This is a genomic window from Cupriavidus sp. GW822-FHT02D05 (genome assembly GCF_058802485.1).
Genome location: NZ_JBXAOE010000005.1, coordinates 115,343 through 173,013, shown reverse-complemented (window position 1 = coordinate 173,013; position 57,671 = coordinate 115,343). Strand labels below are relative to the sequence as shown.

The window sequence follows — 57,671 nt, the reverse complement described above, 5'->3', positions numbered from 1 at the left end:
CGCGCTGCGCGCGGTGCAGACCACCGATTTCATGACGGCGCATTGGGCGCATTTGCCGTACGCGCTGCTGGGCCGCTGCTCGAACCGCATCATCAATGAGGTTCGGGGGTTGAATCGCGTGGTGTATGACGTGTCGGGCAAGCCGCCGGCAACGATCGAGTGGGAGTGAAATCGGGTCCTTCGGGGACTATCGACTGCTATCGAAAAATCGTCGTAACGTATTGATTTAAAAAGAAATGGGTTGCGACGGCTATCGGTCACCATCGCCGGCCAGCGGAACTGGTTGGCGGTAGAAGTGGCAGTAGAACCAGGAGGCCGGATTAAGGCCCTCCCGCTTACTATCCAGACCAAATCGGTCTTTGACGGTAAAAGTCTCTTCGGGAAAGCTGGCTTTATGCGGTTTTCCCGGCATCAGCAGGTCTCCTGGCCCCTGACGGTAAAAGCCGTCATGAACAGGAGGAAAAACCTCGATGCTTACCGACACCGCACTGCGCAATCTCAAGCCTAAATCCAAGACATACAAGGCTTCCGACCGCGATGGCATGTATGTGACGGTATCGCCCACCGGTACCGTCACCTTCCGCTAGGTTTACCGTCTCAATGGCCGGCGCGAGACGCTGACCATTGGCCGCCACGGGCCGTCCGGCATCTCGCTGGCGATGGTTCGAGAAGAGCTGCTCGACGCCAAGAAGGCCGTCGCCCAAGGCAAGTCCCCAGCCCACGAGAAGCAGCGCGAAAAGCGCCGACTGACCGCCGCCAAGACCTTTGGCGACGTGACCGACAAGTGGCTGGTGGATGCCCGGATTGCCGACAGCACCGAGGCGATGTGCAAGAGCATCGTCGATCGGGACATTCTGCCGGCCTTCCAGAACCGGATGCTCAATGAAATCACCGCTGATGACCTGCGCGCCCTGTGCGGTAAGGTGAAGGTGCGCGGTGCGCCCGCCACCGCGGTGCATGTCCGCGACATCGTGAAACAGGTCTATGCCGTCGCCAGCCTGCATGGTGAGAGGGCGATCAACCTGATCGAACACGATCTGCCACGGTTGACGGCCGAGCCAATCAGCGCGGAGGCCTTGCGGGAGAGCCGTGAGCGATTGCTGGCACGCGGGGCAGGGTGGCTGGACAAGCCTTCGTGCGCATTTCTTCGGTCAGTAGAAGACGAGAAGCCGGACTTCGGCATTCTCGGGCTTTCTCATGCGAGTCAGTTGCCGGGTGTTCGGCGGAAGTTGCATAACCTGGCCCAGCGTGCCGCGGCCAAGCGCGAGGCAGATCGCCGCGAGCTTGAGCAGGCACTGGAGCGAATCGCAGGCCGGGCCGGGTGAACCGCCGGTGCTATTGCTAACCTAACCGGGATTCTTGGCCCGGCCGTTCGGCATAGTTTTTTTTGCGTCCAGCAGGGCGCACTTCCTTTCTGTGTAGATGGAAGCCGCACGGAAAAAGCGGCGTTCGTCATGAAATATTCACAAAATTCGACGACATTGCTGGCGAAGCATCCACCCCGCTATTTCCAAAAACTCCGGCGACTCATGCGTTTGAAATGACAGGCAACTCGGCATCGGTCAGCGTGCTTGCGCTGACAGGATTCTTGAGTGGCTTGGGGCTCCTGATTGCGACTGGGATGGTGCGTGCGCAGTCGACGGGTACGTCGGGCGGGCCATCACGGTCGGACATGCCTCTGCATGGACAGGCCACCGCTGCCACATTGCCGTTGGCGGATGCGCCGGCCATCAGCCTCGCGGCGGGGAGAAATGAAAGGTTTTTCGATTTCGACATACCCGCGCTACCCTTGGATTCCGCACTTGACCGCTATGCGGCGCAGTCCAGACGGCCGGTGCTTTTTCGAAGCGAACTCGTGACCGGGCGCATGTCGTCAGCTGTGCAGGGGCGCTTCTTGCCCGAAGTCGCGCTGAACCAGCTACTCAAGGGCACCGGCCTCGTCGCAGAACGAGACGATGCAGGGGGAGGCGGCAGTGCCTTTGTCTTGATGCAAGCCGATGAGCACGCTGCACCGGCACCCTATGCCGGGATCGACAATCTGGTCAGTGATCGACGGTATCCTGGCCAGGTTCAATCCCGCATCTGGCAGGCGCTCTGTAGCACCCCACGGACCGCCCCCGGGACTTACCGCGCGCTGATGCGCTTTCAATTGAGCGCCGATGGCCGCATCCAAGGGGTGCGCTTGCTGGGTTCGACGGGGGAGCCCCAACGTGACGTGGCGCTGATGGAGACCTTGAGAACGATTCAGGTCCCTCCGCCGCCGCTGGATATGGTGCAACAACCGTTAATTATGTTGATAGTCCCCGGGGATCACAATGGCACGCTTCGCTGCGGCAGGGGGGCACCCTAGCTATGTCCGACGACGTGCAGCCGGCCTTGTTGGACCATTTGGCCAATCGCTACGCCAAACTTAAGCGCAGTCTCGTGCGGGTGCTGGGCAGCGATGATCTGGCCGGCGATGCTTTGCACGATACCTATCTGAGGTTGCAGCGCCAGGAGAGCCGCGGGCCGATCCTGAGCCCGAGTGCCTATCTGCTGCGCATGGCGGTCAATATCGCCGTCGATATCCAGCGCAGGCAGAGCCGCAACTTGTCGACAGACGACGTTGACGCTCTCATGGCGCTGTCCGATCCCGCACCTGGTCCGGCGCAGGTGGTTGAAGACCGTGCCGAGCTTGAGGCCTTGAGCAGAATCATGGCGCGCTTGCCAGAGCGCCGGCGGCAAATCTTGCTGCTGGTCCGCTGGGAAGGATTGCCGCAAAAGGAAGTGGCCGAGCGACTGGGGGTTTCGATACGCACGGTCGAGAACGAATTGAAGCGCGCGCACGATTTCTGTGCCCAAATGTCGAGCAGACAAAAATAGTTGAGGGATTTGAGCATTGTCATTCGTCTTTACTCGTGAAACGCAATCCGCGCCGAAGCTGCGCGCCGCTCGCCGACTCTATCCAGCGCGTGTCGTCATGGTGGCTTGATTCGATATCGTGAAGAAACCCATCGACCAACATGCCGTCTCCAACGACGTGCTCCAGGAGGAAGCGCGGGCCTGGGTGCGCTTGCTCACCTCGCGCGAAGTCAATGCATGGGATGCGCAAGGATTTCAACGCTGGCTGCAGAGCAGCCCGGCCAATAAGGAAGCGTTCAACGAAGCCAGGCGGGTCTGGACTGCAATGAAGCCGGCGGCAGGGGAATTGCTGCGTGCCAATCCGGAGATCGCTGCCGCACACAGCCATGCGTCACGCCCCATGCAGTCGGGGCGTCGTGCATTCATGGGCGCGGCGGTGAGTGCTGCGGCCGTAGCGGCCGTTGCCGCGGTGTACCCACCCCTCGGGGTCTGGCCAGCAATCACGGAGTGGGGGGCGGACTACCGTACCGCCGCCGGCGAGCGGCAGGAAATCGGGCGAGCCGGCAGTGTTCTGGTTACGCTCAACACGCGGACCAGCGTTCGACGACAGATGGACCATGGCGAAATGGTCGGCCTGGAACTCATCAATGGACAGGCCGCCGTCGACCTGTCCCGGGACGGCCAGCGCTTCGTCGTGACGGCGGGAGCGGGCCGAAGCGTAGCCGAATCGGGACGCCTCGACGTGAAGTCTCTCAACGGCAAGGTCTGTGTCACCTGTCTTGAGGGCGCCGCACGCGTGGAGCATCCCTCGGGAATTCGCGCACTCCTGGCTCGGCAGCAAGCAATCTACGACGATCGTATCGTCAGCCCCGTCGCCGGCGCTGATCCGCAGGAAGTGTCGGCTTGGCGCACCGGAGAAATGGTATTCCGCAATACGCCGCTTGCCGAGGTGGTCGAAGAAATCAACCGCTATCGCCCCGGCCGTGTCGTGCTGGTGAACGCCGCCGTTCGCGCCCATCTGGTGAGCGGTCGATTCCTGGTTACGTCTCTCGATGCGGTGTTATGGCAAATCGAGCATACCTACAAGCTTGAAGCCACGTCCTTGCCAGGAGGACTGCTGGTCCTGAGTTGAGCTGTCCGGCACGAGGGCTGGCCTTTGCACTGCGCAAAGTGCATCGGGTGTGGAATGCCCACCGCCTCACGAGGTTCGCCGCTGTAGCCCGGCGAGAAAGTGCAAAGTCAAAAAATAGTTGAGGGATCTGGCGGTAGCCATTCGTCTTGTCTCAGCGAGTTCCTGTTGCCGCTTACTGCGAAGCGGAACCAAACAAAACTCGAAGGACGTGGCAGCCCGGCACCGGGCGGGCTGCCGTAGCGGAATCGACTCAACTATTGGGCAGGACTTCAGATGAGCACACGCGGGCGCAAGTGCGCAATAGCGAAATCACGACACCTGGCACCGGCGGCATGGCCATTGCGCACGGCGCCGCTGACCCGGGCCGTTGCCATGCTGCTTGCCACTGGCGGGGTTTGGGGCACGGCGCAGGCGCAGCAGGCGTTCAGCAGTGCATGGTTTGCGTCCAAGGGCGCGGCGCAGAGCGCGGCGCAGCAGACCGGGCGCCTGCCCAACGGCATGCCGGTGTCGGCGCTGGCCAGCCCCTCGGCGCAGCAGCAACAGGCCAACGCCGAGCTGCAGCGCTCGCTGGCCAACCTGGGCACGGCCGCACAGGGCATCGCGGCGATGCAGGCGGCGCAGGCCAGCGCGCGCGCGGCCGCCGCGGCGGCGAACGCCACGGTGCCGGACGGGCTGGCCGAGGGCGGCCTGAAGATCGACACCAACAGCCTTACGCAGGGCTGGGTCAACGCCAACGCGCCGGCGCAGACGGTGGCCGACGGCAAGACGACGGTGGCCATCCAGCAGACTGCGGACCGCGCAGTGCTGAACTGGGAGACCTTCAACGTCGGGCGCAACACCACGGTGGATTTCAAGCAGCAGGCGGACTGGGCGGTGCTGAACCGCGTCAACGACCCGCAGGCACGGCCGAGCCAGATCCAGGGGCAGATCCGGGGTGATGGCACGGTGATGATCGTCAACCGCAATGGCGTCATCTTCAGCGGTACCAGCCAGGTCGACACGCGCAACCTGGTGGCGGCCGCCGCGCGCATCAGCGACAGCCAGTTCACGAGCAACGGCATCTACGGGCTCAATGGCACGACGCCAAGTTTCACCGATGCCCTGGGCAAGGTGGAGGTGCAGGCCGGCGCGCGGATTGCTACGCGCACGCCGGCCACGGTGACGCAGGGCGGGGGCTATGTGCTGCTGCTGGGCGCGGAGGCCGGCAACGCGGGCACGATCGCCACGCCGCGCGGGCAGGCGGCGCTGGCCGCGGGCGACAGCTTCGTGATCCGGCGCGGGGTGGGCACCGACGGCAACACCACGTCGACCACGCGCGGCAACGAGATCTCGCCGCGGTTCGTGGCCGGCGCTAGTAGTGCGGGCAGGGCGGGCAAGGTGGCCAACAGCGGGCTGATCCTGGCCACGGAGGGCGACGTGACGCTGGCCGGGCGCGACGTGCAGCAGCTCGGGGTGGCGGTGGCGACCACTACGGTCAACACGCGCGGCACGGTGCACCTGCTGAACTCGGCGGCGGACACGCAGGGGCGGGTGACGCTGGGGCCGGGCGCGGTGACGGCGGTGCTGATCGACGATGACGGCAAGACCACGGCGCTGGACAGCCAGCGTGACGCGCTGATCCAGGACTCGGCGGCGCAGGACCTGCTGCGCGGGGGGGCGGCATCGGGGCTGTTCGACAACCTGTCGAGGCTGTCGGACCGGCGCGACCAGTCGCGGGTGGAGATCGTCAGCGGGGGCGACGTGCTGTTCCAGGGCGATTCACTGACGCTGGCCACGGGCGGGCAGATCGCGGTGAGCGCGGCGGGGCGTAGCTTCGTGGCCAACCGGGCGCAGCTGGATGTGTCGGGGGCGGTGGGCGTGGCGCTGGCGATGGACACGAACAACGTGAGCGTCAATGTGCAGGGCAACGAGCAGCGCGATGCGCCGGGCAACCGCGACAGCGGGAACCTGCTCAATGCGAACGTGTGGATCGACCGGCGCCGGCTGGTGTACGTGCCGGCGGGCGTGGGCGGCTACGCGACCGAGCGCTGGTACACGGGGGGCGGGCTGCTGGAGGTGGGCGGCTACCTGGGCAACCAGGGACACCGGATCGGCGAGTGGGCGGCGCAGGGCGGCACGGTGACGCTGGGCGGCAAGGAGGTGGTGACGCAGGCGGGCTCGTCGATCAACCTGTCGGGCGGCAGCCTGGACGTGCAGACGGGATACCTGAGGCAGACGTGGTTCAAGGGGGCGGACGGGACGCTGAGCAACGCCAATAACGCGCAGGCGGGGGTGTTGTACACGGGGGTCTACACCGGCTTCGACGACGAGCACCCGCGCTGGGGCAAGACGGCGACGCAGTCGTATGCGAGCCCGCTGATCGCGCCGCAGCAGGTGCTGCAGAACGGCTACACGGTGGGCCGCGACGCGGGTCGCCTGCAGGTGAGCGCACCGACGGCGGTACTCGAAGGCGAGGTGGTAGCCCGGGTCTTCAACGGGGCGCAGCAGACGCAGGCGCGCGCGGCCGGTCTCGCCGACGGCTACAAGCAGGGGCAGTACGCCGTGGCACAGGCGGGCGGGCTGGCACTGGGGCAGTACACGGGGCCGGGGCGCACGGGGGTGTTCACCAGCGAGGTGAAGATCGGCACGGAGGTGGGCGTGACGCCGGGCATGGGGGCGGCGGACGCGCTCGACCCGCAGCGGCAGAACACGGTGTGGCTGGACGCAGGCATGTTGAACGGTTTCCAGCTCGGCGCGCTGGACCTGGCCAGCGGCGGGCGCATCGTGGTGAGCCAGCCGCTGGTGCTCGCCGATGGCGGCCAGCTGAGCCTGGTGGCGCCCAATGTCGACGTCAATGCCAATATCACGGCGCACGGCGGCACGGTGAACGTGTCGAACCTGTTCCTGCAGGCCGGAGCGAAGACCCCGATCACGCTGACGGCGGCCGACGGTTCCTCCGCACTTGCCTTGGCGCCGGGGGCGACGATCGATGCGCGCGGGGTGTGGGTCAACGCGCGCACCGATCCGGATACGCTCACGGGCCTCGCCTATCTTAACGGTGGCAACGTCACCTTCGATTCGTCGGGCGACCTCATGCTGGGCGATGGCAGCCTGATCGACGTGTCGTCCGGTGGCGCGATCCTCGCCAGCGGCAAGACCATGGGCGGCAAGGGCGGCAACGTCACCCTGATCGCCGGCGACTCGATCAACCAAAGCAGCGACGGGACGCTGGCGATCAAGGGCGAAATCCGCGCCTACGGTGTCAACGGCGGCGGCACGCTGACCGTCTCATCGCCGGACAGTGTCCTGATCGGCGAGAACGCGATGCTCAGCGGTGGCGTGCTGGCAAGCGGCACGCCGGCTTCGACGCCGCTGAGGCTGAGCCAGCCGCTGACGATCCGGGCGGGGCAACCGTTGCCTTTCACGCTGACGCAGACGTTTGCCAAGCTGACGCTGGATGTCCCTGCTCCCACCGTCATCTCCCTGGTGAACTGGCCCAGTGCGCCGACCGCCGCGGACTGGGTCGTCCCGGACGGTGTGGACCTGTCCTCCAAAGGGATCGATGGCCTGCTGGTCTACTACAGTCCCGGTGACGTGGTGCCGGCCGGGACGCGCATCGTTGGTGGCCCCGACCATATCCCGGCCGGCACCGTTATCCCCTCGAGCGTCTTCCTGAATGGCATTGCCATCAACCCTTACCATCTCGTCTATGCTGCGGGCTCGGTCCAGAGCCGGGACATGACCTACCAGGCCGGTACCGTGATCCCGGTCGGCGTGGCCTTGGGCCAGACCGTGTCGGTCGTGCCGCTGCCCTCGCTCGATGGCGCCTTCTTCCGCGCCGGCTTCTCCAACTACGATATCAACGGCGGCCGCGGCGTGCTGATGACGGATGGGGCGGCCATCGCGCCGGCCATGCCCGTGTACCGGTTCACGTCCGACAGCCTCAATGTACGCGCGGGCAGCAATCCCTCTTCGGCGATGTCCTCGTGGCTCCCGCCGCTATTCGCCGAACACCCGCAAAGCGCAACGCTGAGCCAGCGCGGGGGTGCCAGCCTGGCGCTGCGCTCGCTGGCCAAGTCCGCGAGCGGGGACCCCTCGGGCGGCGCCATCGTGATCGGCAGCAATGCCAGCATCGCCGTCGATGCGGGGCAGAGCATCCGGCTCGATGCCTTCGGCCAAGTGACGGTCGATGGCAGTCTGACCGCGCGCGGCGGCAGCATCAGCCTGACCAATGAAACGGACGGCAGCACGGATCTGGCGCGCAACTTCGATGCGGCCGGGGCGAACCGCGGCGTGTCGGTCTGGGTCGGTCCGCACGGCAGGCTCGATGTCTCGGGCCAGGCCTACACGGCGGTGGATGCCCTGGGCCGCAGCTATGGCGCGGTCACGGATGGCGGCACCATCAAGCTGGGCGGCGGCACGGCCTTTGTGGTGATCCGTCCTGGCGCCGAGCTGAACGCGGATGGCCGCGCCGTGACCGTCGATGCCTCGACCGTTCCGGGCCAATCCAGCGCCGGCACGATCACGCTGGCGGGCAATGGGGGCGGCATCGCGCTGTCCTCGATGAGCGGCCTGGACCTGGGCGGCAACTTGCATGCCGCAGCGGGCGGAAAGGGGGCCGCGGGCGGGGAGCTGTCCGTTGCGCTGATCACGCCCGCCTTCCCCGATCTGCTGGCGCAGATCCCGTTCAGCGTGCTGGTGCCCAGCGTGATGACGGTAACGCAAGCGCGTGTGGCTGCGGCAGCTTTGTCCGAGCCGGGCGCCCCGGTGGCCACGCTGCCGTTCGGGCAGGCGACGGTGAGCGCCGACATGGTCAAGCAGGGCGGCTTCAGCGCCCTGTCCCTGTCCTCCGGCGACTACATCGTCTTTTCCGGCGACGTCGCCCTATCCTTGGACAGGAGTCTCAAGCTCAATGCCGGAGCGTTCACCTCCGGACCGCGGGTTCCGGGCACCGACCCGGCGCTGACGCCAGGCAGTGGCGCCGTCCGCCTGGCGGCGCCGTATGTCATGCTCAGTGGCACGCCGGTCGTCGTCCGCGACGGCAGCCGGAGCGGCACCATCTACAACCCGGGGGCCGCTCCTTCGCCGACCACGGCGACCCTGGCGGTGGACGCGAACCAGATCGATGTCCAGGGCCTGGTCGTCTTCTCGGCCCGCAACAGCTACTACGATCCCGCGCAGAATACTTATCTCAACTCTCCGGCCCCCGGTTTCCGTTCGGCGAAGCTGGTCAGCCAGGGCGATATCCGTTTCCTGCCCACCACGGTCCAGCAGGGCACGACGCTGGCATCGGCATGGGACCTGGACCTGGAAGCGGCTCAGGTCTATCCGGCCACCAATGCGGTCGCCAGCGTCATCGCCGGCCAGAGCAATAACGGCTATGCCGCCACGCTGAGGATCGGCCGCACCACGGCCACGGTGCCGGACGCTCCGCTGTCGGTCTTCGGTCATCTCAGCCTGGTTGCCCCCATCATCGAACAAGGCGGGATCGTCCGTGCTCCGTTCGGGCGTATCGATATCGGAGGGAATCCGTACTCGATCCTCGCGCAGACGGTCGATCTGCTGCCCGGCAGTGTGACGTCGGTATCGATGGCCGGATTGACGATTCCCTACGGCGGGACGATCGACGGCGTCACATACAACTACAACGGCAACGCGGTCCTGGGCTCGAGTCTGACCGGGTATAACATGAACGGCATCCAGTCCGGCGTACAGCTTCAAAGCCAGAACGTGAATGTCCGGGACGGCGCGCTCATCGACCTGTCCGGCGGCGGCACGCTGACCGGCGCGGGCTTCGTCTCCGGGCGGGGCGGCTCGGTCAACATCCTCGGCACGCCGCTGATCAATGCCAACCCGGCCAACCGGTTCAGCAAGGCGGGCGACAAGGTCTACGCCATCCTGCCGGGCTATGCCTCCGGCTACGCGCCGGTGGCGCCCGAGAACGGCGCGGGCGACCCGGACATCGGCCAGCAGATCACGCTGGCGGCCGGCGTGCCCGGCCTGCCCGCGGGCACCTATACGCTGCTGCCCTCCAACTACGCGCTGCTGCCCGGCGCCTACCGCGTTGAACTCGGCGCGAGGGGCGCCAAGGTGGCGGGCGGCGCGACGGCCATCGGCGGCGGCAGCTATCTCACCTCCGGCGTCACGGGGATCGCCAACACCGGCATCCGCAGCCAGCTGCCCACCACCGTGCTGGTGACCCCGGGCACGGCCGTGCGCTCGTATTCCCACTACAGCGAACAGGGCTACAGCGACTTCCTGACGGCGCAAGCCGCGCTCTCCGGCAGCCTGCGCCCGCTGTTGCCCATCGATGGCAAGGTCCTGGACGTGCAGTTCAATGCGGCCAGCGACATGCCGATGCCGTCGCCCACGCCGGCGCCGTCCGCGCTGAACTTCGGCGGGACGGTGCTGTTTGCCCCCTCGCAAGGCGGCGTCAGCGGCCAGGTGGCCCTGCGCAATGTCGGCGAGGTGTTCAACGAGGCACCGACCGCCGGGTTCTCCGGCATTTCGGTGAGCGCCGGCAGCATCAACGCCATCGGCGCGCCGCGCCTGACCGTTAACGCCTTCCTGGCGCCGGCCAACGGCTCGCTGCAGTTCTTCGGCAACAATGGCGCAGATCTCTTCATCCGCGACGGCGTGACCCTCAAGGCGGGCGAGATGTTCCTGGTGGGCGGGAACATCGCGGTCGGCAGCGGGGTCACGCTGTCGACGGTCGGCCGGGGTGCAGTGCCGTTCGACTCCGATTCGACGGGACTGCGCTACCTGGCAGACCCGGTGACCGTGCTCGCCCTGTCGAACGGAAACGTGAACCTGGTCGGCTCCGCCAACAGCAACGGCTCGATCGCGGTCGGCGCCGGATCGTCGCTGTACGCCGAAGGCACCCTGGCCTTTGCCACCAACGGGCAGTCGAGCCTCGATCCGAGCGCCCATTTCGGCGCGCGCAACATCACGCTGGCTGTGGGCACGCTCAATGTGGGCGCCGGCAGCGCCGTCGCGGCGGCGGGCGCGGGCGCAGGCCTGCTGATCGACCAGGCGCTGTTCAACACGCTGCTGCACGGCGACCCGGACCATGGCGCGCCCGCGCTGCAGCGCTTCACCCTGAGCGCGGCCAACGCCATCAACACCTTCGGTACCACGGGGCTGGATGCCACAGGTTCCGGTGTCGACCTGCAGTTGGCGACGCCCGCTATCTACGGCTATGGCAACGCCGGCGACCGCGCGACCTTCGCCGCGGACAGGATCGCCTGGAGCGTGGTGCCAGGCACCTCGCCGGCGGCCTTGGGCGCGGGCGGCCCGGGCACCGGCACGGGCACGCTGGACCTGGTGGCCAGGGAGATCGACCTCGGCCAGTTCTTGTCGCTGGACAATAGCAAGGCCAGCCGCACGGTCTATGGCTTCGGCAACGTCAACCTGACGGCCAGCGAGAAGATCGTGTCGGCCGGAAACGGCTCGCTCTTTGTCTATCAGGCGCCCAGCGCGGATCCGGCGGCCGTGTTCGGCCGGAGCGGCACGGGTGGCAACCTGACACTGGCAACGCCGCTGCTGACCGGCATGCAGAAGTCGATCATGGCCTATACGGCGGGTGGGGCGCTGAACGTGGTGGCGCCGCAAGGCCAGGCGCCGAGCCAGGCTAGCTCGACCATCGCAGGCGCGCAGATCGACCTGGGCGGCGACAGCGTCGCCATCGGCAGCACCATCCTGCTGCCGAGTGGCAAGCTGGTGGTGAACGCCACCCACGACATCGCGCTGGACGCGGGCAGCCGCATTGACCTGAGCGGCCAGCCGTCGACCATCCAGCGGGCTACGGTTTATGGCTTCGGCGGCACGGCCAGCTTCCACAGCGCGCAGGGCGGCGTGGTGCAGGCTGGCGGCTCGCTGATCGACGTCTCGGCGATCCATGCGAACGCCGGCGAGATCACGATCGATGCCGGCAACGGGCAGGTCGCGCTGAACGGTACGCTGAACGGTGGCGCGACCGACGGCCAGGCCAGCGGCGACTTCAGTGCCCGGGCAGGAGCGTTCGCCGACTTTGCCGGGCTCAACGCTGCGCTGACCCGGGGCGGCTTCTTCGATGCCCGCAGCTTCACCGCCAGGCAGGGGGACCTGGTGGTCGGCGACGGTGTGAAGGCGCACCAGGTGTCGATCGCAACGGACGGCGGGCAGCTGACCGTGAGCGGCACCATCGACGCATCGGGCGCGGCGCCGGGCACGATCCGGCTGTCGGCCGCCCACGGGCTGACGCTGGCATCGAGCGCCGTGCTCGATGCGCATGGCGCGGTGCTGCAGGTCGACAGCTACGGCCAGCCGATCGAGGCGAAGAACCGCGGGCATGTCGAACTCACCGCCGCCGGAGGTACCCTGACGCTGCAGCCGGGCGCCACCATCGACCTGTCCACCCCGGATGGCGTGGCCCATGGCGATATCGTGCTGAATGCGCGGCGCGCCGGCGAGACCTCGGGCGACATTGCCATCAGCGCGGGCGGTCCGCTCGCCATCAAGGGCGCGAACAGCCTCGCGCTCAATGCCTTCTGGACCTACAACCTGCCGGGCGGCAGTACCATTTCGCAGGCAACGCTCGACGGCTACGACGCGGCCAGCACGGACTTCATCCACACCGCGCTCGGCAATGCCGCACTCGCTTCACGCATGGCGGGCCTGTCGGCCCTTGGCGGCGCCTTCCACCTGCGGCCGGGCATCGAGATCGCTTCCAGCGGCGATCTTTCGACCTCGGGGGATATCGACCTGGCCGGGTATCGCTACGGACAGGGCGCGGATCGCGGCCCGGCATCGCCGACCTACGGCGCCGGTGAACCGATGGCCCTCGTGGTCCGCGCGGGCGGCAACCTGACCATCGGCGGCAGCATCTCGGACGGATTCCAGGCCGGCGCATCCATCGCGCCCACTTTTGCCGCCATCCTGCCGTCTTCCCTGTCCACGGATAAGGTCCACTTCGCCGCGCAGGGCGCCCTGCTGTGGCGCCTGGTCGCCGGTAACACCGTGGCGGTGACCGCGGCAGGGGGCTGGACCGTGCCCACGCTCGCCACCGGCGCGGGCCTGCCGATGTCTTTCCGGCCGCAAGCGCTCGACGGTACCACCTATGCTTCGGGAACCGTCATCCCGTATGGCACGCAACTCAAGCGCCTCTATATCGCGGTCGGCCTGGAGAGCAAGGTCACGGGCTTGTCGCTGCAGACGGATCCGGGCAGCCCCGCGGCTGCCGCGACCTCGGCGCGGGCGAACATGCTGGCGGCCGGTTCGCTGTCGGCGTCGCTGCGCCTGGTCGCTGGCGCGGATACCACAGCGGCTGACCAGCGCGCACTGCAGGCGACGCAAGCGCTCGGCGGCGGCGGCAACCTCACGCTCAACGACCCGGCCTACAACGCCGACCTGACGGGAACCTTCTTCAGCGTGCTGCGCACAGGCACCGGCAGCCTCGACCTGCTGGCCGGCGGCAGCTTCAGCGAGGCCACGCCTTACGGCGTCTATACCGCCGGTACGCAGTCGGCGCCGCTCAGGACGGCCGACGGCCGCAACCCCTACGATCTTGCAGCGACCGTCACCGGCGGCGTGTCCCAGGCGTGGTACCCCGAGCACGGCGGCGACCTGCTGCTGACGGCGCAACAGGACGTGACCGGCAACATCCAGCTCGCCGACGGCACGTTGCGCTTCGTCGACAGCAACCTGACCAGCAACTGGCTGTGGCGCCAGGGCGGCGGAGGGGGCAGCCCCGATCCTGCCGCATGGTGGATCAACTTCGGATCCATGGCGAAGACCAATGCCAACAGTTCCGCCTTGGGGCTGATCGGCTTCCAGGGCATCGGGACACTGGGTGGCGGCAACCTGACGGTGGTCGCGGGACGCCATGCCGGCGTGACGACGGACGGCGCCAGCTTCAGCTCGACCGGTCTCGATCTCGCCGTCGCCTCCACCGGCCGGGTCCTGGCGGATGGCACCCTGGTGCAGACCGGCGGCGGTGACCTGACCGTCAAGGTGGGGGGCGTCCTCAATGGCCGCCAGGCCCAGGGTTCCAACGGCTATTCCACGGACTATTTCGGCTCGGTGACCGCGCTGAGGGGCGACATCGCCATCGATGCCGGGGCGGTGGGCGTGATCGCGCAGAATACGGGACCGTCGTACTGGACGTCGTACGATCCCCGCGTGCTGGATGTCTCGACGATCAAGCGCTCGATGCAGACGCCCGGTCCGACGGTCGTGCCGGGCGACGGCATCGTGACGGTGTCCACGCGCGGCGACCTGGTGCTGGGCGGCGCCGGCGATGCCGGGATGACGGCGCTCGCGGACAGCGCCGGGATGTACTACACGGTGCCTGGCGCGATCGTCAAGGGCGCCAATGCGCAGTTCACCTTGTGGCGGCCTTCGACGGCGATCCGCCTGCTTGCTGCGGGCGGCGATGTCGCGCCGTTGAACGGCGCCTTGTCGGGCAGCGGCAGTCAGAACGGCAATGGCTTCTTTCCCGGCAGCCTGTCCGTTGCCGCGGCCAACGGTGACATCCGGCTGCGCGACACGGACTCCGCGGGTGCCCTGCCAGGTGTCATCGAGCTGATTCCGTCGCCCACCGGCCAGCTGGAGCTGCTTGCGGCAGGGTCGATCTATGGCTCGGGCTCTACCGTGTCGATGTCGGGCGCCGACATGGCCAGCCTGGCGACCCCTGCGCGGCCGCTCTTTCAAACCACCTCGGGCCCGGGCGGCCCCAGCAATGCGGCCACCGATGGCGCGGTGCGCGTGAACGCATCCAACCCGATCGCCTTCGGCGAAGACAACCCCACGAGCAACCTGCATGCCCAGGATCCGCGCCCGGCCCTGGTCTATGCGGGCATCGATATCGATGACCTGCAGATCGGACAAGCGCTGTCACGGAACTGGTCGCCCTCGAGCCAGTTCATGCCGACGCACCGCACGTGGTATGTCGCGGCCAAGCCGTTCGAAGTGCTCGCGGGCCGCGACATCGTGGGGACGGGCCCGACGCCGAGCGTGTTCCTCAACGTGGGGGCGAACGACATCACCGTGATGCAGGCGGGCCGCGACATCTTCTATCAGTCGGTCAATGTCGCCGGCCCCGGCCTGCTGCAGGCCCAGGCCGGACGCAACCTCAATCAGGGCTACTACGGCGCGCTGACGAGCGCGGGCGACATCATCAACCCGTCGAACAAATCGGGCGGGGCCGGCATCACGGTGCTGGCCGGTGCCGGCGCGAACGGCCCCGACTACGCGGGCTTCGCCAGGCTCTACTTCGACGCGGCGAACCAGCTGAACGCAGGCACGCCGCTGGCGGGCAGCGGCAAGGTGGCGCATGCCTACGACGCAGAGCTGCTGGCCTGGCTGCGGCAGCGTTTCGGCTACAAGGGCGCGGCGGCCGATGCGCTGGCGTACTTCCTGGCGCTGCCCGGCGAGCAGCAGGGCGTCTTCGCGCGGCAGGCCTACTTCCAGGAGCTGCTGCTCGGCGGGCGCGAGTACAACGATACGGCGAGTTCGCGCTATGGCAGCTACCTGCGCGGGCGCGAGGCGATCGCGGCGCTGTTCCCGGCCACGGATGCGCGCGGCAAGGCGATCGCCTACCAGGGCGACATCACCATGTTCAGCAGTATCACGGGTTCCACCACCGTCAACGGGCAGACGGTGCCAGTCATTACCGACGCCGGCGTGCATACCAACTTCGGCGGCGACATCCAGATGCTCAACCCGGGCGGCAAGACGCTGGTCGGCGTGGAGGGCGTGCCGGCGGGAGCCGGCGCCGGCCTGCTGACGCAGGGTGCGGGGGACATCGCGCTCTACGCGAAGGGCAGCATCCTGCTGGGCCTGTCGCGCATCATGACGACCTTCGGCGGCAGCATCCAGGGCTGGTCGTCGGAAGGCGACATCAACGCCGGCCGGGGCTCCAAGACCACGGTGGTGTACACCCCGCCCAAGCGGGTCTACGACGCGCTGGGCAATGTCACGGTGTCGCCGAACGTGCCGTCCTCGGGCGCCGGCATCGCCACGCTGAGCCCGATTCCTGAGGTGCCGCCCGGCGACGTGGACCTGGTGGCGCCGCTGGGCACCATCGATGCCGGTGAGGCGGGCATCCGGGTCTCGGGCAATGTCAACTTCGCGGCGCTGCAGGTGGTAAACGCGGCCAACGTGCAGGTTCAGGGGAAATCGACAGGGCTGCCGGTGGTCGCCACCGTGAATGTGGGGGCGATGACCAATGCCAGTTCAACGGCGTCGCAAGCTGCCGCCGCTGCGCAGGATGCGATGTCGCGGGATCGCGCGGCGCAGCGGCAAAACCTGCCTTCGATCTTCACGGTGCGCATGCTCGACGCTGGCACGGAGTCGTCGTCGCCCGCTGACGGCGAGAGCAAGAAGGTGCCTGCTGGCGGCCTCCAATCCAGCGTGCCATACGATCCGGCGAGTCCAGTGCAGTTCGTCGGCCTGGGCGGGCGGTTCAATCCTGTCCAGCTGGAGCGACTGACCGACGACGAGCGCCGCAATCTGAAACAGATCCGGTAGCAGCCAATCGAGCGGCATGCGCGTCTATCGTGGCATCGCCTTCTCCAACTCCTCTCAGCGTTCGGCATTGCGTCGTCGAGGCGGGAGCGTTCGCGCTGGAATCACCTGTGCGGTTGAGGACTTCGTAGTGGAACACGGAGATAGACGTCTCATGGATACGAGCATTGCGCATTGCGTCAAGGCGCTCGGGACAACTGACGGCGCGGCCGGTGCGGCCTCCCATGCTGGTGAGTCCGGGGTCGTCCTGCGCGACTTCCTGGTATCGAACTATGACCAGCTCCGTCGACGTCTGACGCGCCATGTTGGTTGCCCCGATACGGCGCGCGACAGCCTGCAGGAGGCGTGGCTGCGCCTGGGGAGCGCGACACTTCCTGACGCGGTACGTAGCGCCGAGGCTTACGTGTATCGCGTCGCTTGCAACCTCGCGACGGATCAGTTGCGTGACCGTCGCATTTGGCCATCGCCGCTCGATGCAGACACCGTGTTCGAGCATCTTGCCGACCAAGGACCGGGGCCGGAAGCCGTCGTGGAAGCGCGCTCGGATCTGGCGGCGCTCGATCGCGCGCTGGAGAACGTTCCGGGCCGCCACCGGCGCGTGCTGGTGGGCTTGCGCCTGGAGGAACTGACCCGCGAGGAAGTGGCTGCACGCCATGGCATTTCGCTGCGCAGCGTGGATACGGTGCTGCGTCAGACCCTGGACTACTGTGCGACGCAGACCGGGCGGCGCGCCGTCGGGGGTGTCAACACGCCGCGGCGCGCGTTACTGCACGCGAGAAGGAGGGACTGCGGTGCCTATGCATCGGAAAAGGAGGCGCCAACCGGAGCGTACTCCGCGCTTGTGGATACCGCCCATTCCTTATGCCCGGTCGAATAAGTGTGAACGACATAGACGGACAAATGTTCCTTCGGCAATTGGCGTGCTATGTGCCGCACACGGCTTGATCGGAGCCGCTGCCGGGCACCTGCGCCGCTGCGCCCAGCCTGTTCGTCCCCAGGGCGCGGATCAGCACGTCACGATTGGTCAGGATGTGCTCGCGCATCAGTGCCTCGGCGCGGCCGACCTCGCGCAGCGCCAGCGCGTCCACGATGCGGTAGTGCTCCGCGAGCGCCTGCCGACTGTGGTCGCGCTGGTACAGCAGCATCAGGGCGTCATGGTCGTGGGGATGCGATTTGCTGTCGAAGATGATGGGCAACTGCCGCGCGCGGCGCACGGCGTCGGTCAGCCAGCTGTTGTCCGCCAACTCCAGCAGCGCGTAGTGAAAGTCGAGATTCATGTTCTGCCACTGCAGGGCCTGCTGGTCGTTCCACTCTTGCTCGTGCAGCACCCGCCGCTGAGCCGCCAGCAGGCCGCCCAGGCGCTCCTGTTCGGCATGCAGCAAGCCGCGCTCGCCGATCAGCCGGCAGCCCAAGCCCTCGAGCGTGGCCCGCACGGTGAAGGCGTCCTTGATGTCCTTGGGCTGGAAGCGGCGGACCAGGAAGCCGCGATTGGGCTGGTAGACCAGCAAGCCCTCGTCGGCGAGCCGGGCCAGCGCATCGCGCACCGGCGTGCGGGAGACGCCCAACTCCTGGGCCAGTGTGACCTCCATCAAGTGGGACCCGGGCGGAATCTCGCCGTCGAAGATGCGGTTGCGCAGGGTATCCGCGACTGATAGCGCGCGGGTCCGGGAAGTTTCGGGTGAAGACATCGTTCTGGATTTAGGATTCAGTCGGTGTGGATGTGTCGGCTGCGGATGAGATTACCCCACATTGTCCGCTCGCCGGCAAGGAACCGGCTGGTCTGCTCGGGTGTCGAGGGGAATTTCTCTGCTCCGCTGGCCTCGATCGCCTGGGCGAGCTGCCCGTCATCGAGCGCCTGCGCGAGAGCGCCATGCAGCTTGCCGACGATCTCCTTCGGCGTTTCGGCCCGCGTGAACAGGCAGGTCCAGCTATAGATCTCCACCGGGATGCCCGCCTCCGTCAGCGTGGGCACGTCCGGCAGCGACGCGATCCGCGCGCGCGACGTTACCGCGAGCGGCCGCAGCGTGCCGCTGCGGATATGGGGCAGCACGGTGGCCGGATTGGAAAACATCATCTGTACCTGGCCGCCGATGGTGTCCGCGATGGCCGGGGCATTGCCGCGATAGGGGATGTGCGTGAGCACGACGCCGGCCGCCTGCGCGAACAGTTCGCCAGACAGGTGGGAAGTGTTGCCATTGCCCGCGCTGCCGAAATTGATCTGCCCGGGCTGCGCCCGTGCCATGCGCAGCAGGTCCGCCAAGGTCTTCGCCTTCGATGCCGCATTGACGACGAGCACGTTCGGGCCGCGGCTGACGCAGCCGACCGGCGTGAAGTCGCGCGCCGGATCGTAGGGCGGGCGCGCCATCAGCAAGGGTGCGTTGATCTGCTCGGCGGGCGTCCCCAGCAGCAGGGAATAGCCGTCCGCCGGCGCGCGCAAGACCTGCGCGGCACCCAGCGTGCCGCTGGCGCCGCTCTTGTTCTCCACCACCACGGATTGGCCCAACTGCCGGGACAGGTTCTTCGACAGCAGGCGGGCGATCGTGTCGGTGGTCCCGCCGGCAGGGAATGGCACGACCAGCGAGAGCGGTCGCGCGGGCCATGCAACGCTCGTTTCGGCGTGCGCCCAGCAGGCGGGGCAGATGGTGCCGACGAGCGCGAGCAGCAGGACGGGGCGAGTCCGGCGTAGGGATTTCAGGCTTGGCATGTGCAGGTCTCCTTTCTTCTGTATGTATGCATGTTAGCATAATTAATGCTTCATGATTACTTTATTTCTTGAAAATATAAAAACATGCATACATACTGTGCGAACCACGACCACCAAGACTCATCATGCGAAAGACTGCATTACTCCAGAAACTGATCCACGCGCCGGAACTCCTTGTCATGCCCGGTGCCTTTGACCCCCTGTCCGCCCGCATCGCGCAGGAGGCGGGTTTTCCCGCGGTGCAGTGCTCCGGCTTCGGCATTTCCGTGAGCCGGCTGGGACTGCCGGACTACAGCTTCCTCTCGCTGTCCGATATGGTCGCGGCCACGCAGCAGATAGTCGACGCCATCGACCTGCCGGTCATGGCCGACGGCGATACCGGCTTCGGCAATGCCGTCAACGCTTGGTATGCGGTCAAGGCCTTTGAGCGCATTGGCTGCGCGGGCGTCAATATCGAGGACCAGGTCATGCCCAAGCGCTGCGGCCACCTGGAGGGCAAATCCATCGTGCCGCTGGACGAAGCAGTGCAGAAGATTCGCGCTTGCGCCGAGGCGCGCACGGATCCGGATTTCGTGATCAACGCGCGTACGGACGCGCTTGCCGTAGGCGGCATCGAGGAAGTGATCCGTCGCGGCAATGCCTACCTGGAGGCGGGGGCGACCATGATCTTCGTGGACGGCATGACGTCCAAGGAGCTGGCGCGGCAGGCCGTGCAGGGAATTCGCGGGCCAGTGGCGATCAATGTGGTCGAAGGCGGCAAGTCGCCCGAAGCCTTCACGTTCGAGGAGATGCAGGGCATCGGCATCGCGCGCGTGAGCCTGCCCGCCACGCTGATGCTGGCGGCCATCCAGGGCATGCGCGACGCGCTGGCGGCGCTGCGTGCCAACGGTTACGCCGGTGGCCCCGGCGCGCGGTTGGCGGACTTTCGCGAGCAGCTCGAGCTGGTCGGCTTCAAGGAGGTGTTCGCGCTGGAGCAGCGCTATTTGGCCGGGCTGCAGCATCCCGGCACCGCACGGTGAGGTGAGCATTATGTATGCATCACCGCGCAACATCATCGAGAAGATCTGGGACCAGCACGTTGTGGCCCAGCTGGAGGGCGAGCAGGCGCTGCTACATGTCGACCGGGTCTTCCTGCACGACCGCGCCGGGCCGCGCGTGCTGGCCGGCCTGGAGGAGGGGGGGCATCGCGTGGCGCATCCGAGCCTTGTGTTCGGCACCATGGACCACATTGTCGACACTCAGCCGGGCCGGGGCGACGACACGCTGGTTCGGGGCGGGCGCAGCTTCATTGAGGCCTTTCGCGCCGCCACGCGGCGCTCGGGCATCCGCCTGTTCGACCTGGGCACTCCACGCCAGGGCATCGCGCACGTGATCTCCCCGGAGCTGGGCATTGCCTTGCCGGGCAGCACCCTGGTCTGCTGCGACAGCCATACCTGCACTGTTGGGGGCATTGGCGCGCTGGCATGGGGCATCGGCACTACCGAAGGCGAGCACGCTGTCGCCACGCAGTGTCTGGTGCGAAGCAAGCCACGGACGATGCGGGTATCGTTCCAGGGCAGCCTCGGGCCGGCGGTGTCGGCCAAGGACATGGTGCTGGCCTTGATCGGCAGGTTCGGCGTCAGCGGTGGCGACGGGCATGCCATCGAATTTTCGGGCGAGGCAGTGCGGACGCTGGACGTTGAGGGGCGGCTGACCCTATGTAATATGGCCGTCGAGTTCGGCGCCTGGACTGGTCTGGTGGCGCCAGACGCGCGTACCGTCGAATGGCTGGCGGGGCGACCCTTTGCCCCTTCAGGTGCCGCCTGGGATGCAGCGGTTTCGGATTGGCTCGCGCTGCGCTCGGACGACGACGCGCACTGGGACAAGGAACTGGAGCTGGACTGCGCGGAGCTCGTTCCCCAGGTGAGCTGGGGAACCCATCCCGGCCAGGTCGTGGGCATCACCGGCACAGTGCCGCCTCCCGCCGACGCGGATGCCGAGCGCGCGCTGCGCTATATGGAGCTGCACCCCGGGCAGCCGATGCTGGGGACTCCCATCGATGCGGCTTTCATCGGCTCCTGCACCAATAGCCGCCTGCCCGACCTGCGCGCCGCCGCGCAGGTGGTGCGAGGACGACGCGTGCGCCCTGGCGTAAAGGCCATCGTGGTGCCCGGATCGACCAGTGTGAAGCATGCCGCAGAAAGCGAGGGCCTGGATCGCGTGTTCACGGAAGCTGGCTTCGAGTGGCGCGAAAGCGGCTGCTCGTTGTGCTTCTTCGCCGGCGGCGATAACTTCGACCAGCCTGGCAAGCCGGGGCGCCGCGTGATCACCAGCACCAACCGCAACTTCGAGGGCAGGCAGGGCCCGGGCGTGCGCTCTCACCTGGCCAGCCCGGCAACGGTGGCCGCCTCAGCCGTCGCCGGCTGCATCGCCGATCCACGCCCGCTGCTGCGCTAGGGAGCATCACATGGAACAGTTCATCCAACTGAAGGGAATCGCCGCTGCGCTGATGCGAGCCAACATCGATACCGACCTTCTCATTCCCTCGCGCGAGATCAACTCACCCGGGCGAGATGGCTATGGTGAGAAGCTGCTCGCGCCTTGGCGCTATGAAGCCAGCGGGAGCGGGAACGGACAGCGCGTCGAGCGCCCCGACTTTGTGCTCAATCGCGAACCCTACCGCCGGGCGACGATCCTGCTGACCGGCGAGAACTTCGGCAGCGGATCCTCGCGCGAGGCCGCCGTCTGGGCGGTGCGGCAGTTTGGCCTTCGCTGCGTCATCGCGCCGTCGTTCGGCGCGATCTTCCAGAGCAACTGCTACCGCAATGGCGTGCTGCCGGTGGTGCTGCCCGCGAATGAAATTGCCGTGCTGGCCGCCGAAGCCGAGCGGGAGGTGCTGGAGCTGACCGTCGATCTTGAGTCCTGCACGGTGCAGCACCCGCAGGGCCGCTGCTTGCCGTTCATCGTACCCCCGAGCGAACGCACCCTGCTGCTCGAAGGGCTCGATGCCATTGGCCTGACTTTGAAGCGCCGGGCCGAGATCGAGGCGTACCAGGCGGCGCTGCGTGAGGCGCGTCCCTGGGTTTTGGCCGTAGAAGAGCCGCTTTGACATCTCAGGTGGCCAGAGACCATGCTGGCCACCTCACCGCAACGGTTCGACACAGACCATGACAAACACTGCATTCATCGGACTCGGCTACATTGTCGATATCACGCACCCGGACGGCAAGATCGCGCATTGCATCTCGCGATGAGTGGCGTCGTTAAGACGTCTCGATGCCGCTCCCGACCTCGGCTTGGGGTGGCTGGATCTACACGGCGCTCGTCTTCACGAGGTTGCGCCCGCCGCCCTTCGCCGCATAACAAGCACTGTCTGCTGTCTTTATCCAGGCTTCCCACGCCCCGCCATTCCGGTCGCTCCAGGCCACACCGATGCTCGCGGTAACGCTAACGCTAACGCGCCCGCCGTCGATCACAATGGACATTGCTTCGATTCGCTTGCGAAGCCGTTCAGCGACCGCTCTGGCATCTTGCTCGTCGACGTTCGGAAGAAAGAGCGCGAACTCCTCGCCCCCGTATCGCGCAAGGACGTCTCCCTCCCGCAATCCATCTCGGACAGCTGTAGCCACCGACGCCAGTACGAGGTCCCCCACAGGATGTCCGAATCTGTCGTTGATCTGCTTGAAGTGGTCCACATCCAGGATTGCGAGAGCGCTGTTTGCGAGCGGCGCTGGGGGAAGGCGCCCCAGGAACCAGCGGCGGTTACCGACGCCGGTCAGTGCATCGGTGTCCGCTGCAAGCTGAAGACCCGCCTCGCGCCGCTCCCTGACGAGCGTCACAACCAGCAGCGCAATCCAGAAATTGAAGAATATCTGAAGAAAAAAGGCAGCCGAAAAGTCAAATTCCGATGGAATATCGAGAACGATGCAAACGAGGCGAACAGCATAGATCAGCGCACTCACCAGGAGGCACGCAGCCAACGGACGACGCGCAGGCAGTGGCTCGCTATGTCGGTCCAGCCATATCTCGACTGCCGAAGCCGCCAGGGACATTACCGCGGTCAGGTGAAAGACGCTCGCCCGCTGAGAATTCACAAGCGGGAATCCCGACACTATGCCAAATATGAACCACACCGCCGGCACGAGTATGACAATCCAGTAATGGCTCCGGCGGCGACCACTTAGGCGCCGTATGCCGTCCCAGAGCAGCGGATAGGCGATCGTCCCTAAAAGAAGACTCAAATGCGTCCACAGCCAAAGCGGTAAGGCGGCCCGCTCCCCAAACGCAGCCAGCACTGCACCGATTGCCAAGGCAATCAAAGCAACGGCGAGACGCCCTAGACCCGTGGGCCGGGACGAACGCTTGCGGCTATGCAATATCGCCGCGGCGCCTGCAATCAACGAGGTGTTGTGCAGAAGAATAATGGTGCCCACATCGAAAGTCAGGTGCATATAGCCCCTTCGGTTCCCATACGCGAATTATCGAAGAAGCACTTTTTCACAAAGATGACTGGCGCGATTGGGATTTGCCCCAGCCCAAATCGCGCATGCCCAGTGACTCGCCGCGGAGCCGGTTAGCGAGGCCTACCTTGGTATCGAAGTGGACGACGCGCTCGAAACGGCTGCGCAAACCGAAGTATAACGGCGGCCGGGCCGGCGAACCGTCGCGTGTCTGCTGCGGACCGGACATCCGAATGCATAGTCACGACCCTGGAGGGTTCGACAACATCTGGGTCGGCCGATGGTACCGGTACCGCCGCTTCGTTTAAAGCCTCTTTTGGTACTTCGATCGACGCCGGCGGCAACGTCTACGTGGCCGATGCTGGCAACTGTGCGATTAGCAAGATCACTCCGCTGCAATGAGAGCGCGGCTCTGCCAGTATCGTCTTGCAAGTGCGGTGAAGTTGGGGCGCGTGAGCTTGTAGGTGGAGCTCCAAGCGATCACTCGTCGTGATGGACATTCATGATGGACGGTAAGTCGCCGGGTCGGGAGTGGGCGGAAGGCAAGCTGCCTCCGACGTTGATTCGTGCGTTGATTGGTGGATCTCGGCTTGTTGCAAAGAGGTAGGAGGAGGCTCCCACGACCGTCGACCAGTTCGGAGAATGGACGTCGTAGTGCAAGTTCTACCGGACAGGCAGATGGGGCGTTTTGCTGAGGGCTTGGCCTCGTACGCGGCAGGCTAAACATACCCAAGGGTTGAGTGCAAACGCACGGGGATATGACGAGCCGTCAATTCGATCCCCACATTTACCACTCAAGGAGAGGCCATGGATGCGAGTCCGGACCCATACGGATCCAGCCTGTTCGTGATGGAAGCGCATCTGCGAGACTACTTGGCGACGAATCCACGGACTTTCCCGGGGCAGGCCGACTTGGCCTGTGGCCTCGGCACTCACCGCGACTTCGTCTTCAAAACTCGGGCCGCCTTCTCCGGAAATAGGTGATGCCACTCTTGGCGTGCCGTCGATACCACGATCGTGATCAGACCGTATCTGTGTCCCCCGATTGGCGTAGCCCAGCAGGTCGGCGGAGGGCGGGCAGGGCACGGCACCTTTTGTATCCTCTGGGTTGATTTATAATGGCGTGGCCAGCGTCGTCGCCCCGCAAATCGCTCCATCTCCCGCACCAGCAAAAGTTCAGCGCGGCCGACGGTAAAAGCGACGATAAAGTCCCATGCTAATCGCTGCCAATCCCCTAACCACGCGGGTCTGGGCGGCCTGTTGATGATGGAGTGGGGGTGGAATTCCCGTTCGGAAACATGATTCGCTAGTTGATTGACTATTAAAGCCCTGTTTTCACAGGGCTTTATATTTCGGATTGTCGCCTGGTAGTTCTCGCATTCTGGAGAGTGTTGGAGGAACTCGTGGCGATTCAGTTTGGTACAACGGCACTTGGCGCTGCCGTGGAGGTCGGCGTGGCACATGGAAGCTCGCCGATCCCAGCCATGTCCCGCGCCATGGCGTTCGCCTGAAAAATTATCCGTATGCGGCAGCGTTTGCGAAAGCTTCGATGCATTGCACGGCACCAGCGTGGCGGCGGATAGTAGTGGCTACGTCATTTTGTGCACCATTTTCAGAATTCCCCCATGGAAATTAAAGTCAACTTTCTCGATAAGCTACGTCTTGAAGCTAAGTTCGATGACTTCACCGTAGTGGCCGACCAGCCTATCCGTTATAAGGGCGACGGCTCGGCGCCTGGTCCTTTTGATTATTTTCTGGCCTCATCGGCCTTGTGTGCCGCTTACTTCGTGAAGTTGTACTGCGTAACCCGCAATATTCCTACCGAGAATATCCGCCTGTCGCAGAATAATATTGTTGATCCGGAAAATCGTTACCAACAGATTTTCAAGATTCAGGTTGAGTTACCGGCGGATATCTCGGAGGCGGACCGTCGAGGTATTTTGCGCTCTATCGAGCGTTGTACGGTGAAAAAAGTGGTGCAAGCCGGCCCCGAGTTTGTCATCGAAGAAGTAGAGAACCTGGATGCCGATGCTCAGTCGTTGCTGATGTTGACGCCGGCATCTGACGCCAGCACCTATATTGCGGGCAAGGATCTGCCGTTGGAGCAAACCATCGCCAATATGTCGGGCATTTTGGCGGATCTGGGCATGAAGATTGAAATCGCTTCATGGCGCAATATCGTTCCCAATGTGTGGTCGCTGCATATCCGCGATGCGCACTCGCCGATGTGTTTTACCAATGGCAAGGGTGCGACCAAGGAAAGCGCACTGGCATCGGCGTTGGGGGAGTTTATCGAGCGCCTGAATTGCAACCATTTCTATGGTGGTACGTTTTGGGGTGAAGACATCGCCAATGCGGCGTTTGTTCACTACCCGAACGAGCGCTGGTTCAAGCCTGGCCCTGAAGATGCGCTGCCGGCCGAAATTCTGGATGCGTACTGCCTGCAAATTTATAATCCCGATGGCGAGTTGTATGGCTCGCATCTGTACGACACTAACTCCGGCAATGTGCAGCGCGGTATCTGTTCGCTGCCGTATGTGCGGCAGTCGGACGGCGAAGTGGTGTATTTTCCGTCCAACCTGGTCGAAAACCTATTCGTCAGCAATGGCATGAGTGCCGGTAATACGCTGGCTGAAGCGCAGGTGCAATGCCTGTCCGAAATTTTCGAACGGGCGGTAAAGCGCGAAATTCTGGAAGGTGAAATCGCATTGCCTGATGTGCCGCACGAAGTGCTGGCGAAATACCCTGGCATTCTGGCCGGGATTCAGGGGTTGGAAGAGCAGGGCTTTCCGGTGCTGGTAAAGGACGCGTCGCTGGGTGGGACCTATCCGGTGATGTGCGTCACCTTGATGAACCCGCGGACAGGCGGTGTCTTTGCCTCGTTCGGCGCGCACCCAAGCTTCGAGGTGGCGCTGGAACGGAGTCTGACGGAATTGCTGCAGGGGCGCAGTTTTGAGGGCCTGAACGATTTACCTCAGCCCACCTTTGTCAGTAACGCCGTGACTGAATCAAATAACTTTGTTGAGCACTTTATTGATTCCAGCGGTGTGGTGTCGTGGCGCTTTTTCAGCGCCAAGGCGAATTTCGACTTTGTGGAGTGGGATTTTTCTGGCCAAGGTGAAAACTCCAATGCCGAGGAAGCCGCCACGTTGTTCGGCATTCTCGAGGACATGGGCAAGGAGGTATACATGGCGGTGTATGACCAGTTGGGCGCCGTGGCCTGCCGCATTTTAGTGCCCGGTTATTCGGAAGTTTACCCGGTGGAGGATTTGATCTGGGATAACACAAACAAGGCACTGTTGTTCCGCGCCGATATTCTGAATGTGCATCGCCTGGACGATGCCGGCCTGGCAGATCTGCTTGAGCGGCTGGAGAACAGTGAGCTGGATGAGTACTCCGATATTGCCACTTTGATCGGCATCGAATTTGACGAGAATACGGACTGGGGGAAGCTAACAGTTCTCGAGTTGAAGCTGCTGATTCATCTCGCCTTGCGGCAATTTGAGGAGGCGCAAGAACTGGTGGGCGCCTTCCTGCAATACAACGACAATACGGTCGAGCGTGGATTGTTCTACCAGGCCTTGAATGTGGTGCTGGAGGTGCTGCTCGACGACGACCTGGAACTAGACGACTACGCGGTCAATTTCCGTCGGATGTTTGGCGACGCTCGGATGGACGCCGTAATGGGGTCAGTGGACGGCAGCGTGCGCTTCTTCGGGTTGACGCCAACGAGTATGAAACTGGAGGGCCTCGATAGGCACCACCGCCTGATCGACAGTTGCAAAAAACTGCATAAGGCGCGGGCCAATGCGGCGGCTTCAGCCAGTTAGGGTTATGCGTCATGGCTGGATAAAGGCTAGGGCAATCTTTTTTTCCCGGCGGCCTCAAATCTGAAGTGCAACACCTTGCAATAAGAGGCAGTCAGTGAGCTAAGCCCGCGATTCCGCGGGCTTAGTTACGTCTGGGCGCATCCAGATATCTGGCATCGACCGGCAGCATCCCACGGAGAGATCACGGATGGACACTTTTTCAGCACTAGCGGACGCCAGCGGCATCACCTTGCCAGCTATCCTGAGGCAACTGATTGACACAGGGCGCACCGGCTACAGCGCCGACATCGAGGCCTGGCGCACCGACTGGAAGGCCCATACGCTGGCTGCGCAACCGGTGCTTTCCTGCGTCTATGATCTGGAGTGGATCGACGCGAAGCAGGCCGGGGAGTTCATCGCCAAATGGCTGAATCCGGCCTTCCAGCACGGCAGGCGCTTCCTGCCGTTCGCGCAGACCGGGGCGGGCGATGCCTACTGCTTGACGCCGCTAGCCAACGGCGACATCGGCGTGGCGCTGGTCTGGCACGACCGCGGCACAAGCCGGATCGAAGCCGTCTCATTCGCGGCCTTCGTCTATGAGGCCCTGGTGCGCAGCGCGGCGGACTTCTCGCATCTGCTCGACGACGATTACAGCCCCGCCGAGGCGGTACAGTGCGTGGCGGCGAACATCGAGGCCTTGCGGGGGTATCTGCCCGAGGCGATGCGGGCCGGACTGGAGCGCGTGCTTGCCGATGCCTTGCCGGAACCCGATGATGAGGCGGCGAAGATGATCAGCGACGAGACCGCGCAGGCAGTGCTGGCTTTGCTGCCGGAGGTGGAAGACGATGCGTTTGCGGTGGTGGCGCGGTGGGAGTGCGGGAAGCGGTGAGGCGGGCGCACTGCCGCCCCGCCTGGCGCGTTAGCCCTGCAGGCATTTCAGCAGTGCGCCATTGACAATCCAGGGCTTTGCTAGTTTCAAGTACTAGTTGACGTTGCAAAAACGTGCCTGTAGGCAGGGGGCCGGCGTTGGATCGCGGTGGCAGAGGATAGCTTCTAGCAAGCTACGTGTACGCCGGTCTCAATCTACAGTCGTATCTTTGAGGGGCGCCTACGGGCAAGGCCCGCTCGTCTTATGAAGCGTGTACTAGCTCGCCTTAGCAGGTGGGGATGTACATGCCGGCGGGTCTTTTGGGTTGGGTGGCGTTTAGAATGGAAAACATTTGATGTTTTTATGCTTGGAGTAACTCTTGCATAAGGGGCATATGGTTTCCATCTGTGTGAACGGTAAAGACAAAACCAGGCAAATCAGCGACTGGAAGATATGGTGGAACTCTCAACAGGGGGAGTTGATGCTGACTTGCCGTTTTCCCTCCGGCAAGTCTTACGACAGTCCGCTCAGCAGTTGCAAAATTGAACCTACCGAGGTGGTGCAAGGAAAGCTCCTGTCAAAAAAAGGAGGCGCGGTATTCAGTGCCATCGACAGGGCGGTGATCTATGGCGGGAAGTATGCCGCCGTTCAGTATCGCGGGAAGCAAAAAATCTACGTAATGAACGCGGATCGTATTGCGTTCTGCCCGGAGACGACGATCAAGGACGAGCCCATATTCCGCTACTTCGGCGTCGTGGCAAAAGCCCGGGAAGAGCAGGCCAATCAGCAGGACAAGCCCATTTCCAAGAATGTGCGGCTTCAACTGGAGATGGTGCTTCCTCACGAGGACACCGCGCTGCACGCTTACTGCACAGGACAGAACCGACCGCGGGAGCGGCCGGGTAGTTTTATTTACCCTTTCGGCGTCAACGAAAGCCAGCTCAACGCAGTGGAGCAGGCCTTCACCTCCCAAATCAGTCTGATCGAAGGACCCCCTGGTACGGGGAAGACGCAAACGATATTGAACATTATCGCCAATATCGTGTTGCGGGGAAAATCCGTCGCTATCCTGTCCAATAACAATGCTGCTGTGGGAAACGTTTATGAAAAACTAGGCAAGGTTGGGCTGGACTATGTGGTCGCCAAGCTGGGCAGTAAGCAGATTCGAGCGGACTTCTTCAAAGACGTACCGGCCGTGCCCTCAGAAACCCCGGCACCTGCGCCCTCCATGGATCATATTCAAGCCGTTCTGCAGAAGCTGAAGCAGCATCTTCATGCCCAGGACGCGGTGGCACGGCTACAGGCCGAGATCGATGAATTGACCATAGAGCAGCGCTATCTGCTGCAATGGCAGCGCGAAAACATGGTGGTGGCGCCAGTCCCTCTGGCGAAGTACAGTCTGTCCCCACGAAAATCCTCGGACCTGATGGCTTATTTGGCCTATCTTGCCACGAATCGCATCAGGCTCAAGGACAGGATCGATTTGTTGTTGAATTTCAAGATCCTGCGTACGAAACCCTTTGAGCTTGCCCCTGTTTCACGAATCCCATAGCCGAGGCCATCAGGCCGCTTGCCCTTGCTGGGCAGCGGCCCAATTCTTCTCGAACGTCATAGGGCTGACGTAGTTCAATGTCGAATGCAGCCGGCGAGCATTGTAGAAGCCGAGCCAGTCGACGATTTCATCCATCGCGGCACGCCGCGTCGCGAAGCGCCGACTGTGCAGTCGCGCAACCTTCAGTGAACCCACAGGCTTTCGGTGGGCGCATTATCCCAACAATCGCCGCGCCGGCTCATCGATGAACGCATGCCGTACGCCTTGAGCGTGTCCTGGAAGAGCCCGCCGCAGTACTGGCTGCCACGGTCGCTATGCACAATCACGCCGGCATCGGGGCGACGCCGGAACCATGCCATGCGCAACGCATCCGTGACCAACTCGGCCTTCATATGCGGTTGCATCGACCAGCCCACCACCTGCCGGCTGAACAGGTCGATGATGACGGCCAGGTACAGCCAGCCTTCGGCCGTCGCCACGTAGGTGATGTCGCTCGTCCAGACCCGATTCGGCGCCGTCGCCGTGAAGTTGCGTTCCAGTAGATTCGGTGCCACAGGCAGGCCATGCTTCGAGTTCGTCGTCGCGATGTACTTTCGCTTGTGCCGGGCACGCACGCCGTGTTGCACCATCAGCTTGCGCACGCGCTCCTTTCCCACCCGTACGCCGCGCGCAACCAGCTCTTTCCACATGCGCGGCCAACCGTACTCGCCTTTGACCTCCGCGTGAATCGCCTTGATATGCGCCAGCAGCGAGTCGTCGCTCACGCGGCTGCGCTGTGGCTTGTCCTTGGCGGCGCGCTGCCGCCGTTGATGAAAGCCGCTGGGGCTGACTTCCAGCACCTCGCATAGCACCGAAATCGGCCAGTGGTGACGATTGCGTTCGATAAAAGCGTACTTCACGTCGAGTCCTTCGCGAAGTACGCGCACGCCTTTTTTAGGATGTCACGCTCCATCTTCAGGCGTGCCACTTCGGCACGAAGTCTCGACAATTCCATCTGCTCCGCGCTGACCGGCTTCGTGCCGGCCCCGCCGAGCTTGCCTTCCTGCTCAGCCTTGACCCAGTTGGAAATCGACTGCCCTGGCACGCCCAGCGCCGCAGCCGCCGCCGCATTGCTCTGGCCGGCCTTGACCAGCCGAACCGCTTCCAGCTTGAATTCGAGCGTGTAGCGCGCTCGCTTCGTTTTGCTCATCTTTTCGACTCTCCTTGCTTGAGTTTAAACGCTCAGCAAGGGATTCGTTTTTCGGGGGCAAGCTCACTTCGATGATTGGGAAAAGCGAAAATCCATGATCTATGCCTTGCAGCTTCACTACTACGAGAATGCGCTGCGGGATAAGGAATCGGCATTGGCAGCTTATCGGGAGGCGTTGGAGCGTGGCAACTTCAAGGCGTTGCTGAATGATCTCGCCGCCGGGTCGATGGCACATCTTAAACACCATCTTCATCAGTATGTCCCGCGTCAGGAAGAATTCGATTCGGAAAATTACCGCGCGAAGTTCGGTGAGTTTGTGAAGCGTTTTCCAATTATCGGTAGCAGTACGCATTCCATCGTCAACTCGATCGGCCGCGGTGCGATGCTCGACTATGTCATCATCGACGAGGCTTCGCAGCAGGATATCGTCCCGGGGATACTGGCGCTGGGCTGCGCCAGAAACCTGATCATCGTTGGCGACAGAAAGCAGCTCCCGCACATTCCGGCGAATCTGGGCATCGCACCGCCCGCTGAATTCTACGATTGCGACAAATACAGCCTGCTCGATTCGTGCGTCGGCGTTTTCAATGACTCGATCCCGGTGACGCTGCTGAAAGAGCATTACCGGTGCCACCCCAGAATCATCCAGTTCTGCAACCAGCAGTTTTACGACAACCGGCTCGTTCCAATGACGCAAGACGCTGGCGAAAAGTCGCTGAAGCTGCTCGTCACTGCCAAGGGAAACCACACGCGAAATAACTCGAATCGGAGAGAGCTGGATTCACTGCTCGAGACGCTCAAATGGGATGGAGAGAGCGACTGGGACAGCGAGAATGGCCGGGGATTCATTGCCCCTTACAACGCTCAGGTCGCGCTTTCTCGCGCGCATTTGCCGCCTGATTTCGTCAAGGACACAGTGCACAAGTTTCAGGGCCGGGAGTGCGACGAGATTGTCTTTTCCACCGTGCTGGACAAGAAGCGCAGTAGCCAGCGAGGCCTGACCTTTGTGGATGATCCCCACTTGGTCAATGTGGCAGTATCGCGGGCCAGGAGCAAATTCACCCTGGTGACGGGCGACGACGTCTTTGCCGCGAACAACGGGCATATTGCCGCCTTGGTGCGTTACATCGAATACTACGCGGATGAAAAGCTGATCCATCGCGCCCCCGTCGTGTCGGCCTTCGACCTGCTCTACACGGAATACGATCAATCTCTGGAAAGGCTCAATGCCAGGTTGCGCTCAGGCGATTCGCGATACAAGTCCGAGCAGATCGTGGCGCAGATACTGCGTGATGCGTTGTCCCAGGAGGCCTATCGGGCGATGACGTTCCACGCCCAGATCGCCCTGATCCAGTTGGTCTCATCGGCCAACGAGGCAATGACGTCGCGGGAGCGGGATTTCATGAGAAACCGTGCCAGTTGCGATTTTGTGCTGTATTTCAAGGTGGGGAAAACGCCGCTGGGCGTGATCGAGGTCGATGGTGGGTCTCATGGCGAGGCACCGCAGGCCGAGCGGGATGCGTTGAAAGACAGCATCCTGAGAAAAAGCGAAATCCCCTTGCTCCGATTGCAAACCGTAGAGAGCCACATCGAAGAAAAGGTTGCGGAATTCTTGGCTCGGTGGGCAAGCGGCGCTTCAACCGCTTGAGGGAAATGGGTGGCGCTTTCTCCCTTGGAAAAACTTCACTACGCCTCGGCAGGGTGGTGTTGAGGAAGCCGAGGCCGATGCCTTGATGCAGGCGATGACCACGCTGCATCCGTAACGGGCCGGCATGCTGCTGCGCCATTGCCGCAGTATCAAGGCCAAGCGTTTGTTCCTGGCCTTGGCCGAACGCCATCGGCATGTGTGGCTGTCGCATGTGCCGCTCCAAGGTGTCGATCTGGGCCGGTGCAAGCGCGCGCTGGTGCCCGACGGATGCCTGCAACCGAGACGAATCTGCTCGGGCCGATACGCATGACCTCGGCGCTAATCGAGCACCTGAAGACGCGAGAGGGTGCCGTCGTGGCCAATGTCACCTCGGTACTTGGCTTTGTGCCCATGGCCATCACGGCCGTGTACAGCGCGACCAAGGCGGCCTTGCATTCATACACGCTCTCCCAACGTTACCTGCTTCGGGACAGCAAGGTCTCGGTCATCGAGATCGCGCCACCCTGGGTCCGTACCGAGCTGATGAACAGCAGCGAGGAGGAGCGCGCGATGCCTCTCGAAGCATTCATCGCGGGCGCGATCGAACAACTGGGCACAGAAGCCAACGAAATACTGGTGGGCTCCGCCGTGAGCATGCGCGCCAATCCGGGACCAAACGAACACGCCTGGGTCAACGAGTTTAACGATACGATGGCTGCCGGTTGAGCATGGGATTACCTGGAAGGAGCCAGGCAATCCCCGGATAACCCTACCTGATGCACCCAAAGGGCAACTGCGTATGAGCACGGCGATTACGTTGCTGATCATGCGCCCCGAAATACTCACGTTGCGGACGGGCCGCAGCCGCGCCGGAGGATCTGGCAGCGTCTTAGCTGTGCGCGCCGTCGGTGAACGGATCGTGCCGATCCGTGATTTTTGCGCCGTCGGAATGAACGTGGAACTTGCCTGCTTTCGCGCCATCCGTGTAAGGATCGCGCGGCCCGGCGATATGGGTGTTGCCGTCAGCGGTCGAGGGGATGCCGGACGACTAGGCTAGGGCGGCGAGCGAAGCAGGTGCCTTGACTACGCGCGCAGGTCCCATACGGCCTCTCGAAAGAAGATGCGGTTGGCGGGGGCAGTTGAACGGTTTTTTTGCGATGTACCAATCCGGATCGGGTGGGGTCAAGAAGTGCGACCAGTTCACGTTTCGGAACGCCGTTGGCGTCACTATCATCGGTCTTCTTTTACTACCTATAGGTGAACTAATGCCCACGGAAGAAAATTCAAGGGTGGACATAGTGCCTATCATTCGACCGTATGCGCGTTTTCTTCAGGGCTGTGAATCAAGCGTTGAGCGATGTTTCGCGCGATCTTTCGACGTTCAAGTCGATTGCGCAGCTGGCCGGCCACAAAGGCGCTGATGATCAGCAGCAAGTAGAGGATTAGGAGATTGTGACGCCACGCATCGAGAGCGAGCTGGTGCGCAGCCAGTTTCGGATCGGGCGCCGGGAGGCTTGCTCGACTCGCCACGACGGCTTGGGTCATCCGGACAAGGCCGGCCGCCGACAGGAGTGGCACGAACACGAGCAGAGCGAGCAGTGCAGGCTTGGCGCGGCGCACTATCGCGTAGTGGCGCAAGCGGATCCACAGCCCCAGGCAACCATGTACCCAGCCCGGCGCAAGCAACGCAACCTGCAGGCCCTGCGTGCCGCTCGTGATCAGCATAATCACGATCCGCTCATAGTTCGGTTCGAAGCCGTAGAGAGAGGCGGCAAGCCGGGTCGCCACCGCATGGCGGATAAGTAATAGAGGGAGGCTGAGTCCCGCCCAGAGGCGGATCCATTCGGTGGGCGGCAGCACCCAGTGATGGCGCCCATAGACTGTGCGCAGCGCCAGTACAAAATGCAGGGAGGCCGAACCGTACAGCAGGATCGTTCCGGGCACGCTATGCCAGAGCCGCAGAGCCAGCGTGAGACCGCGCCCGGCAAGATCCAGCGACCAGATCCCGAGTGCATGATTGGCCAGATGGAGAAAGAGATAGATCAGCAGCACCACACCCGATCCGAGTTGCAAGCGGCGCATGATTGATTGCACTTTCCTTCCCCTTGATGCTCAACATGGAGAGAACTTCTGGCACAGCGGCTGCCGAACGGCTAACCCGGCAGTCGGACGCAGGCCATCTTCTCTAGTATGCAATGCGTAGACGTCCCTCCGTTGCCAGATATTCCCGCTCCCACACTCACTCATCTTCCTGCCGCACACGATTGCCCGTGAAGACGATTGCCATGGGAGGTGCACTGGCCACACGGCCGGCGCTTGCCATGCGGAATCAGCACGGGATCCATTTCAGGTCGCGGTTCCGGGAATAAAAATGGCATGCCGGCGGTCTCGTTCGGCGCGGCGCGCTTCCTGGCCGGGCTTGGCATCGGCGGCGTCATGCCAAACGTGATCGCGCAGATGACCGAGTACGCACCGCAGCGCGTGCGCAGCACGATGGTGGCGTTGATGTTCAGCGGCTACTCGATCGGGAGCATGCTCGCCGCCCTGCTAGGCAAGGGTCTGTTCGAGACCTACGGATGGCAATCCGTATTCATCGCCGCGGGACTCCCCGTGTTGCTGATCCCGCTGATCCTCAAGTCGATGCCAGAATCGGTGGCATTCCTGATCCGGCGCTGCCGCAGTGACGAGTTGAAGCGGCTGACCGGGCAGATCGCCGAGGTAGGGCAGCGCCATCATGATGCAGATGGCGCAGCCGCCTCCATCCCTACGAGCGGCCCATGCTCATCGGCCAGGTGCAGTCGCTGGCTCCGCGGGTGCAAATAGCCAGGAGGGCATGCAGGCGCAGGCCGGCGGCGCCGAACAGAACAACCAGGCGCTGATGCGGTTGTCCGAGGCCGCCCGGCGGACCGCGTGGTTTCCCGTGGCCCTAGTGCTCCGGGATCTCGCGGTGGGCTTGAATCTCCGGCCGCGTTTCTGCGACAGCTACCCGGTTGCGTCCGGATGATTTTGCCTTGTATAGCGCCTCGTCACTTGCATTGAAGAAAAACCGCAGACTAGGGAAACGTGCACGGCCGTCCGCACAAGCCACGCCCATACTGACCGTGAGTATCCGGTTAGCGCTTCCCGCATTCGGGATAACCAGATCCTGGACGGCCGACCGGATCTTCTCGGCAACCGCAATAGCTCCGTCCAAACCCGTGTTGGGTAGCAGCACAGCAAACTCCTCGCCACCGTAGCGGGCCGCATAATCGCCCGGCCTGCGGATGTTGCTGGCAATGCATCGGGCGACCGCAGCCAGCGCATCATCTCCGCCCGCGTGCCCGTAACGGTCATTGAAATTCTTGAAATGATCCACGTCGATCATCAGCAACGACAAGGGCTGCTGGCTGCGCCATGCCCGGCGCCATTCGATGTCCGCGGCCTCGTCCAGGGCACGCCGGCTTCCGATGCCTGTCAGCCCGTCCGTGTTGACCATCAGCCGAAGGTGCTCTTCCATCGCTTGCCTGCGCTTGAACTGCCGGGAAATCAGGATGGAGAGGATAAGGATCGCGATGTCTAGCGTAAGAATCAGTCCGCCGAGCAGCCATGCCCTTTTTCGCCATTCCGCGTAAATATCGTCGGTCGACAGGCCAATAACAACCACGAGGGGGAAACCGGCAACGTGGCGGAAATCGTATAACCGTTCGTTACCGTCCAGCGCGGCAATGCCGACAAATGATCCTTCCTGTGCCTGCGCAACCGGCGCGAAGGATGCGCTGGCGGCAATGCTACGGCCGATGGTGGCAGGGTCATACGGACGGCGCATCAACACGATGCCATCGTCACGCAGCAATGTGATGGTGCCCCCAGGGCCGAGCTTCGTCCCCTCGAAGAGCCTCTTGAAATAGTTGAGGCGCAGCGTGCCGACGACGATGCCGGCAAAGCTACCGTCCGCATGTGACAACCGCCGGCTCAAACCGATCGATTGGGCTTGCTCCGTCAAGCGAGGCTGGAACGGCTGGCTGATAAACAACCCAGCCGTTGCCGAATCGTGATGCACTTTGAAGTAGTCGCGGTCAGCGACATTGACGGGGCGGGGAGGGGTGGAGCGTGAATCGAGAACGAGATTGCCTTGCTCGTCCGTCACCAACAGGGAGCCCATGTCGGTTGCGTTCGTCGAGCGGTCAAACAGCACCAATTGGCGGATGGCGGGATTCAGCCGGAGAATTTCCGGATCCTTGACGCCGTCGATCACGGAGTGCATCGACAGCTCAAAGATCTCCAGATTGCGGGCAATATCTCGCTCAAGGATGAGTGAGAGGTTGGAGGATGCTTCTTGCGCGCGCGCAAATGCGTCCTGGCGCATCTCAACGAGCGCCCCGGCTCCAATGGTGGCGATGGCCATAGCAAGGCCAACGCTGGCTGTCATGAAAAGGTTGGGGTACTTTAAAATCACTTATCTGTCGTAGGCCAAGGCCATCGGGATGATTCTTGGGCCGTTACACAGCCACGCACGCGAGTGCAAATTGTACGCTAGCCGAAAAGGAGGGCGCGCCGGAAGGTCCGCCAAGCACGCGAGGCGCTGACTCGATAACTGGGACCTGAAGCTCGTGGTAATGAGGGGAACCAAGCCTGAGACAGACGCCGCTGCGCTCCCCGGGGTCGACCAAAGAAACTGCACGCTCGAGTTGCCAGGTCAGGCCTCAACGATCGAGTATTTATCCCGATTTTTGCCAAGCCATACGGGAGCCCGACCACGGCCAGGCATCAGACAAGCGTGACCGGCTAGAAACCCCGTTAAATATTCCGCATGGTGCTGATCCTACATACCGATACTATGCCAGCATTCTCTAGCTGCAGTTCTCGCCGAAGCTTCTCGCACTCGTGCTGGCTAGTAAAGGAAAAATATTCACGCGCTGCCGGGTCATTCGACTCTGCCTTCGCGACGGTCAGATGCCAGAGGTCGCCAATGGAACCTGGTTGTTCATCGTCAGAGGTACCCGCGTGAATATCGACAGAGTTTCGGTCATTGATAACGACCACGACAACAATCGCGATGCTCGCGGCAACCCACTGTGCAATGCGTCGCAATCTGAAAGAGATCCTTGTCATGCCGGCATGCAAGATGATGTTGGCGTTGTTGTGATCCTCATATGGTAGCGTTTTATCGTCGGCAAACAATCCCCCCGACCGGGGAGGCTGGTGACAGGAGGAGATAGGTTTGCCGAGGCTTTCCACATGCGATCGGCAAGACACCGGATATGGTTGTGCAGATGGCGTGCTATCCGGTCTCTAGCCAAAGATCGACGCCTGGCGCAGGCGCGTCGTTACTATTGTGCTCTTTGACGGTCGCGATCTTGAATCCACTGCCGCGCGTGGCGCGTATTTAGAGGCTGCGCCTAAACGCATTCACCCATCAATGTGAAGCGACCAATGCGACAGGGCACGCAGGAACATTCATTCAGTCTTCGCGAGATAAACACGATTTCGCCCAGCGCCTTTCGCTCTGTACAGCGCAGCATCGGCCGCCTCGACAAGCTCGTCGGGGAAGCGTTCTTGCCGAAGGGTTGCGCAGCCGGCGCTGACTGTGACATAGCCAACCGGAGTCGGAGCGTCGAGCTTTAACTGCGTCACCATCTGGAGCGCTTGCGCCGCGACCTCGGAAGCGCCACGACGGTCTGTATCCGGGAGAACTATCACAAATTCCTCTCCGCCGTAACGGCAGACTAGGTCCGCCGGCCGGCGAACGACCCCAGCAAGAGCAGTCGCCACTGCGACAAGGCAAGCATCCCCTTTTAGGTGGCCCAAGGTGTCGTTGTAGAGCTTGAAATGATCGACATCGATCATGATTAGCGATAGTGGCAAGTTCTTGCGCTTCGCACGGTCGAATTCCTTGCTGAAGTGCTCATTGAAATAGCTCCGGTTATAGATCCCCGTCAACCCGTCATGGACAGATGTTTGCAGCAGGCTGGCATGGGCCGCAAATAGACGCTGGTACAGAACGGTGACCTCCCACACTAGAACGCACACGAGTACACCCGGGGCAAACATGCTGAAAATCCTGGCGAGATACCAGCCCACGCTGAACCTGGCGGCACTCAGCAGGTTCAAGCTGGTATCGATGAGGCAAGCGAGCAAGGCAATCGATAGCCATATGTCAAGTACGGCCCGCAGGCGACCGCTCAGCAACACGATAGCAATGGCAACGACATTGAGCGACCATATCGCCAGCGCGGTTGCATTTTTCTCGTAGGCCCCGGCGTCTCCCGCTGCGTTCAGGGCGGATGGCAGATCACCGTATAGAGCCAGCCCACACAACACCACACCAATTGCGACGGGCCCACCGACTAGCCCCCATGCCCATAGGCTGACATTCTTGGGGCGGATCAGCTCTTTCATGGATAAACTGCGCACCGCCACTGCGAGAATCACAAAAAACGGAAAGCCGCCATGCCAGAAGACCCACATCCACGCGGCGCTATTCGGACCGGCGCCAAAGAGGCCCCCGGGGGTGAAAACACCGGGAAACGTTAGCAGCTGCAAAGCCACCGCCAATGCGGTAAACGCGTATGCCCCACCTAGTGCTCCAAGGATTGGCTGCCGGGTCACCGTAAATTGCGCGCCGAGCAAAAAACTGGCGATACAGGCGGTGGTGAATACCGTCAGCGCGCACATCGGCATGAAGGTGGGAACCGCGGGTAGCACCTGGGTTGCCCGAGGGACGGCGATCGCGAAGACGCACAGGATAAGTAGCGCAGTGATACCGGCAAGCATTGCTTGTCTGCGCGTGGCCTGCCGTACCAGGAAGCTTTCCATAGTGTTCACCAGTCTTTAGCCGTCTTCCACAGCCCGCATGGTCCCGGCATCGTGAAGTGACATACCGTTGAGGCACAATCAACCTCATACAAGCCCGTCAACGTACAACGATCGTCAGTCTAGTCAGTCTATATCGCCCATCCTTGATTGATCAGCCGGGATCTTAGAACCGATAGCCTAGGCCGAGCACCATCACATCGGAATCGCGGCTATTGGTCGTGACGGTGCGGTGCCAGGAGAAGCGGGTGGTCCAGGACCGGCTGATGCGATAGCTCGCCGACATGGTGAATAGGCCGAGCGTGTGCGTGATGCCGCCGCCCTCGTCCCGGTCCCGCGCCACATAAGGGCCCAGTCCGATCCCCAGCGTCAGACGGTCATTGAAGAACGGCCGCACCAGCCAGGCCTGCGCTGCGACACCTTGCCGGCGTACAACCCGGGCATCGCCCTCGTTCAGATAGGTGGCAGTGAGGTCTACATAGGGCAGGATGCCGCGGCGGTACTCCACCGCGAAAGCGGTGCCGCTGGGTGAATCGAAGTTGTTGATAATGGTGGTGCCGCCGAAGACCGTGAGCTCGTTGCTGGTCGTGTTGAGGGTGTACGAAGGCGGTGGCACCACCGGGCCATCCCTGCTCCCTCGATCGAGCTGATAGCCCACGCCAATCAGGAAGGTGTTGGTGTCGATGCTGCCAAATGCCTGCGCCCGGTTGTATCGGGCCTGGACGATCCAAGGGCCGCCGTTGATATACCAGTTGGCCGCCGCGCTGATCAGGATTCCCCAGCCATGCTGGTCATTGACACCGCCTTCGGCCGTTCTCACCGTGGTATCGAAATAGCGGTAGGGACCGACCCCAAGCGAGAAGGCAAACCGCCGGTCCGTCGACAGCAATCGTCCCCATAACTGCGCGCTATGTCCGTCACGATGATGGTTGGTGACGTGGCCCTCGTTCAGGTACGAGAAGGAGGCGTAGACGTTGTCGGTCAGGTTATGGGCGTACTCGTAAGTGTAGCCGTATGTTTTCTCTCCCAGCGACGGCGTTTGCTGCAGCCCGCCAAGCACGTAAATCTCCTGGGCATGGGCCGCATGGGCGATGCCCACTAGCAAGGCCATGCAAAGTGCAAGATGAAACAGGTGATGCCGGCCGCCCCATCGGCCCACGCCGAACCCGAGGTGATGTCGCATGAACGGTACTCCGTGGTTGGGCATGCCGAGTGGGTCTTGTTGCGGCGCGGCGGACGCTACACGTCCGGAAACGCAATGGGAACGCACCAAAAGCCTGCTGTTCGCTCGAGATGGCATCTCGGGCATGATCGCTCTGGAATGGACTCGGAGAGTGAGGGCGCACGAGTTCACTTGCGCATCGAGGGCGTATGGGTTATGCCCACCAGCAGACCTTCCGGTCCCAGCAGCCGCGTGACGGTCTGACCCCAGGGTTCCGCTCGCGTCGCAACCAGCAGTGTGTAGCCCTGCGACTTCAGTTCCGCTGTGCCATTTTCGATATCCGCCACGTCAAATTCGATCCACGCTTGTGGCACGGGAAGATTGCCAGGCCATTGATCCGTGCCAAAACAGGATTCAGCCGCCTGCGCCAACGGCCACAGGGCAAAATGCTTCACGCCATCTAGCCCTCCCGTATGCAGATAGCCGCTGGCATCTTCCTGGAACGACAGTCCCAATGCCTCTGAATAGAATTTTCGGCTTGCGGCCGGGTCGCGAACGATCGGGCCAAAACCGGCGACGAAAAGCACGTCGATGTTTTTTGGCGTTTTCATTGACATATCTCCTATGTCTTATCTTAGCAACCCGTGGCAAAAGTCCCGCGCTGTCTCAAGCAGCAAGGATTTTTGGCAAAGTCTGGACGATATTATCCGCATTAGGTTTCCGGAGCCGCATCCCATTTTTTCCTCATTTCCTTGCCCCATTTCGTAGGATCTTCGTTATGCATTTTCTCCATCATTTTTTCTACGTCCGGGTGCTTCTCCAGGACGTGTCTCGTCATGACCTTGATCATCTCATCCCAAGAACTGGCCGACAGCTTTTGGTCGCATTTTCCGCCGAGTTCCCTGCACGTCATTGTTCTCGTAGGGTCCGCTCCAAAAGGGAAGAAAGGCAAATATCCCAAGGTTCGATAACCGGCAGAAGTACCCGAAAAATTCCGAATTCACTGTAGTGCATAATAGGACATTCGCAGGGTTGCAGCATTTCTGGTTACCCCGGGGCCGTGGCTAGCCCGGTCGCTTTGCGACGACGGCTATCGGCGAATGCGCCGTACCGCGGCTTGCGGCCGGTGCCGGGCCTTCGCTACGCTAAGAAGACTCAGTCGTGTCGGGCCGGCCACATGTTGCCAAGTGACTCACGGCATACAAAAACATGTCGCACTGATGATCGCCCCGCCGATTTTTGGCCCGGCGCTGGCCCTGCGTTAAGCTGCGCGAGCGACACGGCGTCCACTTGGACAACGAGACGGTGCAGCGGATCATGGTCGACGCACGCTTCGGGGTACTGCACAGGCAGCGCCCGCCCAAGCTTCACCAGCCGCGCAACCGTCGGACGTGTCTCAGCGAACTGATCCAGATCGACGGCAGCGATCACGCCAGGTTAGAGGCTCCAGCCAATACACTTTTTCACGCGTCTTAGAGCCTTCCATTGTGACCGAATCGCAATACCTATTTCCGTGTGTAACGTAGCCACGTCACTGCGGAACTCACTGTTTTTCTGGATGGTCCCTTTTATATAGGAGAAGGAGCAATTGCAGGGGCGCGTTGCCCGGGGGATATGTGTCGCGGCCTGCGCGAATAACAGCAGGAGACAGTGATGAAATCAATTCAAAGGATATGCTTTGCTAGTGTTGCCGGCTTGCTTGCCGCTTCGGCTGCTACTAGTTTGGCGGGTGCCGGAACTCTAGCCGCAACGGATGGCGCTTTGCTCATGAACAGCTCGCCTGGAACGCCGGTGCGCACCGACTCTGACAGCATGGCACCGCCTACCGAGTTAGCGACGAAGCTCAGTGACAACGCGATCACGACGAAAGTCAAAGCCGAGCTCCTTGCCACGAAGGGACTCCGGCCCACCGCGATCCGAGTGAGAACCGAAAACGGTGTTGTGCATCTCGATGGCAAGGTTCGAAACGATTCAGAGAAGCTGACAGCTTTGAACGCCATCCGTGCAGTGGAGGGCGTGCAATCCGTGGTGGACGGCCTGGAGGTCGAGAAATAGCCATCGCAGATATCAGGGCGCACCCTTCACAGGAAAAGCGCCCCGCCGACGCAGGGATGGGACGACGGGGCGAAATCGCTGGCAGGATCATGCGGACCTGCCCACGCGGGGGAGGCTTCTACAGGACATCGCTCACGCCGCCAATTCCAAAGCCGGGCGAGCGAACTGCAACGTACCGTGCGATTCTTCGATGATGAGATTCACGCCGTAGCGTGATGCCAGGGACTGACCAATGTGGATTGCTTCGTCTTTGCCTTCGAATTCCAAGATTGCGGTGGCCGCACCACAGGTTTTCAAGATCCAACCGGCGCGCACGGCACAAACCATAATGTCTCTTCGCATCTGAACTCCTCTGGAGACGGTAACTACAGGGTAGGAAAGGCGGTAAAAACTCGCCATCGGACACCGTCCTACCTAGTTGTCAGCACTCGGCCTGGTCTCTTGCCGGCGGCCCACCATGGCTGAGCGGGAGGCAGCGAGGGGCTCTGTGCCGGGAAGGCAGTGAGATCGGCAAGATTCTCGGAGTGCCCGGCGACCTATGCTGCCAGGGAACACAATTGCTGTGCTGCGGACGCAGTGCTTCCAAGCGGTCCCACGGATGCGAGCCTGGAACGGCAATTGCGTCGAGCATTCTTAGCCCGCTGGCAGATGGCGGGCTCCGATATCGGCGCCGCGGACGTCGCATCTGCCATGACCCGTTGCCGGATGACCGCAGACAGTCATGGAGACGACCATGCCCAGAGCATCAAGCATAGCCAAGGCCAGAGCAGACCAGCGAGCGGGCAAGGCACCGACCACGCAGGCAGGCCATTTCGTTCACGATGCGATCGAAGCAGTGCGCCGGGGTAAGCACGGCGTGCGCTCGGCAAAGCAGGCCATAGCGATCGGGTTGTCGGAGGCACGCCGCGCTGGCATTGAGGTGCCGCCGAAGAAGGGCGCTACAAGGACGCAGACCAAGCCCGCAGGCACCAGTTCAGCGCCCAAATCCGCCGGCAAGGGTGGCAACGGCAAGGTGACGCCGCGACGGGCCAGCACAGAAAGCAAGGCCACGCGCGCGCGCGCTGCCATCAAGGCGCTCAAGCGCGAGGGCACAGCAGGCGTGTCACGTCAGGCGCTGTCCGCCCAGGCCAAGCGCGCGGCAAGCACCCGCACTGCTGCTGATCGTTCAGCTTCCGCCAAAAAGGCCGCTAGCACCAAGGGGCCGGCTGTACGCTCCGAAGCGGCCCGCAAGGCCGCGCGAACGCGCTTGACAAACAAGGAGGCAAGCCGCTCGCACTAGTCAACACCCTGCTCGCATAGGACTGCGACGGCATCGCCTTCGGCGAATAGCTCCGACATCGCTCCGCCCCTTGACAGCGCATACCGTGGCCCGGACGGCACTCCTATTTAATCCTGCCGGGCGGTTACCGAAACCCGGCCGGGGCGCCACGTAAATGTTGCTCCTCTGGTGCCTGGGATAGCAATCCTGCGGCGTGCAGAGGCGGTGTTGGTTTCGCTTATGTGTTGGCCGAAATTACAAAATCCGGCTCCAAATTACATATAGCGGCGTGGCCCGAGCGTGACAAACGCAGCAGGTCGCCGCGGCTTCCCGCGCCTGTCGGCAGGTACGCTCCTTGCGGTTCATGTTCTTGCGGCTCACGAGAACTGGTGGTTTCGATGCATGCATCTCCCGCGAGTCCTCATGACGAACCGTGTGACCACACCATCAGGAGAGAGCGATGAAGATTCCGGCACTTACCCTGCGTATGACTTGTGTCGCTGCAGCGATGGCGGCAGCTGCTGGCGGCGCGTTCGCGCTCGATACGGGCGGCATCATGCGCGTCGCCACCGACACCACCATGGCTGCGCCACCCAGCCCGGCCCCTGTCATGCCGGGCCAGGCCGAGGGTGACCGCGACCAGCGGCTTGCGGCCGCCACTGAAATGAGCGCAGAGAAGGCCGAGCAATCCGTCAGCGACAGCGCCATTACAACCAAGGTGAAGACTAAGCTGCTTGCCACCAAGGACTTGAAGTCCACGGGCATTCACGTGAAGACCAAAAACGGCACGGTCAACCTGAGCGGCTCGGTGCCGACGAAGGAACAGCACCAGATCGCAATCGATGCTACGCGTAATGTCGAGGGGGTGAGTTCGGTGAACGACGAGCTGAAGGTGTTATCGCGCTAGTCCGCAACCGGCCCGCCCCGGGGAAACTCCCGGGGTGTGGCACCAACATGATCGGGAACCCGCCGCTCGCCATGCCTTCGATTCGGGGAGCGATCGGCGGCGTGCATCGATTTGTCAACGAGTGGATATTCCACTATTTTATAATCTGTCTGTTCGGGTCAGCTTGTCGATTTTTGACAACGAAACACACATGATTAAGTATAATTATTATCTATTGGTTAATGTACTTAATAGAATTAAGTAATTTAAAATAAGGAAGAACAATTCCAATGTAAAGTCGTCAAATTTGTATGGATATAGTTGGAGATACTCCATGCAAGCAATTCGTCATATTCATGTATGGCGCCGCCTGTTCCCTATGGGCAGTCCGACGCTCAAGCAGAACAGCCTCTGCGCGCTTACTGCCGGCGCACTTGTTGCCTTGTTGGCGAGCCCTGGCGCACACGCAACCGATCTTGCGCGCCAGACCATAGGCCCGGTCAGCTACGTTTGCGGAGGTGTTGGTGAGGACGAGCAGCAGGCAATCAAGTCGGAATCGAAGGATTTTGATATGGGACTGTTATTCACTGAGGGCGCGCGCGGTGAGTATCTATCCGATGTGGCAATCACCCTTTCGCGCAACGGAGTCGAGGTTGCATCCTTCCGTTCGAGTGGGCCGCGCTGCCTCATCAAAGCACCAAGGGCGACTTATCAGGTCGTGGCAACCTACAATGGCGTAGAAAAGCACACCCAATTGCGGATGGGTGATCGGAACGTGCATTTGAATTGGTAGCCGGCCGACGTCGCAAGGGCCATGCGGCATTTTCCCAATGCCGCAGATCAGATGCGCGTCACCGGGTGCGCAACAGTAGCGCCACTGGCAGCATCTCCAGCACCTTGGCCAAGGCCAAGCGGCCGGCGCGCGTGTCCAGCGGGCGGCTGGTCAGGACATCCACCCAATGACTGTCGTCCCCGTGTCCGACTCGCAGGACGGTGTCGCGCCATTGTGCTGGCGCGAGAATGGACCGGTCGCTCTCGGCCAACCGGGCGGCCAGTCGGGTGCCGGCCACCAATGCCTGCTCTTGCCCACGACGGCGCATGAATGCAAGCGCGTGCGCGGCGAGCAGGCCGGCCAGCGCGATGGGGTCATAGTCGCCGGCGACAAACAACCCCGCATGTGCCTGCCATGCGGCCAAGCCGCTGCGGATCAACTGCAGCTTGACGCGGCCGTTCTGCCAGTTGGCAAGCCATTCGGGCCACCCAGATGTGTCAACCAGCCGGGCGCGCAGCGACTCGAAATCCACGGGACGGCGGTTGTCGGGATCGACCAGGCTGAGATCCCGGTCCTCGGCGCCCTGGTAGCGGTCGGGCACGCCGGTCCGCGCGCAGCGTCTCCTTCTCTGCGAGGATCTTCTCGACCACCAGCCACGGGCGCGCGATGGCGCGCCGCCGTGGTCGATCGGGCGCGAGCGCGGTGAGGTGGGCGCCCGGTTGCTGGCAGTAGGCCGCCGGATCGGCCAGGCCGTCCTCTGTTCCTAGACGATATTCTGACGGGCGAGTGGGCGTGGCCCGCACAGGCCACGCGTCAACACATTTTGGCGACCGTGTCCAGATAGTCTCGCCCCTCGTTCGTGAGGCGAACTTGTCCCAGGTCTTGCGCGGCTCGATGTCGTTTTACAAGCCGCTGTCGCTCAAGAGTCTTGAGGTCAGCGGGGTCTAAATCAAGATTCTCGTTTGCACTCTTGAGTATCATCAAGGCGGCGATTTCATGTGGGCTGAGCATCTTCGTCTCCGGCGAAGGGGATGGGCTGCTTGCTTTACAGCCAGCGGCTGCGTCATGGAAATGCCAACACACTTTCCATCGAGACGCACAAGCTCGCAACGCTGGATACATTTCCTTACGCCCCTGTGGGGGGGCTGGGATCGTTGGGCGCGAGGATTGTGGCGTTTGGGTGATTCGCTGCGGAATGTGAGCAAAAAGGCGCGACCGATGCACCGAAAATCATGCTCAATACGGCTGCCAACGTCATCAAGCCCCGTGTTGATCAGCCGTCGGCGGACGCGCCTGTTCCATCATGAAATCGACGAACGCACGCACGCGCGATGGCAGCAAACGGCCGTGCGGATACATCAGGCTGACGGGGCGCATGCGCCCGGCAAAAGCTTGCAGTACCTCGACCAGATCGCCTTGCGCCAGGTCCCGCTCGACGACGAATTGGTAGGTCTGGAACAGCCCCGCGCCCGCCTTGGCCAGCGTCACGCCGGCCAGCACGTCTTCCGCGCACATGTAGTTGCCCGTCGAGAAGATCTCCTTCTCGTGCTCACCTTCCTTGAACAGCCAGGAGATCTGCCGCCCGCTGCTCGGTAGATCGAACTGGATGCACTCGTGCTGGTCCAGGTCCGACAGCATTCTAGGTACCCCGGCGCGCTTCAGATAGGCGGGGCTCGCGACCACCACCAGTGCCGCGTCTTCAAGGTGCCGGGAGACCATCATCGAGTCCGGCTGCGCACGCAAGCGGATCGCCACGTCGAAGTTCTCCTCATGGAAATCGACGTTGCGGTTGCTGATGTGGGCTTCCACCTTGATCAGCGGGTACCTGGCGCGAAACGCGGGCAGGAGCGGCAACAGCCGATGGTGCCCATAGGTGGTCGGCGCGCTGATGCGGATCGTGCCCGAGGGCTGCACCTGCTCGCCGGTGACCTTGCGCTCGGCTTCGACCAGCTGATTGAGCGCGGCGCGGCATTGCTCGAAGTATTCCTTGCCACCTTCGGTCAGCCGGATGCTGCGCGTGGAGCGCACGAACAGGCGCACGCCCAGGCGCTTTTCCAGGCGCGAGATCGAGCGGCTGACGGCGGCAGGCGTGACGCCTGCGGTATTGGCAGCCGCCGTGAAGCTGCCGGCCTCGGCGGCCAGGCAAAAGAGCTCGATGCTGCCGAGCAGGATGTCGTCGAATTGCCGATGCATATTCTTTACGTCATGTAATAGGACAAGTGTAGCAAACCCCGTTTATTGCGCTCAACAGCAGCAATATAGTCCCTCCACACCGGTGACGGCTCTGGAGTCCGGCACCGGACCCTGAACCTGAATCTGAACCTGAATCTGGATCCATCGGAGGACCATCATGAGCAACACCGACAACACCGACAACACCGTCATCATCACCGGCGCCACCAGCGGCATCGGCCTGGGCTTGGCCGAAGCCTTCCTCAAGGCGGGCTACAACGTCGTCGGCACCGGCCGTTCCACCGAGCGCCTGCAAGCCACCGCTGAACGGCTGAATGCCGGCGAGCGCTTCCTGGGTGTCGCGGGCGACGTCGGCAAGCCCGAATCGGCGCGCCAGGTCTTCGCGCAGGCCATTGCCAAGTACGGCAAGGTCGACGTGCTGGTGAACAACGCGGGCATCTTCACGGCCAAGCCCTTCGTGCAGTTCACGCCGGACGAAGTGGAGGAGCAGATCTCCACCAACCTGAAGGGCGTGCTGTATCCGTCCCAGGAAGCGGCCAGGCACATGAGCGAACGCAAGCGCGGCAAGATCATCAACATCACCGCGTCTCTGGCGCTTCAGCCGCACGGCGGCGTGCCAGCGCTGCTGGCCGTGGCCCTCAAGGGCGGCATCAACCAGGCCACGCGCGCGCTTGCGCTGGAACTGGCGCCCCACGGCGTGACGGTCAACGCGGTCGCCCCGGGCGTCGTGGACACCCCGATGCATGCCGCCGAAACCCATGCCGCACTCGGCAGCCTGCACCCGCTGGGCCGCATCGCCAACATCGCCGAGATCAGCGACGCCGTGCTCTACCTGGCCAAGGCCGACTTTGTCTCCGGCACCGTGCTGCCGGTGGACGGCGGCTTCAGCGCAGGCCGCTGAAGCCGGCAGCCGCGGCCGGACCTGTGTCCTGCCGCGGCCCGGAATCCATCGCGCTCATCTCGAAACGTCAATCCATGCAGGAGGCCGCCATGCCTTTCGTCAGCATTCGCATTACCCGCGAGGGAACCACCGCCGAGCAGAAAGCCCAGGTCATCAAGGAAGTGACCGAGACCCTGGAGCGCGTGCTGCACAAACCGCCCGAATGGACGCACATCGCGATCGAGGAGGTGGATACCGACAACTGGGGTTTCGGGGGCCGCACGACCACCGAGATTCGCAAGCAGTCGAACCCCGCTTCAGTCCCCGGTGCGTAGGACAGCGGATAAGCCGCCTTGGGCAGAGAGATCGGGGCTTGGGAATCCATCACGCGCTCAACCGGGTCCGGGAGGTGCGGCTGGGCAAGCCCTCCATCAAGCACCGCGGACATCGCCTGGATGTGTGGCAAACAAGCGGGTATGTACCTCTGTGTGCCAGTGCGGCGGCCGGATACATGGCGATACACGCGGGGCCGAAGGCCGCCATACAATGGCGACGAAACCGACTGGCCGAACACGCCCAATCCTGCCGAGGTGAACCCGATGGAAGCGCACATCGACCATATCTTGATCGTCGATGACGACCGGGAAATCCGTGAACTCGTCTCGGCCTATCTCACCAAGAACGGCTTGCGCGTGACGGTGGCGCCGGATGGCCGCCACATGCGGTCGTTCCTGGAGGCCAATACCGTCGACCTGATCGTGCTCGATCTGATGCTGCCTGGCGATGACGGCCTGGTGCTGTGCCGCGAATTGCGATCCGGAAAGCACAAGGCCACGCCCGTGCTGATGCTGACCGCGCGCGACGATGAAACGGATCGCATCATCGGCCTCGAAATGGGCGCGGATGATTACCTCGCCAAGCCCTTTGCCGCGCGCGAGCTGCTGGCGCGCATCAAGGCCGTGCTACGCCGCACCAGGATGCTGCCGCCCAATCTGCAGATTACCGAAGCAGGGCAGGTGCTCGCGTTTGGTCACTGGCAACTGGATACCACCGCGCGCCACCTGATCGACAGCGACGGCACCATCGTCACGCTGAGCGGCGCGGAGTACCGGCTGCTGCGCGTGTTCGTCGACCATCCGCAGCGCGTGCTCAACCGCGACCAGCTCCTCAACCTCACGCAGGGCCGCGAGGCGGACATGTTCGAGCGCTCCATCGACCTGCTGGTCAGCCGCCTGCGCCAGCGCCTGAGAGACGACGCACGCGAACCCAGCTATATCAAGACCGTGCGCAGCGAGGGCTACGTTCTTGCGATGCCGGTGCAGATCAAGGAGGCCCGCCAATGAGCACAACGAGCACAATGCGCACGCGCCTTTGGCCCTGGCCGCGCTCGCTGGGTTCGCGCCTGTTCCTGATCTTGCTTGCCGGGCTGGTGGTCGCGCATGGTTTGTCCTTTGGCGTGCTGTTCTCCGAGCGATACATGACAGCGCGCGAAGTCATGCTCGGCACGCTGGAAACCGATGTGGCCACCTCGATTGCCATCCTCGACCGCGTTCCCGCCGCCGAGCGTGCGCAATGGTTGCCGCGCGTGAATCGCGGCAACTATCAATACATATTGGGGCCGGGCTCACCTGGCGTGCCCGAGATGACGCAACGCGGCAAGGATATTGCCGAGCGGATCACCCAAGCCAGCGATGGCCGCTTTCCCGTCACGGTGGAGTCGATCCCGGGCGACGGCAAGCAGCTGCAGGCGCACCTGACGCTGAGCGACGCCAGCCCCCTGACCATCGACGTGCATCCGCGCATGATCCCGATCGCGCAGTGGCTGCCTTATGTGCTGGTGATCCAGCTGTTGTTGCTGGTTGTGTGCTGCTGGTTCGCCGTACGCGTGTCGATCCGGCCGCTGGTGGCACTGGCCGATGCAGCCGATACGCTCAATCCCAACATGAAGACGCCGCCGCTGGCTGAAACAGGCCCCACCGAGCTGACGCAAGCCGCGCGGGCGTTCAATGCCATGCGCGAGCGCATCGCCCAGTTCATCGAGGAGCGCGTGCAGATCCTGGCGGCCATCTCACACGATCTGCAGACGCCGATCACGCGCATGAAACTGCGCGCCGAGCTGGCAGAGGACTCCGAGGGCAAGCGCAAGATGGTGCAGGACCTGGCCGAGATAGAAAGGCTCGTGCAGGAAGGGCTGGCGTACGCACGCGCCACGCATGGCGATGGCGAGAAGCCATCGCGAATCGACCTCGGATCGTTCATCGAGAGCCTGGCCTACGACTATCAGGACACCGGTAAGGCAGTGACCATCCAGCAGAACGTCGGCGGCGCCATCGTGACGCGCCCCCATGCGCTGCGCCGGATCCTGACCAACCTGATCGACAACGCGATCAAGTTCGGCGGCGCGGCGGAGCTGCGCGTGGATCACGAGCACGACACCGTGATCATCGAGGTGCTCGATCGCGGCACGGGCATCCCGGAAGACAAGCTCGAAGCCGTGCTGCAGCCATTCGTCAGGCTGGAATGCTCGCGCAGCCGCGAGACCGGCGGCTCGGGCCTGGGCCTTGCGATTGCCCATCAGCTTGCGGCGGCCATCGGTGGCTCGCTCAAGCTATGCAACCGTGAAGGGGGCGGGCTGGCAGCGATCGTCAGGCTAGGCTGATCAAAGGGGAGGGTGCAGGCCTGCTCGGTGGCTCGGCGGGGCCCCGGTTTCCATGTGTCGCTGTCCAGCTCTAAGCAGCCTGGCCACGCTCGCGGCAACGTGCCTGACCAGGCAACCTGCCGTCAGAGCTGGTCTGCGTCGATCACGGCGCTGACAAAGTCCTGCGGCGCTTCCTGCGGCAAGTTGTGGCCAATACCGCCTGTGATGAGCCGATGCTGATACTTGCCTGAGAACTTGCTGGCGTAGGCACTCGGTTCCGGGTGCGGCGCGCCATTGGCGTCACCTTCCATCGTGATGGTTGGCACACCGATGCTCGGAAACGCAGCAAGCCGCCGTTCCAGATCGGCGTATCGGGATTCGCCCTCGGCAAGGCCGAGCCGCCAGCGGTAGTTGTGGATCACGATGCTCACGTGGTCCGGGTTGTCGAAAGCTACGGCGCTGCGATCGAACGTGCGGTCGTCGAAGTTCCATGTCGGCGAGGCGAGTTGCCAGATCAGTTTCGTGAACGCGTGCCGGTGCTGCTCATAGCCGACCCGCCCGCGCTCGGTGGCGAAATAGAACTGATACCACCATTGGAGCTCGGCCTGCGGCGCAAGCGGCTTTCGGTTGCCCTCGACACTCCCGATCAGGTAACCGCTGACGGAAACCAGCGCCTTGCAGCGCTCCGGCCACAGTGCCGCGATGATGCACGCCGTCCGCGCGCCCCAATCGTAGCCGGCGAGGATCGCCTTGCTGATGCCCAGCGCGTCCATCAGGGCGAGGGTGTCGAGCGCGAGCGCCACCTGCTCGCCATTGCGAAACGTCGCATCGGAAATGAAGCGTGTGCTGCCATAGCCGCGTGCGTACGGCACGATCACGCGGTACCCCGCCGCCGCCAGCGCCGGCGCGACGTCGACAAAGCTGTGAATGTCATACGGCCAGCCATGCAGGAGGATGACGGCAGGCCCATCGGCAGGACCTTCCTCGGCGTAGCCGATATCGAGTTCGCCGGCCGTCACCTGCTTGATCGTCGTGAATCGGGTATGCGTACCCGGCCGTGCGGTCGGCAGGCGTGCTGCCGTCTTGCTGGATTGCGCGTGCGCCAGGTCAGATAAGCCAAATGGCGCGGCGGCCAGCGTGAGCGCGGCCGAGCCAAACAGGCGGCGCCGTTTTTGATTGATCGGTTCGGACATGGTTCTCTCCATTGGGAATGCTGCCGATGGGAAGCATCGGCGACCGACGTATCGCGCCTGTTTCCCGAACCCTCTGATTTGAAACGTTGCGTATGCGGCAGGCCGCCGGATACAGAGCGATACAAAGCCACATCACGCATCGCGGTCCCGTGTCGCGTTTGCGCTACCTGGCGCAGGATTTTTGTATGCGTCCGTATCACGTTGCAATCGGGATACATAGCCAGACAGAACCGGCCGCGACGTGCTACGTGCCTGATACGTCGACCGCCTTTAATACGTTCCGTGGCCCGATGCCGAGCACATGCGAAGCGATCTCAGGCCGCGCAATGTCCAGCGCAAACCCGTCTCAAGGAACACATCATGACCCGCATCGAGAACGTCCTGTACACCGGCAAAGTCCGCGTCACCGGCGGCCGCGATGGCCAAGCCCATAGCGACGATGGCCGGCTGAATCTGACGCTGTCCTCACCGGGCAGCAGCGGCGCCGGCACAAACCCTGAGCAGCTGTTCGCCGCAGGGTGGTCGGCTTGCTTTATCGGGGCAATGGGCCGCGCCGCCAGCCAGATGAAGATCAAGCTGCCAGCGGACCTTGCACTGGATACCGAGGTGGACCTCGGCACCACCGATGGCGCCTTTTTCCTGCAGGCCCGCCTGAACGTCAGCCTGCCGGGTCTCGACCAGGAGGTGGCGCAGGCGGTGGTTGAAGCGGCGCATCAGATCTGTCCGTATTCGAAAGCCACGCGCGGCAACGTCCAGGTTGAACTGCATCTGGTCTGACCCGCGCCGTGATCCGCCCGATGCCGCCGGGCGGGCGTCACGGCCAGCCTCCATGTGGTCGAAGTCTGCGCGCAGACGCCCCGGCTAACCGCCAATGGCCTGAAGCCGGCATCGCCCATTGACCGTAGCCAGGTGCGCTCCCATCGTCGGATTACATGCGGTAGACCACGCCGACCCAGGCGCTGCGCGGCGCGCCGGGCGCGACGAACAGTGCGCTGGCGTTGTCTTGCGGCGTCACGTGCGGACGCAGCAAGTTGCCGTTGGGAAACAGATCGTTAGAGATCTGGCCATAGGTCTCGTAACGGCGGTCGAACAGGTTGGCCACGCGCGCATAGATCTCGAAATGCTTGTTGACGCGGTAGGACGCCCGCAGGTTCACCGTGGCGTATCCGGGCGTGCTCCAGTCCGCGTACTTGGGCGCCTTGCCGGGCTGCGGGTCGGCGCGCAGGCCGTCTTCGTTGCCGCTGGTCACGCTGCTTGACACGCCAACCAGGTCGACGCCCAAGGTCAGTTCGGGCAGTGCCTGCCAGTCTGCGCCCAGCTTGATGGTGTGGCGCGGCAGGCCGGCCATGCGCATGCCCGGCTTGACGTCGATGGTCCGTTCGCCCACCGCGAGCTGCCCGGTGGCCTGGTAGGTGGCTTCGAGATAGCTGTAGCCGAGGCGCAGCGTGACATTGCCAAAACGCTGCCGGGCGGACAGGTCGAAGCCCTGGTTGCGGGTCCGGTCGAAGTTGGCGAAGTAGCCCTGCTGCGTGTTGGGGGCGCGCAAGAAGAGGATGTCATCGTGGTTATCAATGCGGTAGAACGAGCCGGATACTTCCGTGTCCTTCGAGGGCCGCCAGCGCGCGCCCACCTCATAGGAGTGCGAGACGACCTGCTTGAGGTAAGGGTCGGCCTGCAGGCCGGCGGGCAGGCGGCAGGGCTGGGCGGGATCGGCGCAACCCAGCTCCAGCACCGTCGGCACGCGGTTGTTCTGGGCATAGCCGCCAAATAGCGAGACCCCGGCGCCCAGCTTCTGCGTCATGCCAAGCGCGGGGTTGAGCCGGCGGTAGGTGAAGCTCTCGCTCGGCTGCTCGCTGCCGTCGCTGTTGCGCAGCGTATTGTTCACGGCCACGTGGTTCCAGCGGGCCGAACCCGTCACGAAGGTGCTGGGCGTCACGGCCCAGGTGTCCGACAGGTACACGCCAATCGCGCGCGAGGTGCCGCTGACGCCGGAGAACAGTTCGTTCGGTGCATTCGGGTCCGCGATCACGCCGCGGTCGTCGGTAAAGGTGCCTAGCTGCTCATACTGCGAGTAAGTCAGGCGGCTGCGGTCGAACGTCAGCCCGGCGTTGAGCAGGTGCTTTTCCGTCTCCTTGGCGAAGCTGAACGCCATGCCGACGGACTGCTGCCACATGTGCGTGGTGTTCAGTACCGCCGGATCCAGCGCCGCGCCTTCGCTCCGGGTGTAGCCGCAGCGGGACTTGCGCGGGCTGCCGTCGGCCTTGAAGCCATCTTCGCAGTCTTCCGTGTAAGCGTCGTAATCCGGGTTCACGTCCCCGTTGGTGGTATCGCGGCGGCTGGTGCGCACATAGGCGAGCACGGCGGCGCTGGTCTTGTCGTCGAACCAGTGGCGGCCGTTGAAGGCGGCCTGGGTGACCATGTTTTCGGTTTTGTCGGGATAGGTATAGACGGCGCCGCGATTGCTCTCGTAGAGCCCGGGCAGCATGGCATTGCCGCTCGCGCGGTAGCTGGGCACCAGGCCGTTGCCGATCAGGGTGCTGCGCCCGTGCAGCACGGAGACGTCCCAGCTGTTGGTCTCGCCCTCAAACCCGGCCTTGAGGAACAGGTTGCCGAGCCGGCCTTCGGAATGATCGCGCCAGCCGTGTTCCTGGAACAGGGTGCCGGCGGCGAAGGCGTGCCAGCCGCTGTCGCTGCGGATGCCGCCCGACAGGTCGGCGCGCTTGCGGTTGCCGCTGCCATAGGAGAGATCGGCGGTGAAACCGGGGGAAGTGAGGCCAGAGCGGGTGGTCATGGCCAGCGCGCCGCCGAGCGTGTTGAGGCCGTAGGCGGGGTTGGCGCTGGAGACCAGCGAGACGCTTTCCAGGGCGGCTTCGGGAATCATGTCCCAGCTCACCACATCGCCGAAGGGCTCGTTGACGCGGATCCCGTCCAGGTAGATAGACAGCCCTTGCGGCACACCCGGGATCGACGAGGCGCGAAAGCCGCGGTAGGTGACATCGGTCTGGAAGGGGCTGCCCTGGATGTCGTTGACGTTGACGCCGGTGAAGTTGCGCGCCAGGTATTCGGCGAGGGTGCCGGTGCGCGTGCCGTTCAGGTCGTCGCCACCGACCGTCTGCACCGTGTACGGCACCAGGTCGCGGTCCACGCCAATGCCCGGCAGCGGTGCGGTGGCTACCACCATGACTTCGGGCAGCGTGGCACTGTCCCCGGATTGCACACCACTGTCCTGTTGTGCAACAGCGGGCAGGGCGGCCAGCAATGCCACGGCCAGTGCGATGGCAGTGGCCGCGCCGCGCCGTGGCGCGCCGCGGCGCAGGGTCGCGCGTCCCGGCGGGGTCCTGCGCCTGGGTGGGGGTAGGTTGGCTGGCATCTTGCATCTCCTCGGAATGATTGGCCGGGGCACCTGCGTTGGGTGCCGGCTTGGGGGAAACAACTTGAGGGACGGGGAGCAGGTTCCGTACCTCGGGCTTCGGGAAAACCTCCCGATCCGCAGGCCATCCCTACCGTCCACTGCAACCTCCCGGGGGCGTCATTGCCATGACGATGTCTCGCTATCTGTTAAGCCGCGCCATCTGGATCTGCGCGGCCTGCCTGTGCTGCGCGCTGGTGGTGGCGCTATGGCTCGCGGTGCGCGCCATCGACGACGAGCGGCGTGGCGCGCACGCCATGGCGAAGCTGATTCCGCGCCTGTCGGCCTTGCAGACGGCGGCGCCGGCCGAACGCGAGGCGCATCTTGCCGCCCTGCGCACCATCAACGCATCGGCGCAAATGCGCCATTTGTGGCTGCATCTGGAGGATGCAACGGGCCAGGTGCTGGTGAGCGCGCCGCAGCCACGGGATAGCTCCCCCTTGGGCGGCCTGCTTGCGCTTCCGGGTTTGGGTGCCGATGCGGCGCGGCTGGAAAGCAGCTGGCAGATCCACACCCGCGACGGCGCCACCTACCGCGCCGCCTTGCGCTGGAATCCGCAGAGCGAAATCCGGGAAGCCAGCGGCGACATGGCCGCCAACCTCGCCGTGCTGGCGGTCTATGGCGCGCTGCTACTGCTTGGCATCCACTGGGCCCTGGGACGGGCCCTCGCGCCCCTGCAACAGATCCTGGCGGCTATCCGGGGCTACGAAGACAAGGACTACAGTGCCCGCCTGCCGCCCATGCGCACGCGCGAGATGGACCAGCTCCGCCGCGCGCTCAACCACTTGGCCGGCACGCTGGACGAAACCCAGGCAGAGCGCCGCGCGTTGAGCCGCAAGCTGCTGACCGCCCAGGAAAGCGAGCGCGCGCGCCTGGCGCGAGAACTGCACGACGAGTTCGGCCAGGTGCTCACTGCGATGCGCGCCGATGCCGCCTACCTGGTGCGCAAGAGCGTCCATGAGCCCGTGCTGCAACTCGTTGCCAACGACCTGGCCGGGCATTGCGCCAGGATCCAGCACGAGGTACGCCATCTGCTGCACCGGCTGCGGCCGCACGGCGTGCAGCCCGACGGCCGGCTGGCTTCGGTGGAGCGTCTGCTGCAGGACCTGGTGCAGGCCTGGCGCGACCAGCCGGGCCAGCAGGTGCAGGTGGACTATGCGGTGGCGCTTGGCGGCGTGGCGCCGGGCCCGGACCTGATCCTGACGCTCTACCGCATGACGCAGGAAGCACTGACCAACGTGATGCGCCATGCCGGCGCACGCCGCGTGGCGATCCGCATTGCCGCCACGGCCGCTGGGCAAGCGGTGCGCTGGAGCGTGGAGGACGACGGCCAGGGCATTGCCGACGTCGCCGCGGCCCTGCAGCGCAGTCATGGCCTGCGGGGCATGCAGGAGCGTGCATGGGCCCATCTCGGCACGCTGCACATCGAACCTGCCTGCGCTGCGGCCCTCGCCACACCCGGCTGCCGCCTGAGTGCGAGCTTTCCGCTGGTGCCGCAGGCCTGCGCCAAGCCGGTTCAACCGGTTCAACCGCATGGGAGCCAGAGCGAATGAAAACGATCGACGTCGTCCTTGCCGATGATCACGCGGTAGTGCGCACCGGATACCGTCGCTTGCTTGAACTCGAGGAAGGGGTGCGCGTCGTGGCCGAGTTCGGCGATAGCGATGCCGCCTACGCCTGGCTGACGCAGCATTCCGCCGACGTGCTGATCCTGGACTTGTCGATGCCCGGGCGCGGCGGCATGGAAGTGCTGCAGCGACTGGGCGCGCGGGTGCCCGCATTGCGGATC

Annotated in this window: 40 protein-coding genes and 5 pseudogenes (2 of these 45 running past the window's edge); 29 read left to right on the top strand and 16 right to left on the bottom strand. The window is 63.4% G+C overall.

Annotation, left to right across the window (positions count from 1 at the left end; translation table 11 throughout):
* From guaA to AC1RQK_RS08800, 7 genes and pseudogenes are all read left to right on the top strand, one after another.
* A protein-coding gene (gene guaA, locus AC1RQK_RS08830) for a glutamine-hydrolyzing GMP synthase (RefSeq protein ID WP_043346901.1) crosses the window boundary here: on the top strand, positions 1-169 show its 3' portion. It extends 1,451 nt beyond the left edge of the window; 169 of the gene's 1,620 nt are visible here — the last part of the coding sequence; its start codon lies off the left edge, out of view; it ends in the stop codon at positions 167-169.
* A gap of 301 nt (positions 170-470) precedes the next feature.
* Positions 471-1,022 (top strand): annotated as a pseudogene (locus tag AC1RQK_RS08825) (tyrosine-type recombinase/integrase); the annotation flags it as partial.
* Positions 1,023-1,540: 518 nt separating this feature from the next.
* Complete coding sequence (locus AC1RQK_RS08820) at positions 1,541-2,350, top strand: TonB C-terminal domain-containing protein (RefSeq protein ID WP_492808577.1); 810 nt, start codon at positions 1,541-1,543, stop codon at positions 2,348-2,350.
* A 2-nt stretch (positions 2,351-2,352) separates the two neighbouring features.
* The gene (locus AC1RQK_RS08815) at positions 2,353-2,862 is read left to right on the top strand and encodes an RNA polymerase sigma factor (protein WP_253927749.1); all 510 of its coding nucleotides are present in this window, start codon (positions 2,353-2,355) and stop codon (positions 2,860-2,862) included.
* A gap of 118 nt (positions 2,863-2,980) precedes the next feature.
* A complete protein-coding gene (locus AC1RQK_RS08810) occupies positions 2,981-3,973 on the top strand; it encodes a FecR family protein (RefSeq protein WP_492808575.1) in 993 nt (330 codons plus the stop codon).
* Positions 3,974-4,345: 372 nt separating this feature from the next.
* Positions 4,346-16,459: a filamentous hemagglutinin family protein gene (locus AC1RQK_RS08805; protein WP_492808573.1), complete on the top strand. Its 12,114-nt coding sequence runs from the start codon at positions 4,346-4,348 to the stop codon at positions 16,457-16,459.
* A 151-nt stretch (positions 16,460-16,610) separates the two neighbouring features.
* Positions 16,611-17,333 carry an RNA polymerase sigma factor gene (locus AC1RQK_RS08800; protein WP_492808571.1) on the top strand — a complete coding sequence of 241 codons (723 nt, stop codon included), beginning with the start codon at positions 16,611-16,613 and terminating at the stop codon, positions 17,331-17,333.
* 46 nt (positions 17,334-17,379) lie between these two features.
* Here AC1RQK_RS08800 and AC1RQK_RS08795 read toward each other — a convergent pair whose 3' ends face one another.
* Positions 17,380-18,144 (bottom strand): GntR family transcriptional regulator, encoded by a 765-nt coding sequence (locus AC1RQK_RS08795; protein ID WP_492372455.1) that lies wholly within the window; start codon positions 18,142-18,144, stop codon positions 17,380-17,382.
* A gap of 17 nt (positions 18,145-18,161) precedes the next feature.
* Entirely contained in the window at positions 18,162-19,160 is a 999-nt protein-coding gene (locus tag AC1RQK_RS08790) for a Bug family tripartite tricarboxylate transporter substrate binding protein (RefSeq protein ID WP_492808569.1), read from the bottom strand.
* A gap of 125 nt (positions 19,161-19,285) precedes the next feature.
* On the opposite strand from AC1RQK_RS08790, the gene AC1RQK_RS08785 reads away from it, so the two are divergent.
* The 3 genes from AC1RQK_RS08785 to leuD are packed head-to-tail and all read left to right on the top strand — an operon-like array spanning position 19,286 to position 22,248.
* Entirely contained in the window at positions 19,286-20,179 is an 894-nt protein-coding gene (locus AC1RQK_RS08785; RefSeq protein WP_492808568.1) for an isocitrate lyase/PEP mutase family protein, read from the top strand.
* A gap of 10 nt (positions 20,180-20,189) precedes the next feature.
* A complete protein-coding gene (locus AC1RQK_RS08780; RefSeq protein ID WP_492808566.1) occupies positions 20,190-21,596 on the top strand; it encodes a 3-isopropylmalate dehydratase large subunit in 1,407 nt (468 codons plus the stop codon).
* 10 nt (positions 21,597-21,606) lie between these two features.
* Positions 21,607-22,248, top strand: coding sequence for a 3-isopropylmalate dehydratase small subunit (gene leuD, locus AC1RQK_RS08775; protein ID WP_492372459.1), 642 nt, complete (start codon positions 21,607-21,609; stop codon positions 22,246-22,248).
* A gap of 202 nt (positions 22,249-22,450) precedes the next feature.
* Here leuD and AC1RQK_RS08770 read toward each other — a convergent pair whose 3' ends face one another.
* Positions 22,451-23,590: a GGDEF domain-containing protein gene (locus AC1RQK_RS08770; protein ID WP_492372460.1), complete on the bottom strand. Its 1,140-nt coding sequence runs from the start codon at positions 23,588-23,590 to the stop codon at positions 22,451-22,453.
* A gap of 1,634 nt (positions 23,591-25,224) precedes the next feature.
* Here AC1RQK_RS08770 and AC1RQK_RS08765 point away from each other — a divergent pair.
* The 3 genes from AC1RQK_RS08765 (at position 25,225) to AC1RQK_RS08755 (ending at position 29,828) form a co-directional block, all read left to right on the top strand.
* On the top strand, positions 25,225-27,429 hold the full coding sequence (locus AC1RQK_RS08765) for an OsmC domain/YcaO domain-containing protein (RefSeq protein WP_492372461.1): 2,205 nt from the start codon (positions 25,225-25,227) through the stop codon (positions 27,427-27,429).
* Positions 27,430-27,616: 187 nt separating this feature from the next.
* Positions 27,617-28,297, top strand: coding sequence for an SMI1/KNR4 family protein (locus tag AC1RQK_RS08760; protein WP_492808564.1), 681 nt, complete (start codon positions 27,617-27,619; stop codon positions 28,295-28,297).
* A gap of 373 nt (positions 28,298-28,670) precedes the next feature.
* Positions 28,671-29,828 (top strand): AAA domain-containing protein, encoded by a 1,158-nt coding sequence (locus tag AC1RQK_RS08755; protein ID WP_492808562.1) that lies wholly within the window; start codon positions 28,671-28,673, stop codon positions 29,826-29,828.
* A gap of 9 nt (positions 29,829-29,837) precedes the next feature.
* On the opposite strand, the pseudogene AC1RQK_RS08750 reads toward AC1RQK_RS08755, so the two are convergent.
* A pseudogene (locus tag AC1RQK_RS08750) lies at positions 29,838-31,017 on the bottom strand (IS3 family transposase).
* Between the two features lie 94 nt (positions 31,018-31,111).
* Here AC1RQK_RS08750 and AC1RQK_RS08745 point away from each other — a divergent pair.
* From AC1RQK_RS08745 to AC1RQK_RS08735, 3 genes and pseudogenes are all read left to right on the top strand, one after another.
* Positions 31,112-32,665: an AAA domain-containing protein gene (locus tag AC1RQK_RS08745; protein WP_492808560.1), complete on the top strand. Its 1,554-nt coding sequence runs from the start codon at positions 31,112-31,114 to the stop codon at positions 32,663-32,665.
* 70 nt (positions 32,666-32,735) lie between these two features.
* Positions 32,736-32,975: pseudogene (locus AC1RQK_RS08740) on the top strand (type IV toxin-antitoxin system AbiEi family antitoxin domain-containing protein); the annotation flags it as partial.
* Complete coding sequence (locus AC1RQK_RS08735; protein ID WP_492372464.1) at positions 32,933-33,370, top strand: SDR family NAD(P)-dependent oxidoreductase; 438 nt, start codon at positions 32,933-32,935, stop codon at positions 33,368-33,370. The pseudogene AC1RQK_RS08740 and the gene AC1RQK_RS08735, both read left to right, overlap by 43 nt.
* A gap of 579 nt (positions 33,371-33,949) precedes the next feature.
* On the opposite strand, the gene AC1RQK_RS08730 is transcribed toward AC1RQK_RS08735, so the two are convergent.
* Positions 33,950-34,726 (bottom strand): hypothetical protein, encoded by a 777-nt coding sequence (locus tag AC1RQK_RS08730; protein ID WP_492372465.1) that lies wholly within the window; start codon positions 34,724-34,726, stop codon positions 33,950-33,952.
* Positions 34,727-35,020: 294 nt separating this feature from the next.
* Between AC1RQK_RS08730 and AC1RQK_RS08725 the strand changes: the two are divergent.
* Together AC1RQK_RS08725 and AC1RQK_RS08720 are read left to right on the top strand one after the other, a co-directional pair.
* Positions 35,021-35,395: pseudogene (locus tag AC1RQK_RS08725) on the top strand (MFS transporter); the annotation flags it as partial.
* A 29-nt stretch (positions 35,396-35,424) separates the two neighbouring features.
* A pseudogene (locus AC1RQK_RS08720) lies at positions 35,425-35,648 on the top strand (hypothetical protein); the annotation flags it as partial.
* On the opposite strand, the gene AC1RQK_RS08715 reads toward AC1RQK_RS08720, so the two are convergent.
* From AC1RQK_RS08715 to AC1RQK_RS08690, 6 genes are all read right to left on the bottom strand, one after another.
* The gene (locus AC1RQK_RS08715) at positions 35,571-37,028 is read right to left on the bottom strand and encodes a sensor domain-containing diguanylate cyclase (protein ID WP_492808557.1); all 1,458 of its coding nucleotides are present in this window, start codon (positions 37,026-37,028) and stop codon (positions 35,571-35,573) included. The pseudogene AC1RQK_RS08720 and the gene AC1RQK_RS08715 overlap by 78 nt on opposite strands.
* Positions 37,029-37,420: 392 nt before the next feature.
* Entirely contained in the window at positions 37,421-37,861 is a 441-nt protein-coding gene (locus AC1RQK_RS08710) for a hypothetical protein (protein WP_492372467.1), read from the bottom strand.
* Between the two features lie 219 nt (positions 37,862-38,080).
* Positions 38,081-39,439 (bottom strand): sensor domain-containing diguanylate cyclase, encoded by a 1,359-nt coding sequence (locus AC1RQK_RS08705; RefSeq protein ID WP_492808555.1) that lies wholly within the window; start codon positions 39,437-39,439, stop codon positions 38,081-38,083.
* Between the two features lie 163 nt (positions 39,440-39,602).
* Positions 39,603-40,619 (bottom strand): TonB-dependent receptor, encoded by a 1,017-nt coding sequence (locus AC1RQK_RS08700; protein ID WP_492808553.1) that lies wholly within the window; start codon positions 40,617-40,619, stop codon positions 39,603-39,605.
* Positions 40,620-40,786: 167 nt separating this feature from the next.
* Entirely contained in the window at positions 40,787-41,209 is a 423-nt protein-coding gene (locus AC1RQK_RS08695; protein WP_492808551.1) for a VOC family protein, read from the bottom strand.
* Between the two features lie 101 nt (positions 41,210-41,310).
* Positions 41,311-41,511, bottom strand: a complete 201-nt coding sequence (locus AC1RQK_RS08690; protein ID WP_492372471.1) for a hypothetical protein — start codon at positions 41,509-41,511, stop codon at positions 41,311-41,313.
* Positions 41,512-42,251: 740 nt separating this feature from the next.
* Here AC1RQK_RS08690 and AC1RQK_RS08685 point away from each other — a divergent pair.
* Entirely contained in the window at positions 42,252-42,653 is a 402-nt protein-coding gene (locus AC1RQK_RS08685) for a BON domain-containing protein (protein ID WP_492808549.1), read from the top strand.
* 132 nt (positions 42,654-42,785) lie between these two features.
* On the opposite strand, the gene AC1RQK_RS08680 is transcribed toward AC1RQK_RS08685, so the two are convergent.
* Positions 42,786-42,995, bottom strand: coding sequence for a DUF2188 domain-containing protein (locus AC1RQK_RS08680; protein ID WP_492372473.1), 210 nt, complete (start codon positions 42,993-42,995; stop codon positions 42,786-42,788).
* A gap of 391 nt (positions 42,996-43,386) precedes the next feature.
* On the opposite strand from AC1RQK_RS08680, the gene AC1RQK_RS08675 reads away from it, so the two are divergent.
* The 3 genes from AC1RQK_RS08675 (at position 43,387) to AC1RQK_RS08665 (ending at position 45,590) form a co-directional block, all read left to right on the top strand.
* Positions 43,387-43,932 (top strand): DUF6496 domain-containing protein, encoded by a 546-nt coding sequence (locus tag AC1RQK_RS08675; RefSeq protein ID WP_492808683.1) that lies wholly within the window; start codon positions 43,387-43,389, stop codon positions 43,930-43,932.
* A gap of 439 nt (positions 43,933-44,371) precedes the next feature.
* Complete coding sequence (locus tag AC1RQK_RS08670; RefSeq protein WP_492808546.1) at positions 44,372-44,818, top strand: BON domain-containing protein; 447 nt, start codon at positions 44,372-44,374, stop codon at positions 44,816-44,818.
* Positions 44,819-45,131: 313 nt separating this feature from the next.
* A complete protein-coding gene (locus tag AC1RQK_RS08665; protein WP_492372475.1) occupies positions 45,132-45,590 on the top strand; it encodes a hypothetical protein in 459 nt (152 codons plus the stop codon).
* 58 nt (positions 45,591-45,648) lie between these two features.
* Here AC1RQK_RS08665 and AC1RQK_RS08660 read toward each other — a convergent pair whose 3' ends face one another.
* Positions 45,649-46,170, bottom strand: coding sequence for a hypothetical protein (locus tag AC1RQK_RS08660; protein ID WP_492372476.1), 522 nt, complete (start codon positions 46,168-46,170; stop codon positions 45,649-45,651).
* A gap of 656 nt (positions 46,171-46,826) precedes the next feature.
* Positions 46,827-47,762 (bottom strand): LysR family transcriptional regulator, encoded by a 936-nt coding sequence (locus tag AC1RQK_RS08655; RefSeq protein ID WP_492372477.1) that lies wholly within the window; start codon positions 47,760-47,762, stop codon positions 46,827-46,829.
* Between the two features lie 157 nt (positions 47,763-47,919).
* On the opposite strand from AC1RQK_RS08655, the gene AC1RQK_RS08650 reads away from it, so the two are divergent.
* The 4 genes from AC1RQK_RS08650 (at position 47,920) to AC1RQK_RS08635 (ending at position 51,301) form a co-directional block, all read left to right on the top strand.
* Positions 47,920-48,663 (top strand): SDR family NAD(P)-dependent oxidoreductase, encoded by a 744-nt coding sequence (locus AC1RQK_RS08650; RefSeq protein WP_492372478.1) that lies wholly within the window; start codon positions 47,920-47,922, stop codon positions 48,661-48,663.
* A gap of 89 nt (positions 48,664-48,752) precedes the next feature.
* Positions 48,753-48,977 carry a tautomerase family protein gene (locus AC1RQK_RS08645; RefSeq protein WP_492808544.1) on the top strand — a complete coding sequence of 75 codons (225 nt, stop codon included), beginning with the start codon at positions 48,753-48,755 and terminating at the stop codon, positions 48,975-48,977.
* Between the two features lie 264 nt (positions 48,978-49,241).
* A complete protein-coding gene (locus AC1RQK_RS08640) occupies positions 49,242-49,985 on the top strand; it encodes a response regulator (protein ID WP_492808542.1) in 744 nt (247 codons plus the stop codon).
* Positions 49,986-49,999: 14 nt separating this feature from the next.
* A complete protein-coding gene (locus AC1RQK_RS08635; RefSeq protein ID WP_492808681.1) occupies positions 50,000-51,301 on the top strand; it encodes a sensor histidine kinase in 1,302 nt (433 codons plus the stop codon).
* A gap of 122 nt (positions 51,302-51,423) precedes the next feature.
* Here AC1RQK_RS08635 and AC1RQK_RS08630 read toward each other — a convergent pair whose 3' ends face one another.
* Positions 51,424-52,473, bottom strand: coding sequence for an alpha/beta fold hydrolase (locus AC1RQK_RS08630; protein ID WP_492808541.1), 1,050 nt, complete (start codon positions 52,471-52,473; stop codon positions 51,424-51,426).
* 360 nt (positions 52,474-52,833) lie between these two features.
* Here AC1RQK_RS08630 and AC1RQK_RS08625 point away from each other — a divergent pair, with 360 nt between their 5' ends.
* Positions 52,834-53,250: an organic hydroperoxide resistance protein gene (locus AC1RQK_RS08625; protein ID WP_492808539.1), complete on the top strand. Its 417-nt coding sequence runs from the start codon at positions 52,834-52,836 to the stop codon at positions 53,248-53,250.
* A gap of 151 nt (positions 53,251-53,401) precedes the next feature.
* Here the strand turns inward: AC1RQK_RS08625 and AC1RQK_RS08620 are convergent, their stop codons facing one another.
* Entirely contained in the window at positions 53,402-55,843 is a 2,442-nt protein-coding gene (locus tag AC1RQK_RS08620) for a TonB-dependent receptor (RefSeq protein ID WP_492808537.1), read from the bottom strand.
* Between the two features lie 167 nt (positions 55,844-56,010).
* On the opposite strand from AC1RQK_RS08620, the gene AC1RQK_RS08615 reads away from it, so the two are divergent.
* Together AC1RQK_RS08615 and AC1RQK_RS08610 are read left to right on the top strand one after the other, a co-directional pair.
* Positions 56,011-57,435, top strand: a complete 1,425-nt coding sequence (locus tag AC1RQK_RS08615) for a histidine kinase (protein ID WP_492808535.1) — start codon at positions 56,011-56,013, stop codon at positions 57,433-57,435.
* Positions 57,432-57,671 carry the 5' portion of a response regulator gene (locus tag AC1RQK_RS08610; RefSeq protein ID WP_492808533.1) on the top strand. It continues 384 nt past the right edge of the window, so only the first 240 of its 624 coding nucleotides appear in the window; the start codon lies at positions 57,432-57,434; its stop codon lies off the right edge, out of view. Before AC1RQK_RS08615 ends, AC1RQK_RS08610 begins: the two co-directional genes overlap by 4 nt.

Bases quoted from the DNA above. Each gene is read 5' to 3' on its own strand.
- AC1RQK_RS08820 (WP_492808577.1), top strand. From the start codon at position 1,541: ATGACAGGCAACTCGGCATCGGTCAGCGTGCTTGCGCTGACAGGATTC.
- AC1RQK_RS08815 (WP_253927749.1), top strand. From the start codon at position 2,353: ATGTCCGACGACGTGCAGCCGGCCTTGTTGGACCATTTGGCCAATCGC.
- AC1RQK_RS08805 (WP_492808573.1), top strand. From the start codon at position 4,346: ATGCTGCTTGCCACTGGCGGGGTTTGGGGCACGGCGCAGGCGCAGCAG.
- AC1RQK_RS08800 (WP_492808571.1), top strand. From the start codon at position 16,611: ATGGATACGAGCATTGCGCATTGCGTCAAGGCGCTCGGGACAACTGAC.
- AC1RQK_RS08795 (WP_492372455.1), bottom strand. From the start codon at position 18,144: ATGTCTTCACCCGAAACTTCCCGGACCCGCGCGCTATCAGTCGCGGAT.
- AC1RQK_RS08790 (WP_492808569.1), bottom strand. From the start codon at position 19,160: ATGCCAAGCCTGAAATCCCTACGCCGGACTCGCCCCGTCCTGCTGCTC.
- AC1RQK_RS08785 (WP_492808568.1), top strand. From the start codon at position 19,286: ATGCGAAAGACTGCATTACTCCAGAAACTGATCCACGCGCCGGAACTC.
- AC1RQK_RS08780 (WP_492808566.1), top strand. From the start codon at position 20,190: ATGTATGCATCACCGCGCAACATCATCGAGAAGATCTGGGACCAGCAC.
- leuD (WP_492372459.1), top strand. From the start codon at position 21,607: ATGGAACAGTTCATCCAACTGAAGGGAATCGCCGCTGCGCTGATGCGA.
- AC1RQK_RS08770 (WP_492372460.1), bottom strand. From the start codon at position 23,590: ATGCACCTGACTTTCGATGTGGGCACCATTATTCTTCTGCACAACACC.
- AC1RQK_RS08765 (WP_492372461.1), top strand. From the start codon at position 25,225: ATGGAAATTAAAGTCAACTTTCTCGATAAGCTACGTCTTGAAGCTAAG.
- AC1RQK_RS08760 (WP_492808564.1), top strand. From the start codon at position 27,617: ATGGACACTTTTTCAGCACTAGCGGACGCCAGCGGCATCACCTTGCCA.
- AC1RQK_RS08755 (WP_492808562.1), top strand. From the start codon at position 28,671: ATGGTTTCCATCTGTGTGAACGGTAAAGACAAAACCAGGCAAATCAGC.
- AC1RQK_RS08745 (WP_492808560.1), top strand. From the start codon at position 31,112: ATGATCTATGCCTTGCAGCTTCACTACTACGAGAATGCGCTGCGGGAT.
- AC1RQK_RS08735 (WP_492372464.1), top strand. From the start codon at position 32,933: ATGCCTGCAACCGAGACGAATCTGCTCGGGCCGATACGCATGACCTCG.
- AC1RQK_RS08730 (WP_492372465.1), bottom strand. From the start codon at position 34,726: ATGCGCCGCTTGCAACTCGGATCGGGTGTGGTGCTGCTGATCTATCTC.
- AC1RQK_RS08715 (WP_492808557.1), bottom strand. From the start codon at position 37,028: ATGGCCATCGCCACCATTGGAGCCGGGGCGCTCGTTGAGATGCGCCAG.
- AC1RQK_RS08705 (WP_492808555.1), bottom strand. From the start codon at position 39,439: ATGGAAAGCTTCCTGGTACGGCAGGCCACGCGCAGACAAGCAATGCTT.
- AC1RQK_RS08700 (WP_492808553.1), bottom strand. From the start codon at position 40,619: ATGCGACATCACCTCGGGTTCGGCGTGGGCCGATGGGGCGGCCGGCAT.
- AC1RQK_RS08695 (WP_492808551.1), bottom strand. From the start codon at position 41,209: ATGAAAACGCCAAAAAACATCGACGTGCTTTTCGTCGCCGGTTTTGGC.
- AC1RQK_RS08690 (WP_492372471.1), bottom strand. From the start codon at position 41,511: ATGACGTGCAGGGAACTCGGCGGAAAATGCGACCAAAAGCTGTCGGCC.
- AC1RQK_RS08685 (WP_492808549.1), top strand. From the start codon at position 42,252: ATGAAATCAATTCAAAGGATATGCTTTGCTAGTGTTGCCGGCTTGCTT.
- AC1RQK_RS08680 (WP_492372473.1), bottom strand. From the start codon at position 42,995: ATGCGAAGAGACATTATGGTTTGTGCCGTGCGCGCCGGTTGGATCTTG.
- AC1RQK_RS08675 (WP_492808683.1), top strand. From the start codon at position 43,387: ATGCCCAGAGCATCAAGCATAGCCAAGGCCAGAGCAGACCAGCGAGCG.
- AC1RQK_RS08670 (WP_492808546.1), top strand. From the start codon at position 44,372: ATGAAGATTCCGGCACTTACCCTGCGTATGACTTGTGTCGCTGCAGCG.
- AC1RQK_RS08665 (WP_492372475.1), top strand. From the start codon at position 45,132: ATGCAAGCAATTCGTCATATTCATGTATGGCGCCGCCTGTTCCCTATG.
- AC1RQK_RS08655 (WP_492372477.1), bottom strand. From the start codon at position 47,762: ATGCATCGGCAATTCGACGACATCCTGCTCGGCAGCATCGAGCTCTTT.
- AC1RQK_RS08650 (WP_492372478.1), top strand. From the start codon at position 47,920: ATGAGCAACACCGACAACACCGACAACACCGTCATCATCACCGGCGCC.
- AC1RQK_RS08645 (WP_492808544.1), top strand. From the start codon at position 48,753: ATGCCTTTCGTCAGCATTCGCATTACCCGCGAGGGAACCACCGCCGAG.
- AC1RQK_RS08640 (WP_492808542.1), top strand. From the start codon at position 49,242: ATGGAAGCGCACATCGACCATATCTTGATCGTCGATGACGACCGGGAA.
- AC1RQK_RS08635 (WP_492808681.1), top strand. From the start codon at position 50,000: ATGCGCACGCGCCTTTGGCCCTGGCCGCGCTCGCTGGGTTCGCGCCTG.
- AC1RQK_RS08630 (WP_492808541.1), bottom strand. From the start codon at position 52,473: ATGTCCGAACCGATCAATCAAAAACGGCGCCGCCTGTTTGGCTCGGCC.
- AC1RQK_RS08625 (WP_492808539.1), top strand. From the start codon at position 52,834: ATGACCCGCATCGAGAACGTCCTGTACACCGGCAAAGTCCGCGTCACC.
- AC1RQK_RS08620 (WP_492808537.1), bottom strand. From the start codon at position 55,843: ATGCCAGCCAACCTACCCCCACCCAGGCGCAGGACCCCGCCGGGACGC.
- AC1RQK_RS08615 (WP_492808535.1), top strand. From the start codon at position 56,011: ATGACGATGTCTCGCTATCTGTTAAGCCGCGCCATCTGGATCTGCGCG.